We start from the raw sequence: 56189 nt of genomic DNA, 5'->3' as shown, positions 1-56189 counted from the left end.
GCCCTGCTCGGCCTGCTGCTCCTGCCGCTCCTCCTCTACCCGCTGACCGGTTACGCCGGTGCCCGCGCCGCCTTCGCCCGCGCGCTGCTCGCCCCGCGCGAGGCCGAACTGCGGCAGCGGATCGGCGAGGTCACCGCCTCCCGGGCCCGGCTCGCCGCCGCCTTCGAGGCCGAGCGGCGCCGGATCGAGCGCGACCTCCACGACGGCGCCCAGCAGCGGCTCGTCGCCCTCACCATGACCCTCGGCCTCGCCCGTTACGACGCCCCGCCCGGCCCGCTCGCCGACCAGCTCGCCAAGGCCCACGACGAGGCCGGCCGGGTCCTCAGCGAACTGCGCGAGCTGATCCACGGCATCCACCCCCAGGTCCTCGCCGACTACGGACTCGGCGCCGCCCTCGCCGACGCCGCCGACCGCACCGCCACCCCCGTGGACTCCACCGGCCTCGACCCCGAGCTGCCCCGGCTGCCCGCCGCCGTCGAGAGCGCCGCCCACTTCGTGGCCCGCGAGGCCCTCGCCAACGTCGACCGGCACAGCGGCGCCGCCCGCGCCCGGATCACCGCCCGGCACGCCGACGGCACCCTGCTCGTCGCCGTCGAGGACGACGGGCACGGCGGCGCCGACTCCGCCCGGGGCAGCGGACTCACCGGACTCGCCGACCGGCTCGCCGTCCTCGATGGCACACTGACGATCACCAGCCCGCCCGGCGGGCCGACCCTCCTCCGAGCGGAGATCCCGTGCAGCCCGCTGCCCCCGACCGACCCGGCCTCCGGATCGTCCTCGCCGAGGACGGCGTCCTCCTCCGTGAGGGACTGATCGGCCTCCTGGCCCGCTTCGGCCACGAGGTGGTTGCCGCGGTCGGCGACGCCGACGCCCTGCGCACCGCCGTCGCCGCGCACGCCCCGGACATCGTCCTCACCGACGTGCGGATGCCTCCCGGCTTCCAGGACGAGGGCCTGCGCGCCGCCGTCGCGCTGCGCGCCGAGCACCCGGGCCTGCCGGTGCTCGTGCTCAGCCAGTACGTGCAGCGCAGCTACGCCGCCGACCTGCTCGACTCCGGCGACGGGACCGGCGTCGGCTATCTCCTCAAGGACCGGATCGGGCAGGTCGAGGAGTTCGTGGACGCGCTCGCCCGGGTCGCGGCCGGCGGCACGGTCGTCGACCCCGAGGTCGTACGGCAGCTGCTGCGCCGGCACCGCGATCCGCTGGCGGCGCTGACCCCGCGCGAGCGGGAGGTGCTTGCCCTGGTCGCCGAGGGGCACTCCAACGGGGCGGTCGCCCGCCGGCTCGTGGTCACGGAGGCGGCCGTCGGCAAGCACATCGGCAACATCCTCGCCAAGCTGGACCTGCCGCCGGCCGAGGACACCCACCGCCGGGTGCTCGCCGTCCTCGCCTATCTGAAGGCCTAGCGCGGGAAACAAGGAAGCCCCTCGCTCTCGCGAGGGGCTTCCTTCGTCTGTGCGCCGCCAGGGACTCGAACCCCGGACCCGCTGATTAAGAGTCAGCTGCTCTAACCAACTGAGCTAGCGGCGCCTGCTGACAGAGAAAATACTACCTGGTCCGGAGGGGTGCTCGTGACCACCCTCGTGACCACCCTCCGGATCACCTTCGCGACCTCTCTAGATCGCCAGCGAGAGCACCACCGGAGCCGCCCGCCGGTTGAGGGTGTCGGCCGCGGCGCGCAGCCGGTGCGCGTGCTCGATCGGGAGCGACAGGGCCAGGCAGCCCACGGTCGCGCCCGCGGTGAGCGGCACCGCCGCGCAGACCGTGCCCACCGCGTACTCCTGGAGGTCGAGCATGGGGACGGTCGGCGGCTGGCTGTCCAGCTTGGAGAAGAGCACGCGCTCGTTGGTGATCGTCCGGGAGGTCAGCCGGGCGATCTTGTGGCGGCTCAGATGGTCGCGGCGCCCGTTCTGGTCGAGCTGGGTGAGCAGGCACTTGCCGACCGCGCTGGCGTGGGCGGCCGAGCGGAAGTCCACCCACTCGTTGACCTTCGGGGTGCGCGGGCCGTCGGCGAACTGGGTGATCTTCACCTCGCCGTCGATGTAGCGGCTGATGTAGACCGCGGCGCCGACGGAGTCGCGCAGCTCGGTCAGGGTCTCCTGGAGCTTGCGCTCCAGGGCCTCGCGGCGGGTGACGCCGGAGCCTAGGAGGACCAGGGAGTCGCCGATGACATAGGCGCCGTCGGAGACCTGCTCCACATAACCCTCGCGCCGCAGCATCAGGAGCAGGGACGACAGATGGGCGACGGGCAGGCCGGTCTCCCGCGCGATCTGCACGTCCGTCACGCCGCCGCCGTGCCGTGAGACCGTCTCAAGCACACGCAGGGCGTATTGCACCGAGTGGAACGGCGCGGTGGGCTCGGGCTTCAGCGCCACGGTTTCCCCCTACCAGGTTGTGACCGCAAGCTTCCGTACCACGATAGCCGCCAAGCGCCCGCAACGGGGCGGCTGTTGGCGAGAATGATGCGGTGCACAGGCCCCCTGTGCTGGGCATCACCCCGGTGGCATATGCCACGGTCACAGCCCCGCCGGAGAGGCTGAGGTCAGGGCGGTGTGAACAGGCGTCCGCACGCCCGTTCGGTGCCCTTCCGGACGTGAAGATTTTTTCGCGCGGGGGCCGCCGGAGCCCCCGGTGGACCCGTGGAGAGGCCCCCGGACGGGCTTTTGCCCCGGCTTCCGGAATAACCGGAGACCTCCTCCTGTTAGCCCCCGTGACCGACGTCCCTACGCAGGAAGGCCGCCCACGGTGAGCGACGCGATTCGAGACGCGATTCGAGGAGAGGCGCGCGGCACCGCGCCCGTACCGCTGTCCGTGCTTGACCTGGTCACGGTCGGCGAGGGGCGCACCGCGAGCCAGGCGCTCGCGACCAGTGTGGAGATCAGCAGGCTCGCCGAGCGCCGCGGCTACCACCGGCACTGGGTGGCCGAGCACCACTCCATGCCCGGCGTCGCCTCCTCCTCGCCCGCCGTGATCCTCGCCCACCTCGCCGCCCACACCCGGCGCATCCGCCTCGGCTCCGGCGGCGTGATGCTGCCGAACCACGCCCCGCTGGTGATCGCCGAGCAGTTCGGCACCCTGGAGGCGCTGGCCCCGGGCCGGGTCGACCTCGGGCTCGGCCGCGCGCCCGGCACGGACGGCGCCACCGCCGCCGCCCTGCGCCGGACCCAGACCCTGGGCGAGGGCGCCGACGACTTCCCGGAGCAGCTCTCCGAGCTGACCCGGTTCCTCGACGACACCTTCCCGGACGGGCATCCGTACGCCCGGATCCACGCCGTCCCCGGCCCGGTGCAGGGCCCCAAGGGCCGGCCGCCGATCTGGCTGCTCGGCTCCTCCGGCTTCAGCGCCCGCCTCGCGGGCCTCCTCGGACTGCCCTTCGCCTTCGCCCACCACTTCTCCGCGCGCAACACCATCCCCGCGCTCGACCTCTACCGGGAGTCCTTCCGCCCCTCCGCCGTCCTCGACGCGCCGTACGCGCTGATCGGCGTGGCCGCGCTCGCCGCCGACGAGGCGAAGGAGGCGCACCGCCAGGTGCTGACCGGCGCCCTGTCGATGCTGCGGCTGCGCACCGGCCGGCCCGGCCTCGTACCGACGCCGGAGCAGGCCGAGGCGTACGCGTTCGCGCCCGCGGAGCGGGAGTTCGTGGACGGCTGGCTGGCGAACATCGTGTACGGCACGCCGGACGAGGTCCGCGACGGCCTGGACGCGCTCCAGAAGCGCACCGGCGCCGACGAGTTGATGATCACCGCCAACGCGCACAGCGGGGACGCGCGGCTGCGCAGCTACGAGCTGATCGCCGACGCGTACGGTCTGCCGGAGGTCGCGCCCGAGCTCGACTGACTCCGCCAAGTGGAATTTCCCGGCCCGTTGGTTCAGCTCCGAACCGGCGGGCCGTGGAAACCTAAGTGAACCTTAAACCGCTCGTCACGCATGGTGGCGGGCGGTCGTTCTTTGTGCTGCACGTCTCTGACAAGGGCTTTCTCCCGCCAATTGGTCTAGTCCTCAATCTGGTTCAGACCATTGACGCGCTGTTCGCGCGGCGGATATCACTGCTCCAACTTCCGTACCGCCACCCCTTCCGGAGGCCGCACGTGCACCCCCGCAACCCCCGCAGTCCCGGCAGTCCCCGCAAGCCACTGATCGCCGCACTCCTCTGCTCGACCCTCGCCGCCGGCGCGCTCGCCGCGACCGTCGGCCTCGGCTCGGCCTCGGCCGCCGGCGCCGCCACCACGGCCGCGTCCACCGGCGGCGTCAAGATCGCGTACTACGACCAGTGGAGCGTCTACGGGAACGCCTTCTACCCCAAGCAGCTCGACGAGCGGGGGATCGCGGCCAAACTGGACGTCATCAACTACTCGTTCGGGAACATCCACCCGACCGACCTCACCTGCTTCGAGGCCAACAAGGCCGCCGGCGACGACGCCAACCCCAACGCCGGTGACGGCGCGGGCGACTCGTACGCCGACTACCAGAAGTCCTTCTCGGCCGCGGACAGCGTCGACGGCGTGGCCGACAAGTGGGACCAGCCGATCGTGGGCGTCTTCAACCAGTTCAAGGAACTGAAGGCGAAGCACCCCAACCTGAAGATCAACATCTCGCTCGGCGGCTGGACCTACTCCAAGTACTTCTCGGACGCGGCCAAGACCGACGCGAGCCGCAAGAAGCTGGTCGCCTCCTGCATCAAGCAGTACATCCAGGGCGACCTGCCGGTCGAGGGCGGCTACGGCGGCCCCGGCACCGCCGCCGGCATCTTCGACGGCATCGACATCGACTGGGAGTACCCGGGCTCGCCCGACGGGCACCTCGGCAACCACTACGCCCCCGAGGACAAGCAGAACTTCACCCTGCTCCTCGCCGAGTTCCGCAAGCAGCTCGACGAGTACGGCGCCGCCCACGGCGGCAAGAAGTACCTGCTGACCGCCGCCCTGCCGGCCGGCCAGGACAAGATCAAGAACATCGAGACGGACAAGATCGGCGCGTACCTCGACTACGCGAACATCATGACGTACGACATGCACGGCGCCTGGGACGGCGACGGGCCGACGTACCACCAGTCCCCGCTCAACTCCGGTGCGAACGACCCGACCGACGTCATCAAGCCGGGCACCGAGAAGTACTCGATCGACAACGCCATCGACTCCTGGATCGACGGCAAGCCCGCCTACGGCATCACCGGCGGCTTCCCCGCCAACAAGCTGACCCTGGGCTACGAGTTCTACTACCGCGGCTGGAAGGGCGTGCCGGCCGGCACCACCAACGGCCTCGCGCAGACCGCCACCGGCGGCTCCAACGCCCGCCCGCTGAGCCAGGCGGCCGGCATCGCGTACTACAAGGAGCTCGGCGGCATCGTCGACAACCCGGCGACCACCTTCTGGGACGACCAGGCCAAGTCCGCCTACTTCTACAAGGACGGCGAGTTCTTCACCGGTCTCGACCAGCGCACCATCCAGGCCCGCGCCGACTACGCCCACCAGCGCGGTCTCGCCGGCGCGATGATGTACTCGCTGCTCGGCCTGGACGCCAACGCCACGCTCTTCAACCAGATCGTGACCGCGGTCGGCTCGACCCCGACCGACCCGACCACCCCGCCCACCACCCCGCCGACGACGGCTCCCACGACGCCGCCGACCACGGAGCCCACCCCCACCCCGACGCAGACCACCACGCCGCCCACCGGCTGCACCAACCCGGCGTACGTCGCCGGCCAGGTCTACACCGGCGGCCAGACCGTGTCCCACAAGGGCCACAACTGGAAGGCCAAGTGGTGGACGCAGAACGAGGAGCCGGGCACGACCGGCGAGTGGGGCGTCTGGCAGGACCTCGGCGCCTGCTAGTCACCCCGGTGTGACCCCTTTATGAACCACTGCCCCCGCCCGGAATGTCCCTCCGGCCGGGGGCAGTTCCATGCCCTGCGTGAATTCTTCTGTACGGGCTACGCCGGCTGCGGCTGTACGGGCAGGGGCGCGACCCCGATCAGTTCCGCGATGCGGTCCGGCGCCACCGGCCGGGAGTACAGCCAGCCCTGGCCGGTGTCGCAGCCGATCCGGCGCAGCCGGGCGGCCTGGCCCGAGGTCTCCACGCACTCGGCGGTGACCGTGAGCCCGAGCCGGTGCGAGAGCCCGACCAGCGCCTCGACGATCAGCTCGTCCGCCGGGTTGGCGTGCTCCTCGTCCTGGAAGCCGCGCACGAACGATCCGTCCAGCTTGAGCACGGAGACCGGCAGCCGGCTCAGATAGGCGAGGTTCGAATAGCCGGTGCCGAAGTCGTCGATAGCGATCCGCACCCCCATGTCGCTCAGCGCCTGGAGCGCCTGCAACGGCCGGCCGGCCGAGCCCATGACGGCGGACTCGGTCAGCTCCAGCTGGAGCAGATGCGGCGCGAGCCCGGTCTCGGCGAGGATGCCGGCGACGTCGGCGACCAGGTCGGAGTCCCAGACCTGACGTACCGCCACATTGACGCTGACGAAGATCGGCCGGTCGCCCGGGTGGTCCTTCTGCCACTGCCGGGCCTGGCGGCAGGCGGTGTGCAGCACCCAGCGCCCCAGCTCGACGATCGAGCCGTCCTCCTCGGCGATCCCGACGAACCGATTCGGCGTGAGCAGCCCGAACTGCGGGTGGTCCCAGCGCACCAGCGCCTCCACCCCGCGCACCGCCCCGTCGACGAGGTCCACGAGCGGCTGGTATTCCAGCACGAACTCGCCCCGCTCCACGGCCGGCCGCAGGGTGGAGGAGAGCGCCTGCCGGGTCATCCGGTGCGCGTTGCGCTCGGGGTCGAAGAGCGTCCAGCGGGCCTTGCCGTCGGCCTTGGCCCAGTACAGCGTGGTGTCGGCGGCCTGCATCAGCTGCGTCGCCGTCGAGCCGTGCGCGCGCCGCTCGACCACGCCGATGGAGGCGGAGACCGAGAGCCGCTGCCCGGACAGGTCGAAGGGCTCCTGGAGCGCGGTGAGCACGGACTGCGCGAGGTCGGCCAGTTGCTCGGTGCCGGTGGAGTCCTCGACCAGGATCGCGAACTCGTCGCCGCCGAGCCGGGCCACCAGGTGCCCGCCGCCGCTGCGGGTGTAGCCGTAGCCGTCGGCGCACTCGGTGAGCCGGCCCGCGACGGCGGCGAGCAGCCGGTCGCCGACCCGGTGTCCCAGGGTGTCGTTGACCGCCTTGAACCCGTCCAGGTCCAGGTAGCAGATGCCGATCCGCCCTGTTCTGCCATGCCCGTACGACTCGTAGGACTGGTAGGAGAGGTGCGTGTGCTCCCGGAGGTCCTCGTCGGACGCCGGGCCCTCGGCGGCGGCGCTCTCCAGGGCGGCGGTGAGCCGCTCGAAGAAGAGGGTGCGGTTGGGCAGCCGGGTGACCGGGTCGTGCATCTGGAGGTGGCGCAGCCGGGCCTGGAGCTCGCGCCGGTCGCTGATGTCCGCGACCGAGAGCAGCACGCGCGGGCTGTCCGGCACGGGGGCGACGGTGACCTCGGCCCACAGGGAGCGCCCGTCGGGGTGCTTGAGCCGGCGGGTGCAGCGGAAGCGGGAGCGCCGGCCGCCGAGCACCTCGCGGTAGGCGTGCCAGGTGCGGCCGTCGGCGGCGAGGTCGACGAGGTCGGCGGCGGCCTGCCGGCGCAGGGCGTCGGCGTCGGCGCCGAGGAGGGAGCCGAGGGCGTCGTTGGCGGCGAGCACGATGCCGTCCCGGTCGACCAGGGCCATGGCGAGCCGGGCGGCGCGGAAGGCGGCCTGATGGTCGCGGAGGTCGCTGAGGTCGTCGCGGAGGTCGCGGAGTTCCGTACCGTCGTCCGGATCGGGTGCGGGTGAGTGACACTCCGTGATCGCCGGTTCCGCCGACGGATGCATCGGTACTTCGGGGGATCCGCTCACCGCTCGCTCCCGTACAGATGTGGTCGGAATGGTCGGCCCAGGGAAAGTGTGCCGATCATAGAGGCTGGTTGGGGCGGCGTTCCAGCTTCTGGACGGGCCCCGGGCCCCGTGCGGGCTGTGAGGCTGACCACCCGGGGCGGCGGCAGATCGTTTCTGCGCGGGTGTGACACGGGTCGACGGGGGTCTGACCGAATGTGACTTTCCGTGAGCTGCTGCCTGCCCGTGTCGCGTCGACCGGGCGCGTCCCGCTCACCCGACCGGGGCAGCGGAAAGGTGCGAAACACCACAAACCGCCACAAGGTGGTTGAGGTGTCAGCTTTCCGGAGCCGGAGGTCCACGTGAGGGGTCAGCAGCCACCCGGGCGAGGGTCCGGCCCGGGGTCCGGGGGAGGGTTCGGGCGGGTGCCCGGGCGAGAGTTCGGCCGGGGGTCCGGTGGCGCGCGCGGACCGGTGGAGCGCTCGCGCCTGCGGGCCGGCGCGGCCGCCTTCACCTCCCTCGCGGCGCTCGCCGCGACCGGCCTGGTGGCCGGTCCGGCCGTCGCCGCGCCCTCGGCGGGCCCGTGCGCCCTGCCCCGTACCGCCGCGCACCACTCCCTCGGCCTCGACACCTGGAACCGGGCCTACCCCCGGCCCACCCGCGCCCTCGACGCCGTCATGATCTTCCTGTCCTTCCCCGACTCCCCGCCGCTCACCACCCCCGCCGAGCTGACCGCCGACCACTTCCCCGGCACCGCCGAGTTCTTCGAGCGCGCCTCCTACGGACGCTTCAGCCTGCGCGTCCACCCGCAGGCCGGCTGGGCCCGGATGCCGCAGAAATCCACCGCGTACGCGATACGGCGCGACTGGAGCACCGAGCACCGCGGGGCCTATCTGCGCGACGCGATCCGGGCGGCCGACGCCTCCGTGGACTTCTCCCGCTACGACATCGTCTATCTGGTCGCCGACCCGGACGCGCCCGGCGTGGACTCCGACGCCACCAAGGTGGTCAACCTGGAACACCCGCTGGAGGCCGACGGCACCGAGATCAAGCGGGTCGTCACCGTCTTCGAGCGGCACCCGCCGGACCGCAACGTGCTCGCCCACGAGACCGGACACGTCTTCGACCTGCCCGACCTCTACCACCGGCCCACCGACGGCAAGGGCGACTGGGACACCCACGTCGGCGACTGGGACGTCATGGGCAGCCAGTTCGGCCTCGCGCCCGACCTCTTCGCCTGGCACAAGTGGAAGCTGGGCTGGCTCGACCGCGCCCAGGTGGCCTGCGTACGCGGCCCCGGCACCCACGTCATCGGCCTGGAACCGGTCGCCGCCGCCCCGGTCGCCGGCGGCACCCTCGGCACCCGGCTCGCCGTGGTCCGCACCGGCGAGGACAGCGTCCTGGCCATCGAGGCCCGCTCGGCCACCGGCAACGACGCCGACACCTGCACCGAGGGCGTCCTCGTCTACCGCGTCCGCAACCGCGCCGCCTCCGGCGACGGCCCCGTCGAGGTCGTCGACACCCACCCCCGCACCGAGGCCTGCTGGGAGCGTTCCGTCTACCCCCCGCTCGCGGACGCCCCGCTCCAGGAGGGCGAGTCCTTCACGGTTCCGGACACCGGCGTCCGCGTGGACGTCGCCGAACGCACCCCCTCGGGCGTCTGGACCATCCGCATCACGGGCCCGCAGCCCGTCGGCTGAGCCGACCGATCCTCCGTGCACACGAAGAAGCCCCCCGCTTCCGCGAGGGGCTTCTTCCGTCTGTGCGCCGCCAGGGACTCGAACCCCGGACCCGCTGATTAAGAGTCAGCTGCTCTAACCAACTGAGCTAGCGGCGCCTGCTGACGTCGTAGACATTAGCATCCTGGTCGGCGGAAGCAAAAATCGATACCCGCACATCGGCCGCCCTAACCGCCCGGACGGCCCGCACGCAGGCCCACAGCAGGACCTCGGGGCCGGGGAGCCAGGGCTTGCGGGTGTCGGGGGCGACCAGCCAGCGGGGGCCCGAGGAGTCGTGCGGAGTGAGCGGGGGGATGGTGACCGCGTCGCCGGTGCCGTGGCAGAGCGGGCGGGGGACCTCCTGGCCCCACTCCTCCCAGTCGAGCAGGGACGGTAAGCGCTGGGCGGTGCCGGGGGCGGCGAAGAGCAGCATCCGGCCCCGGTGGACCGCGACCGGGCCGCTGCCCGGGCCCTCGGCCCACAGGCGGTCCAGCATCCGGCGCCCGAAGGTCGGCTCCACGTTGACGACGTCGAAGACCGTGCCGCAGGGGAGTACGGCGGGGGAGGCGGGGCGCTGCTCCCAGTGGGCGAGCGCGGGGCCCGGGCGCGAGGTGGCGGAGGCGAGCCAGGCGGCGCCGTCCTCGGTGACCCGCGCGGGCTGGTGCCGGCAGATGTCGTACAGGACCGTCGTCTCGTCGCTCAACCACGTCGTCATACGAGAAGATCTACCGGGTGTGACGGAGCCGTTTCAGCGGGTTGTGGGAAACCCGGACACGGTGGGGTGCGGAGGAGTATCTTGCGCCCCGGCATATGCCAGGGCGCTGGGCTGCCGGGGTAGACCGCGGGCGCAGTCCCGGTCCCGGTTCCCTCAGTCCTCGGTCTCGCGCCCGCCCGTACGGATCAGGCCCTGCCCGAACTCGATCATCTTCCGCGCGTAGTCCTCGGTCCACGCCGCCCGCTCGGCGATGTCGGCGGGCGTCAGCCGGTCGAACCGGCGCGGGTCCGCGAGCTGGGCCGCCGCGATCGCCTGGTACTCGATCGCCCGGTCCGTCGCCGCCCGGAACGCGAGCGTCAGCTCCGTCGCCCGGGCCAGCAGCTCCCGCGGGTCCTCGATGGACTCCAGGTCGAAGAAGTGCTCCGGGTCGGCGGTCGCCTCGGCAGGCTCGAAGACCAGCGGCGCCGGCCTGACCCGCCGCTGCCCGCTCCGCTCCGCGGATTCCGCCATGGTCCTTCTCCTCCTCGCACACACACGGCCCGGACACCCGGGCCGCCGCTTCCCATTCTCCCGCGCCTGGCAAGAGGGCCGAAGCCCGCCGCTCACGGGCCCGGACTCACGGCGTCCGGACTCACGGCGCCCACGACACGCGGTGCTCCGCCAGGTGTGAGAGCACCGCGTGGTTCGCCTCCCACCCGTCGGGGAACTTCACCGTGACGCCCAGCTGGACCGGTTCCGTCGAGGGGTGTTCGTCGAGGAGGGCGGTGACGCCGGCGCGGCAGACGACGATGCAGGCGTGGCGGTGGCGGGAGGCGAGGACGCAGAGGCGGCCGGTCTCCAGGTGGAAGGCGGTGGCGTCGGGGCGGCCGGAGAGCGGGTGGAGGACGACGGTGACGTCGTACTCGCGGCCCTGGAGGCGGTTCGCCGTGTCCACCGTGACGCCCGTGACGCCGAGCTCGGCGAGGGCCGCGCGGACGGCCGCCGCCTGGTCGCGGTGGGCGGTGCCGACGGCGACGCGGTCCGGGGTGAGGGGGGCCGGGTCGGGGGAGCGCTCCGAGACCGAGGCGCCGCCGCGGTCGAGCAGGCGGCGCACGACGAGGGCGACCGCGTGGACCGCCTCCGGGTCGGTGCGCGGGGTGTGGCGGGCGGGGAGTTCGAGCAGGCCCCAGCCGGACTCGGCGGCCTCGTCGAGGACCCGGTCCGGAGCCGAGCCGTCCGAGGGCACGCCGAAGGACAGACGCCGGTCGCCGTGGCCGGTGCCGCTGCGGAAGGGCGTGTACGGGTAGAAGGCGTCCGACACCAGCGGCGCGGCCGAGGCCGGCAGCCGCCAGGACACCGGGAGCCGGTGCTGCGGCAGCTCCGGGTTGTGCGCCAGGAGCGTGGAGACGGCCGACGCCGACGGGTCGTACGACAGGCCCGCCCACTGCTCCGCGCCCACCACCGAGAACGGGTCCAGCTGCCCCGGGTCGCCCACGAAGAGCGCCCGCTCGAACAGGCCCGCCACGGCGAGCAGCGCGTCCGAGCGCATCTGGTACGCCTCGTCGACGATCGCGTGCGCCCACGGCTCCACGTTCTTCACGTGCGCCCACTTCGCGGCCGTCGACACCACCACCGGCAGACCCACCAGGTCCCCGGCCTTCGCCGACTTCCGCACCTGCTCCAGGTCGTCGAGCGCCTTGTCGTACGGATCGGCGTCGCTGGAGTGCAGCCGGCCGACCGCGAGCTCCGGCTGCTTCTCGGCGATCCGCAGCACCAGGTCGTCGACCTGCGCGTTGGTCTGCGCCACGATCATCAACGGGCGCCCGGCATCGGCCAGTTCGAGCGCCGCCCGCACCACGAGCGTCGATTTTCCGGCGCCCGGCGGAGAGTCCACGACCACGCCGCGGGCGGAGCCGCGCAGCGTGTCGGCCAGGATCGCCTCCGTCGCCCGGCTCGCCTCCGCGGACGGGTCGAAGGGCAGGGACTCGGGGCTCACAGGATGTCCTCCGGTGTGACGGCATCAGGGAGTTCCAGGGCATCGGTGCGCGGAGGGCCGCCGTGCGTCCACGGCGTCTCCTCCGGGTCCGGCAGCTTCGCGCCCATCCGCTGGTCGTGCTCGAACAGCGTCCAGGCGATCCGCTCGCCCTTCTCCGGCACCGTGCCCTCCGCCGGATCCTTCGAGCGGCCCATCTTGTCCAGGAGTCGCAGCACCAGGGCGCCGTCCGGCTCGCGGCGCACGAACTCCGCCGACTGCGGCTTGCCGTCGAGCGAGCGGTACGCCTTCAGGCCCTCGCCCAGGTGCGGCCGGTCGTCGGTGCGGACGGTGAGCAGCGGGCGGGGCGCCGGGCGCTTCGACTCCGTCCAGGCCATGGTGACCTCGGTGACCTCCGCGACGAACGCCTCGCCCGCGAGCCGCCGGCCCGCCATCACCAGCGGGTCGTCCAGGGCCTCCTGCGCCTCCAGCTGGCCCTGCGCCTGTTCGCGCGCGGCCAGCTTCGAGGCCGCGGTCACCGCGTCGTCCCGGCGCGGCTGCGGCGGCTCGCCCGCCGCGATCCGGTCGCGCTGGCCGGTGAACGACCAGCGGTCGCGGGTCCAGCGGTCGGCCACCCGGGCCCCCTCCGGGAGCTCGCGCAGCAGGTCGAGCGCCTGCCACACCGCGTACCAGGTCGGCTTCAGCTGCGAGAGGACGAGGCGGCGGATCTCCCGCTCGGCGCGGGTGAGTTCGGCGAGCCCGTCCTCGGCCGCCCCGCCGTCCTCGGCCGCGCCGAGCGCCTGCCGGGCCCGGTCGTAGCGCTCGATCGCGGGCGCGAGCAGCTTGTTGTCGAAGGCCGGGTCGGTCGCCGGACCGGCCGGCGGGCACACCAACTGGCCCTGCGCGTCCCGCCCGAGCTCGGCGCGCAGCGCCGCCTCCGCCCCGGACTCGCCGTCGTCAGGGGCGATCCAGGCGAGCAGCGCGCCCAGGTGCTGGTCCTCCAGGGAGGACTGGCCGGTCGCCCAGTGCCGGTTCAGCATATCGGTCGCCGCGACGAGCAGCGACGAGCCCGGCACCCGGGCCCGCTCGCCGAAGTGGGTCAGCCAGCGCCCGAGCAGCGGCACCCGCGGCGGCGCCGGGAACGGCGTCTCCGGGTCCTGCTCGGCCGTGCGCCGGAACCGCATGGACCGCCCGAGCAGCCGCACGTACTCGACGCCTGCCCGGCTCGGCACCACCAACTGCGGTGCGTCCGCGCACAGTTCGACCTCGACCTTGACCTTCTTTCCGGTCTCCGGGTCGGTCTCGGAGCGCTCGGCCGCCTCCACGACCTCCGCGAACGAGTCCACGTACGGCAGGATCTCGTCGGCCAGCTCGGCGAGGAACGCGAAGCGCAGATCCCGGTCGCGCGGCTGCGGCACGACGAGCAGCCGCGGCTCCTCCGGGTCCGTGCCCACCAGCGCGCCGAGCGGCGCACCGGCCTCGCCGGAGGTCGTCAGCGGTACGAGGACCAGCGGCCGCTCGGACAGCCGCCGGTGCCGGACCGTGGCCAGCGGCTGGGCCCGGCCCGCCTCCACGGCCTCCATCCGAGCCAGGGTGCCGATCAGCGACATACGGGTGCCTCCTCGGCAGGCTCGGCGGGGACGGGCCGAAGGCCGGTCAGCAGGCGCATTCGACGACCTCCGCCGGGATACGGGCCGGAGCCGCCGCCAGCGCCTCCGCGCGCAGCGCCCGTGCCCGGCGCAGCGCCGCCACCGCCGGGTCGTCCGGGTCGCCCGCCTCGCCGCGCGCCGCCGCCAGGACCGCGCCGATCGTGGTCAGGCCGCCCAGCTCGCCCCGTACCGAACGGCCGAGCGCCGTCACCACGTCCGCCGTGCGGGCCCGGTCACGGCAGTGGAAGGCCAGCTCGCAGGCGGCCAGGCACTCCGGCGCGTAGGCGTGCGGCACGCACTCCACCGCCGAGGCCAGCTGCTCCGCCGAGCACTCGGCGACATCGAAGGTGACGCCCTCCGGCAGGGCGTCCGCGATCTCCTCGATCCGGGTCAGCCGGGTGAGCTGGCGGCGGGTGACGGCGAGCTGCTTGCGGACGTCCACGGCGGAGGCGGTCGGCAGGTTGGAGAAGTCCTTGGGGCAGACGAGCAGCACCTGGTGGGCCACCGCCGCGCCCTCCGTGAGCGCCGCGACCTTCTCCAGGGCGAGCACGTACACCGCGGCCTGCCGAGCCGCCGCGCCCACCTTCGCCGCGTCCGCCGAACCGTCGATCATCGGGAAGGACTTGATCTCCACGACCGTCCACCGCCCGTCCGGCCGGACCACCACCGCGTCCGGCTCCAGATACACCGGCGAACCGGCCACCTCCAGGGCCAGCATCGGATGGTCGAACAGCGCCCAGCGGCCCGCCGCCGTCGCCTCCCGCAGCGCCAGCGCGGTCCGCGCCGCCCGGCCCTCCGGGCCCGCGGCCGTCAGCTCCGGCAGGTCGACGTCCCCCGGCTCGGCGATGCCGAGCAGACCGAGCAGCTCGCGCCCGCCGTCCGCCTTCACCTTCGCCTCGAACGCGTTGCCCCGGGCGATCGCGAACTGCGACTGGCCGAAACCGGACGGGGAGCCCAGCTTCGCGGCGAGCGCGGTCTTGTCGACCCCCGCCCCGTCGAGGATCGCCCGCCGCCGGCAGCCGGGGTTCGCGGCCAGGGCGGCCAGCGCCCGCGCGTCCAGCGGACGCGGCACGGCGGCCGGTCCGCGCAGCTCAGCGAGCCGATGCCGGAGTGTCGTCTGCGGCGGCCGGTGCGGGCCGCCGCCCAGGGATGCGCTCACCCGCGGAAGTCTCCCATCCGCCACTGACACGCGGGTGGTTTCGCTCCGATTCGCCCCCGAAGATCCGATCCCGGACCCGATCCCGGACCCGATCCCGGACCCGATCCTGGAGCCGATCCAGGGCCCGGCGCGCAGAGGGCGTGAGCAGCAGCCCGGCCCCCATCACCGCCGCCCCGGCCACCGCGTCCAGGAAGTAGTGGTTGGCGGTGCCCATCACCACCAGCACGGTCAGCAGCGGGTACGCCGCCCCCAGGACCTTCAGCAGCGGCGTCCGCCCGTACCGCCACAGCAGTACCCCGCACCACAGCGCCCAGCCGACGTGCAGGCTCGGCATCGCCGCGTACTGGTTGGTGAACGAGCCGAGCCCGCGCGGCGCGCTGGCCTCCCCGCCCCACCAGCCGTACGCGCTGAAGTGCGCCATCGTGTCCACGAAGCCGTGCTCGGGGCCGAGCAGCCGCGGCGGGCAGGTCGGCAGCAGGGTGAAGCCGACCAGGCCGAGGAGGGTGGCGAGCATCAGCCAGGTGCGGGCGGCCGGATAGGCGGCGGGGCGGCGGCGGTACAGCCAGATCAGGACGGCGGGCGTGACCAGGTAGTGGAGCGAGGCGTACGCGAAGTCGGCGGGCACGCCGAGCGCGGGGACGGCGGTGAACAGGCGGTTCAGCGGGCGTTCGAGGTCAAGGGCCAGAGTCTCCTCGATCCGCAGGATCGCCAGTCCGTGGCCGACGGCGGTGTCCGCGTCGCCGCGGGCGAGGAGCCGCCCGCCGGAGTAGGCCGCGTACACCGCGGCGATCAGTATCAGCTCCGCCCACCAGCGCGGCCTGCGTCGCATGCCGGTCCCCCCCACTCGGTCCGTACCCCCGTCCGGTCGTGGGAGGACGCGGCCCGGGGCGGGGAGGTTGCCCGGCGGTCACCGCGAATTCAGGTGGGAGATGATGGGAGGGCATCCGCACGTGAAGATCTGGAGAGCCTCCATGGCACCGCGCATCCTGCTCGCCCGGCACGGCCAGACCGAATGGTCGCTGCTCGGCCGGCACACCGGCAGGACCGACATTCCCCTGCTCGACGAGGGCCGGCGCGGGGCCAAGCTCCTCGGCGAGCGGCTCGCCCACGGCCCGTGGGCCGGCCTCGACGGCGTCGAGGTGCGCACCAGCCCGCTGGTGCGGGCCCGCGAGACCTGCGACCTGGCCGGTTTCGGCGAGCGCGCCGAGGACTGGGACGCGCTGATGGAGTGGGACTACGGCGCGTACGAGGGGATGACCCCGGCCGAGATCCAGCGGGTGCAGCCGGGCTGGTTCATCTGGCGCGACGGCGTGCCCGACGGAGAGACGATGGCCGAGCTGTCGGCCCGCGCCGACCGGGTCGTGGAGTGGGCCCGCTCGGCCGACCGCGACGTGCTCGTCTTCGCGCACGGCCACATCCTGCGCTCGATCGGCGCGCGCTGGCTGGGCGAGGACGTGTCCTTCGCGGCCCGCATCCGCCTCGACCCGACCAGCCTCTCGGTGCTCGGCTGGGCCTACGGCGACCCGGCGATCGAGCGCTGGAACGACACCGGGCACCTGGAGCAGTAGCCCGGGGGAGCAGGGGGTCGCCGTGGCGGCTCAGTGCGCGGCGATGACCTTGCGGGTCTCCGTCAACAGGCTGCGGATACGGGCCGACTCGACGCCCGCCAGGGAGTCCTCCACCCGCCGTACCTCCGCCGCCGCCTCGTCGGGGCGGCCCGCGCGGGCCAGGTTGCCGGCCAGCTGGGTGCGGTAGAGGGCGAGGTTACGGGCGAAGTGCGGGTCCTGCAGGACCGTGGCGCGCTGGGCGTGGCGGGCGGCCCGGGACCAGTCGCCGAGCAGCGACCAGCACAGCGCCTCCTGCGCCTCCAGTTCCGGCTCCCCGAAGAAGGACATCCACTCCGGGTCGCCCTCGCCGGGGCCCCGCCCGAAGTGGGCGTGCGCCCGGCCGAGCGCCGCCGAGCAGGCGCCGCGGTCGCCGAGCCCGGCCCAGGCCCCGGCCTCCCGGAGGGTGAGCAGCGCGAGCAGCCGGTCGGAGGCGAGCGGTGCCGCGGCCCGCAGCCCGGCCTGGGCGGCCCGTACCGCCTCGCGGTAGCGGCCCGAGTCCCGGGCCAGGAACGAGGCGTTGCAGAAGGCGTGCGCCTCCAAGGCGGAGTCGCCGGCCATCCGGGCGGTGGCCAGGGCCTCGGCGTAGTGCGAGCGGGCGTCGTCGAGCCGGCCCGAGTCGTGGGCGAGCCAGCCGACGGAGATGGCGAGTTCGCCGGCGCCGTTGTGCAGCCGGTCGGCCGTGGCGCGGCGGGCGGTGACGCCCGCGTCGAGCAGGGCGTACGCGGAGCGCAGTGGCTGGGTGGCCCGCCGGTAGAGGCCCTCGGCGCCGTGCCGGTCGTCGAGCAGCCGGATCTGGCGAACCGCTTCCTCTACGGCGCGGACCTCGGCGTCGCCGACGCGGTGGACCGAGCGGGGGGCCGGGATGGCCACGGCGGCCGAGCCGCCGAGTCCCAGCGAGGCGGTCGCCAGGGTGGCGGTGCCGCCGGTCATGAATGCGCGACGCAGCACGTCGCTCTCCTCATCGTTCCGGGTGGTGAAGGCGAGGGGCGGCGGTGCCCCGGCCGCCACGGCGGCCGGCCGCCGGCCGCGAACGGCCTCCCGCGCCGAGAACCCCAGGTCCGCAAGGCTCAGTCCGGGGAACATGTGCAGGAAGACCCGCTCGTACGCGTAGTTCGGGCAGCGGATCTCGCCCGCCTCGACGCGGCCGATGTAGCGGGCGTCGCACGCGACCTGCTCGCCGATCTCCCGTGCCGCCCGGCGGACGGCCGCGGCGAACTCCGCCGGCGAACGCTGTCCGCGGAGCCTGCGGAAGGCGAGATTGGGAACTGCCCGTGACAACGCCATGGCCGAGCCCTCTCCTGGTGCTGCCGGTGTTCCGGCGGGGCAAGAACGTACCTGCTGTGACCGGTCGCCCACGCTGGGTTTGGCAACAAATCGGATATCTCGTACGCGATCTGCCATGAACTGCCATCCTTTGCGGCGGCGTGCCGCCGTAGCCGTTGACGGGGAGCGGCGTTGAACCATGTGGAGAGACGGAACGTGTCTCCTCTTCGAAAACGAGGAGGGTCCCATGGTGGAAATGGTGGAAGCCGGAGCCATCGGGCCGGTCGCCGCGCAGGCGCCGTCCGCCTCGCAGGCGTCGACCGAGCGGCACACCCCCACGGCGGACGCGAGCGCGTCCCCCGGCGAAGCCGTCCGGACGGCCGGGCCGGACGTCGCCGCGCCCTGCGACCTGGTGACCGTGCCGGCCCGGCAGGGCCTGGAGGCCGTGGACATCCTGCGCCGCGGCGGCGCCCCGGCGGTCGGCCCGGTGCTGCACGACGGGGCCTGCGACACGCTCGGCTTCCTGGTGCCGCCGGGCACCGCGGCGGGCTGGGACATGCCGGGCAGCGCGTGTACGAGGACGGACGGGCGCGGGCTGCGGATCCCGGAGCCGCCGGAGCTCCCGGGCCCGGACGGCGCCACTCCGCGCCCCGCCGACTGGCTGTTGCCGCCCGGCGACAGCGGTGAGGTCACGGACCCGGCGATGTTGCGGGAGGCGCTCGGGCAGGCGGCACGGTTGATCGAGGCGGCGGATGGGTGTCGCTGACGGTTTGAGGGGCGGGGGTGGGTGCCGCCGGTGGGTTGGTGCGGCGCCGTCGTGGTTGCTCGTGCCCACGCGGCGGAGCCGCAAGTGTCACAGTCCCGCGCCCCTGGGGTCCGGCCGTCCGTAGGCTGGGTGCGGCGCCGTCGTGGTTGCTCGCGCAGTTCCCCGCGCCCCTACCGGGGCGCAGCTGGTCGTCACCTGCGTCGATAATGAGGGCGTGGCCAGGAACAGACAGCGGGAGCGGGCGGCGGAGGCTGCGGCGGTCGTCGAGCAGGTGGACGGCGGGCTCGCGGAGCTCATACCCGACCGGGAGCGGGCGCGGGGCTGGACGCTGCTGATCGACGGCGCCCCGCAGTCGCACGTGGACCTCGACGACCCCGCGTACCTGTCCTTCGAGTACCAGCGGCGCCTCGGCCACATCGCCGACCTCGTCGCGCCGGCGAACCGGCCGGTCCAGGTCGTGCACCTCGGCGGCGGCGCCTTCACCCTCGCCCGGTACGTGGCGGCCACCCGCCCGCGCTCGACCCAGCAGATCGTCGAGCTGGACGGGCCGCTCGTGCAGCTCGTGCGGCGGGAGCTGCCGCTCGACGCGGGGGCCAGGATCCGGGTCCGTTCGACCGACGCGCGCGCCGGGCTCGGCAAGGTCCAGGACGGCTGGGCCGACCTGATCATCGCCGACGTGTTCAGCGGCGCCCGTACCCCCGCGCATCTGACCAGTACGGAGTTCCTCGCCGAGGTGCGCAGGGTGCTGCGGCCCGGCGGCTTCTACGCGGCCAACCTCGCCGACGGCCCGCCGCTGGCCCATCTCCGCGGCCAGATCGCGACCGCCGCCGCCGTCTTCCCGGAGCTCGCGCTCGCCGCCGACCCGACCGTGCTGCGCGGGCGCCGCTTCGGCAACGCCGTACTGCTCGCCTCCGACCGCGTGCTGCCGGTGGCCGAGCTGACCCGGCGGGTCGCGACCGACCCGCACCCGGGGCGGGTGGAGCACGGGCGGGCGCTCGCCGACTTCACCGGCGGGGCGGCCGCGGTCACCGACGCCGGCGCCAAGCCCTCACCCGTACCGCCCGCCTCCGTCTTCCGCTGATCAGGCAGTCAGACAGCGCGTTCGTCGATCTCCACGCGCGGCGCCGAGTCGTGCCACAGGCAGAAGACGGAGATCTCCCGCCCGTCCTTGGTGAAGGTCACCCGGATCCAGGTGGGCTGCTTCCACACCTGCATCTGCCAGCCCGACTCGGGCGTCGCGTTCACCAGTTCCGCCGAGGACGGGCCCAGATCGAAGACGGCCCGGCCGCCGTCCGTGCCGTAACTCTTCACGTTGCCGCTCGTGTCCGCCGGCGGCTTCGCGGAGGCCGGCTGCCGGGGCGCGGCCGGGGCAGTGGTCGGCGGCTGCGACGGGATGCCGGTGCCCGGGCCGGCGGAGGGGGTGGCCGTGGGCGCCGACGGGGTCGCGGCCGAGGTGGGCGCGCCGATCGAGGCGCCGTCCGAGCCCGTGGCGCCGGACGGGATGGGCAGCGCGCGCGGCGGGTCGTAGACCGTGCCGGCCAGCACCGTGTGCACCCCCCACCAGGAGAGGGTGACCGCCGCGCCCGTGGCGAGCGACCACGCCAGGGCGTGAACCAGACCTCTTCGCACCGGGTCATCCTGCCATCCGCCGGCCGTCCCGCTGTCCCCCGGATGGCGTACGGTGCGGGCCATGGCAAGTGTGCTCGTGGTCGAGGACGACCAGTTCGTCCGTTCCGCCCTCATCCGGCATCTCACCGAGGCCTCCCACACCGTGCGGAGCGTCGGGACGGCCCTGGAGGCGTTGCGCGAGGTCGCCCATTTCCGCTTCGACGTGGTCATCCTCGACCTCGGGCTGCCCGATCTCGACGGGGCCGAGGCGCTGAAGATGCTGCGCGGGATCACCGACGTGCCGGTGATCATCGCGACCGCGCGCGACGACGAGGCCGAGATCGTACGGCTGCTCAACGACGGGGCCGACGACTATCTGACCAAGCCGTTCTCCGTGGAGCACCTGTCCGCGCGGATGACCGCCGTCCTGCGCCGGGCCCGCTCCTCGGCGGGCGAGGCGCCGCCGTCCCGGGAGCTGCGGGTCGGCGGGCTCGCCATCGACCCGCTCAGGCGGCAGGCGGCGCTCGACGGGGCGGCGCTCGACCTGACCCGTCGCGAGTTCGACCTGCTCGCCTTCCTCGCCGGGCGGCCCGGGGTGGTCGTCTCGCGCAAGGAGCTGCTCGCCGAGGTGTGGCAGCAGGCGTACGGGGACGACCAGACCATCGACGTCCATCTGTCGTGGCTGCGACGGAAACTGGGCGAGACGGCGGCCCGGCCCCGCTATCTGCACACCCTGCGCGGGGTGGGCGTCAAGCTGGAGCCGCCGGCCGCGGCCGCCGAGGCCCGGCCGTGAGGTGGGCGCTGGTCAAGGTGTCGCTCGCCGTCACCGTGATGGTCGTGGTCGCCTTCGCCGTACCCCTCGGGCTCGTCGTCAAGGAGATGGCCCGCGACCGGGCCTTCTCCAACGCCGAGCGGCGGGCCTCCGGCCTGGCGCCGGTGCTCGCCATCACCACCGACCGCGAGCAGCTAAAACGGGCCGTCGCCACCACCGACGACGGCGCGGAGGGGCGGCTCGCCGTCCATCTGCCCGGCAGGGGGCAGGCGATCGGGTCCCGGCGGGCGAGCGGCGAGGACCTGGGCACGACGCGGCGGCTCGGGCGGGCGACGATCGCGGAGGTGCCGGGCGGGTTCGTGCTGCTCCAGCCCACCGCGGTCAGCTCGGGGCAGGTCGCCGTCGTCGAACTCTTCGTGCCCGAGGGCGAGGTCAGCAACGGCGTCGCGACGGCGTGGCTGGTGCTCGCCGCGGTCGGCGTGGCCCTGATCGTCGGATCGGTCGCGGTCGCCGACCGGCTCGGCCTGCGCATGGTGCAGCCCGCGCAGCGACTCGCCCGCGCCGCGCACGAACTCGGCGAGGGGCGGCTTGGCGCGCGGGTACGGGAGGAGGGGCCGCCGGAGCTCAAGTCCGCGGCCGTCGCCTTCAACTCGATGGCCGACCAGGTCGTCCAGCTCCTCGCCAACGAGCGCGAACTCGCCGCCGACCTCTCCCACCGGCTGCGCACCCCGCTCACCGTGCTCCGCCTCAACGCGGCCTCGCTGGGCTCCGGCCCGGCCGCCGAGCAGACCCGGGCCGCGGTCGAGCAGCTGGAGCGCGAGGTCGACACCATCATCCGGACGGCCCGGGAGGCCAAGCCGCAGACCCAGGCCACCGCGCCGGTCGCCGGCTGCGACGCGGCGGAAGTGGTGCGCGAGCGGATGGACTTCTGGTCGGCGCTCGCGGAGGACGAGGGCCGGAAGGTACGGGTCGCGGGCGTCGACCGTCCGGTCCGCATCCCGGTCGCGCGCCCCGAACTCGTCGCCGCGCTCGACGCCCTCCTCGGCAACGTCTTCCGGCACACCCCGGAGGGCACGGCCTTCTCCGTGGACCTCCACAACGGCGACGACGCCGTCATCGTCCTGGTCTCCGACGCCGGCCCCGGCATCCCCGACCCCGCCGCCGCGCTCGCCCGCGGCGCGGGCAGCGGCCGCGACGGCTCCACCGGCCTCGGCCTCGACATCGCCCGCCGGATGGCGGAGGCCACCGGCGGCGACGTCCGCATCGGCCGCTCCGTCCTCGGCGGCACCGAGATCCGCATCTGGATCGCCCTCGACGCCCGCCGCGCCCCCACCCCGGGCCCCCGCCGCGGCCGCCGCGCGGGTGCGGGCCGCCGAGGACGCGGCCAGAAGGGCTGAGCGGGTCCGCGAGTCCGGTTTCGGGGGGTCTTCACGGCGCAACCTTTTGCCGTCCCGATGTCCTCCTTAAGCGGACCCTAAGAATCCCAACCCCGCACCGACATCAGGCATTTGTCCGTTTCCGAGTCGCTAGCGTGCTGCCGCACCCCACCACCCTCCACACCCCCGGCACACAGAGGCAGGCACGCGATGGGCACCAGCGCACACCGGCGCAAGGCGAGCGTCAGGACCAAGGCGATCGGGGCGGTCGTGGCCGCGGCTGTCATCGGGGGCGCGGCGTCCGCGCTCTCCGGGACCGCGCAGGCCGCGTCCGTCGGCGCGGCCTACACCAGGACGAGCTCCTGGACCGGCGGCTACACCGGGCAGTACGTCGTCACCAACGAGACCGACGCGCCGCAGTCGGACTGGACGCTGGAGTTCGACCTGCCGGAGGGGACCACGATCGGGTCGCTGTGGAACGGTGAGCACACCGTGTCCGGGCGGCACGTCACCGTGAAGCCCGCGAGCTGGAACCGGCAGCTCGCGCCCGGGCAGTCCGTCACCGTCGGGTTCGTGACCTCCGCGTCCGGGCAGGCCGGGGACCCCGTCAACTGCCTCATCAACAAGGCCAGCTGCGCCGCCGGCGGCCCCGCGCCCACCCCCACCGGGCGTCCCACGACCACCGCGCCCACCCCGAGCCCGACGCCCACCAAGACGGCCAGCCCGACGCCCACGCCCACGCCCACCAGGACCGTCACCCCGACGCCCACCCCCACCACGACCACTCCGCCCCCGACCAGCGGCTCCGCGAAGTTCGCGCCGTACGTCGACACCTCCCTCTACCCCGCGTACGACCTCCTCTCCACCGTCGACGCGACCGGCGTCAAGGAGTTCAACCTCGCCTTCATCACCTCCGGCGGCAGCTGCGCCCCGCTCTGGGGCGGGGTCACCGACCTCGCCTCGGACAAGGTCGCCGCGCAGATCGGGGCACTGCGCGCCAAGGGCGGGGACGTGCGGGTGTCGTTCGGCGGGGCCGCCGGGCACGAGCTGGCGCTCAACTGCTCGACCGCGGACGCGCTGGCCGCCGCGTACGGCAAGGTCGTCGACCAGTACAAGCTCACCAAGGTCGACTTCGACATCGAGGGCGCCGCGCTCCCCGACACCGCCGCCAACTCCCGCCGCTCCCAGGCCATCGCGCAGCTCCAGAAGTCCCACCCGGGCCTGAACGTGTCGTTCACCCTGCCCGTCATGCCCGAGGGCCTGACCCAGCCGGGCGTGGACCTGATCGCCGACGCGAAGCGCAACGGCGTCCGGGTCGACGCCGTGAACATCATGGCGATGGACTACGGACCGGCCTACAGCGGCGACATGGGCACGTACGCGATCCAGGCCGCCACCGCCACCCAGGCCCAGATCAAGGGCGTCCTCGGGCTCTCCGACGCGGCCGCCTGGAAGGCCGTCGCCGTCACCCCGATGATCGGCGTCAATGACGTCTCGTCCGAGATCTTCAAGGTCGACGACGCCACCCAGCTCGTGGACTTCGCCAAGTCCAAGGGCATCGGCTGGCTGGCGATGTGGTCGGCGACCCGCGACAAGCAGTGCGCGTCCGGCGCCGTGAACTACGCCGACCCGACCTGCTCCTCGATCCTCCAGCAGCCGCTGGCCTTCACCAAGGCCTTCGGCGCCTACAAGTAACACCCCAGGCCACCGAGTCCACCCCTGGCCCCCCACACCGCGCGCCCCGGACGGTCCCACCCCCACCATCGTCCGGGGCGCGCTCCTCTCTCCCCACGCTCACCCCTTCACGGCGCCCCGCATCACCCCACCCACCACCAGCCGCCCGAGCACCGCGAACACGAGCAGCAGCGGCACCGTGCCGAGCAGCGCGCCCGCCATCACCACCGAGCGGTCCGGGATGTAACCGCGGCCCAGACCGGTCAGCGCCACCTGCACCGTCGGACTGCCCGTCTGGGTCAGCACGAGCACCGGCCAGAAGAAGTCGTTCCAGGCCGCCACGAAGGTCAGCGTGCCGAGCACCGCCATCGCCGGACGGGCCGCCGGGAACACCACGTGCCACACGATCCGCAGCGGTCCCGCCCCGTCCATCCGCGCCGCCTCGACCAGTTCGGCCGGCAGCGCGCGCAGCAGGTGCTGCCGCATGAAGAACACCCCGAACGCCGACACGAGTCCTGGCAGCACCACCGCCCGCAGCTCGTCCGTCCATTGCAGCCGGGCCACGAGCAGATACAGCGGTACGACGCCGAGCTGCGGCGGGATCAGCATCGTCCCCACCACAAGGGCGAACAGCGCGCCCCGGAAGCGGAACCGCAGCCGCGCGAAGGCGAAACCGGCCAGGGTCGCCACCAGGACCGTGCCCGCCGCGACCAGCCCCGCCACGAGCAGCGTGTTGAAGAGCGCCGCGCCGAGGCGGGCGTCGGTCCAGGCCACGGCCAGGTGCTCCGGCAGGTTCCGGCCGAAGCGCAGCGGCGGCGGGGTGTGCGCGAGCCGGGTGGTCGTCCGCGATGCCGCCACCCCCGCCCACAGCAGCGGGAAGAGGGAGACCGCGCAGAACAGCAGGAGCAGGGTGTACGTGCCCCAGCCCGCCCGCTCGCCCCCCTGACCCCGCTCGCCCCGCATCAGGCCCGCCCCCGGGGCCGCGAGCGCACGAGCCGGGCCGCCCCGAACACGACGAGCAGGATCAGCAGCATCACCCAGGCGATCGCCGAGGCCCGCCCCAGATGCAGGTTCACCCACCCCTGCTCGTACAGGTAGAGCCCCAGCGTCTGGAACTGGTGGTCCGCCCCGCCCGAGGCCCCCGTCCCGGCGTCGAACAGCAGCGGCTCGCCGAACAGCTGGGTCGCCCCGATCGTCGACACGACGACCGTGAACAGGATCGTCGGCCGCAGCGCCGGCAGCGTGACGTGGACGAACCGCCGCCACCGCGAGGCCCCGTCGAGCGCCGCCGCCTCGTACAGCTCGCGTGGCACCGTCTGCATCGCCGCCAGATAGATCAGCGCGTTGTAGCCGGTCCACCGCCACACCACGATCGCCGACACCGCCGCCTTCGCCGCCCACGGCCCGTTCTGCCAGTCCACCGGCGCCAGCCCGGCCGCCGTGAACGCCCAGTTCACCGGCCCGTGTTCGCGCCCGAAGAGCAGCGCGAACACCAGCGTCGCCGCCGCCACCGAGGTCGCGTACGGCGCGAGCGCCACCACCCGGAAGAAGCCGCGGGCCCGCAGCCGCGCGTCGAGCAGGTGCGCCACCCCGAGCGCGAGCAGCAGCTGGGGCACCGTCGAGAGCACGCCGATCACGAAGGTGTTGCCCAGCGCGTTCCAGAAGTACGGATCCTCGGCGAGCCGGGTGTAGTTGCGCAGGCCCACCCACTCGGGCCGGTCGAGCGCCGTCAGCTCGACCCGGTGCAGCGACGCCCAGCCGGTGTAGAGGAGGGGGAAGAGCCCGAAGGCGCCGAAGAGGACGAAGAAGGGCGCGACGAGCCCGTACGGCACCCAGCGGTCGACGCGCTGCCTCACCCTCACCGGTCCAGGGCGTTGTCGATCGACCGCAGCGCGTCCGCCCAGGCCTCGTCCGGGTCGCGACCCGTCTGGTCGACCAGGAGCATGCCGCCGTCGGTCAGGAGCTGGGCGACCAGGCCCTCCTTCGGGCCGATCGGCGCCGACGGCACGCCGCGGGCCGCCGCCCCGAAGATCGCGCCCACCGGGGTGTCGCCGAAGTACGGATGGCGGGCGCCGGCCACCGACGGCAGGGCGTGCGCGGCGGAGGCGCTCGGGAAGCTGCCCCGGCGGGCGAAGACCCGGGCCTGCTGGGCCGGGGCGGTCAGCCAGGCGGCGAGCTCGGCCGCCTCCGCCCGGTGCGGGCCGGCCTTGGGGACGACCAGGAAGGAACCGCCCCGGTTGCCCGGCCGGGGCGCCGCCGCCACGTCCCAGCGGCCCCGCCCCGCCGGGCCCGCCTTGTCCTCGATGTAGCCGAGCATCCAGGCCGGGCACACCACGGTCGCGAAGGCCCCGTTCGCGAAGCCCTGGTCCCAGCCGGGCGTGAACTGCTGCAGCCGGGCCGTGAGCCCCTGCCGGGCGAAGGCCGCGGCGAGGTCCCAGGCCTCCCGTACGCCCGGGTCGGAGCCGATCACGAGGGCGCCCCGCTCGTCGTAGAAGCGCCGGGGGTTGCTGCTGACGACCGCCGAGAGGACCCCGGACGCCGAGTCCGTGAACGCCGTCCCGGCCGGCGCCTTCGCCGCGAACCGCCGCCCCGCCGCCAGGAACCGCCGCCAGTCCCCGGCCCACAGCCGCCCCACCTCCGCCCGGCCGGTCGGCAGCCCGGCCCGCGCGAACAGGTCCTTGCGGTAGCAGACCGCCTGCGGGCCGACGTCCGTGCCGAGCGCGACCGTGCGCCCGTCCCGGCCGGTGCCCTGCGCCCACTTCCACGGCAGGAACGCCGCCCGGTCCACCCCCGGCACCGCGCCCAGGTCCACCAGGCGCGGCCCCTGCGTGCCGACCACCTCGGCGATGTTCCCGACCTCCACGGCCTGCACGTCGGCGAGGCCGGAGCCGGTGACCAGATGGGTGATCAGCTGCGGGTAGTAGTTCTCGTTCCGCTCGATCGAGGTCTGCCGGACCGCCACGTCGGGATGGAGCCGCATGTACGTGTCGTAGAGCCCGGCCTCCTTGAGCCCGAAGGCCCCGAACACCCCGACCGTCAGCGTGACCGGCCGCCCCGCCGGGTCCACCCCGCCGGATCCTTCGCCGGTTGTACGGCTCGGCCCGGGCGGGTCGGTGGCGCAGCCCGCGGTGAGGCCCGCGCCGAGCAGCAGGGCGAGGGCGAGCGCGGTGACCCGCCGGACGGCGGCGCGACGGGGGCCGCTGCTGCTTCTCGTACGCCGGGGCATGGCGCGACCGTAGTGCGGTCCGGTGGGCCGCCCGGGGACGCTCGCCGATGAAGGCCCCGGCGGGTGAATCCCCGGCGGGTGAGGCCTTGACGTGCGAGGCTGACGGGACCGGAGGGGGCGAGGGTACGGATGAGTGGTACGAGCGGTACGAGAGGGGAGAACGGGATGAGCATCGAGGTGCGTCCGGCGTCGGACTTCGCGGACACGGCGGCCGTCATCGGCCCGAAGTCGCCGACCGCCACCGTCTGCTGGTGCCTCAGCCATCGCATCCCGGCCAAGCTCGACCACGCGATGCGCGGGCCGGAGCGCGGTGCGTACGTGGCGCAGCTGTGCGCCGGTGCCGTACCGCCCGGGGTCCTCGCGTACGACGGGGACGAGCCGGTCGGCTGGGCGGCCGTGGCGCCGCGCGCCGACACCTCGTACGCCCGCAGCCGCACGATCCCGCACCTCGACGACCTGCCGGTGTGGTCGCTGTGGTGCGTCCGGGTCCGCCCCGGGCACCGCAGGCGGGGCATCTCGCACGCCCTGATCACCGGCGCGGTCGAGTTCGCCCGCGCTCACGGCGCCCCGGTCGTCGAGGCGTACCCGGTGGACAACGGCGACGCGCGGGTCGACACGACCATGGCGTACGCGGGGCTGCGCGGGAACTTCGAGCGCGCCGGGTTCGTCCACGCCGCCGACACCACCTCGGTCCTCGCCGGCCACCCCCGGGTCCTGATGCGGCGCGACCTGCGCTGACGCCGGGACATGCCCTGAGTGCCGTACACATGAACAGGAGGGAACGCGGGGCCGTTAGCATCGCGGGACGCTTGATGACGGCAAGGAAACGGAGTGGGTTGTGGCGCGACCGCGTATGGGTGTGGCGGTGCTGACGATGGGCACACGCCCGAAGGAGCTGCGGGCGCTGCTCGATTCGGTGGCCATGCAGGACGAGCCGCCCGCCCGGGTCGTGGTGATCGGCAACGGCACCGGTTCGCTCGCCGAGCTGCCGGACGGCGTGCACGGCGTGGAGCTCCCGGAGAACCGCGGGGTGTCCGGCGGCCGCAACGTCGCCATCGAGACCCTCCGCTCCTTCGGCGACGTCGATGTCGTCGTGGACCTCGACGACGACGGTCTGCTCGTCGACACCGATGTCTTCCGGCGGCTTGCCGACCTGTACGAGGCGGAGCAGGCGCTCGGCATCGTCTCCTTCCGGATCGCCGACGAGCACGGCGAGACGCAGCGCCGCCACGTGCCCCGGCTGGGCGCCAAGGACCCGATGCGCGGCGGCGAGGTGACCACCTTCCTCGGCGGCGGTCACGGCCTGTCGATGCGGATGCTCGACCAGGTCGGCGGCTGGCCGGAGGACTTCTTCTTCACCCACGAGGAGACCGACCTGGCCTGGCGCGCGCTCGACGCGGGCTGGACCGTGCGGTACGCGCCGGAGCTGCTGCTCCAGCACCCGAAGACCAGCCCGGCCCGGCACGCGGTCTACTACCGGATGACGGCCCGCAACCGGGTCTGGCTGGCGAAGCGGAACCTGCCGGCCCCGCTGGTCCCGGTCTACCTGGGCGTGTGGACCCTGCTGACGATCGCCCGCACCCGCTCCCTGCCGGGGCTGCGCGCCTGGTTCGGCGGCTTCGTCGAGGGCGTCCGCCGGTCCGGCGGCGACCGCCGGCCGATGAGCTGGGCCACGGTCTGGCGGATGGGCCGGCTCGGCCGCCCGCCGGTGATCTGAGACACGCCGCCCGGCCTCGCCCTCTCCAGGGGCGGGGCCGGACCTGCTCCCGGCCCGTGTCGGGTTGTGTCCGGCCCAGGAAACGAGCGAGGCCCCGGTTCTTCCGAACCGGGGCCTCGACCCTTCAGGGTGAGTGACGGGACTCGAACCCGCGGCATCCTGGACCACAACCAGGTGCTCTACCAGCTGAGCTACACCCACCATGACCGGTCATTCGCCCGAGGGCTTCCCTGACCGGCCGAGAAGAAGTCTACAGGGTCTTGGGGGGTGCTCGCGCACACGTTTCTCTCGAGCGTCTTTCCGGCGCGAGCAGGCCCCCTCGCGCCGGCTAGTGGGAGCTGTCGCCGGCGATGACGTGGCGTGCCGCGATCTGCTTCGCGGTCTCCGAGTCCGGGCCGGGCTGCGGCACGAAGATCGCCTCCCGGTAGTAGCGGAGCTCGGCGATCGACTCGCGGATGTCCGCGAGCGCCCGGTGGTTGCCGTTCTTCTCCGGACTGTTGAAGTACGCCCTCGGGTACCAGCGGCGGGCCAGTTCCTTGACCGAGGAGACATCGACGATCCGGTAGTGGAGGTGCTTCTCCAGGGCCGGCATGTCGCGGGCGAGGAAGCCGCGGTCGGTGGAGACCGAGTTCCCGCACAGCGGGGCCTTGCCGGGCTCCTTCACGTGCTCGCGGATGTACGCGAGGACCTGGGCCTCGGCGTCGGCGAGGGTGGTGCCCCCGGCCAGCGCGTCGAGCAGTCCGGACTTCGTGTGCATCTCGCGCACGATCTCCGGCATGGTCTCCAGGGCCGCGTCCGGCGGGCGGATCACGATGTCCACGCCTTCGCCGAGCACGTTCAGTTCCGAGTCGGTGACCAGCGCGGCCACCTCGATGAGTGCGTCGTCCGTCAGCGAGAGCCCGGTCATCTCGCAGTCGATCCACACCATGCGATCGTTCATGCGTCCTACCTTATGGCCGAAGGGGGGCCGGGGCCGAAGAACGGCCGCGGCCACGGAACGGCCGAAGGGCCCCCTGGCTGGTGTCCGGGGGGCCCTTCGGTTTCTCGGTGCGCGCTTTGTGGCGCGCGGTACGGGGGGCCGGTTACGGGGCGCTCCGCTGGCCCGGGAGGGCCGGGCGGCCCGGCGTGAAGGCGTCCGACGGCGGCTTGCCGGGGTCCAGGAGGTGACCCGGACGGCGCGGGGCCGCCGGGACCTGGGCCTGGGCCGGGACCACCGCGTCGAGCAGCGCCGTACCGCCCTCGCCCTGCGGCCGCCGGGCCCGGTACGCCGCCCGGTACGCGGCCGGCGAGGAGCCCAGCTGCCGCCGGAAGTGGCCGCGCAGGGCCACCGGCGAGCGGAAGCCGCAGCGCCCGGCGACCTCGTCGACCGAGTAGTCGGAGGTCTCCAGGAGCCGCTGTGCCTGGAGCACCCGCTGGGTGATCAGCCACTGCAGCGGCGCCGAGCCGGTCAGCGAGCGGAACCGGCGGTCGAAGGTCCGCCGTGACATGTACGCGCGCGCGGCGAGGGTCTCCACGTCGAACTGCTCGTGGAGGTGCTCCAGCGCCCAGGCGACGACCTCGGCCAGCGGGTCGGCGCCGATCTCCTCAGGTAAAGACCTGTCGAGGTAGCGCTCCTGACCGCCGCTGCGCCGCGGCGGGACGACCAGCCGGCGCGCCAGGGCGCCCGCGGCCTCCGTGCCGTGGTCGGTCCGCACGATGTGCAGACACAGATCGATTCCGGCCGCGGTGCCGGCCGAGGTCAGCACGTCGCCGTCGTCGACGAAGAGCTCCCGCGGGTCCACGTGGACCGACGGATAGCGCTTGGCGAGCGTCGGCGCGTACATCCAGTGCGTGGTCGCCGGGCGGCCGTCGAGCAGCCCGGCGGCGGCGAGGACGAACGCGCCGGTGCACAGACCGACGATGCGCGCGCCCTCCTCGTGCGCCCGGCGGAGCGCTTCGAGCGCCTCCGGGGGCGGCGGCGACGTGATGGAACGCCAGGCCGGCACGACGACGGTGCCCGCCCGGCTGATCGCCTCCAGGCCGTAGGGCGCGGTGAGTTCGAGTCCCCCTGTGGTCCGCAGCGGGCCTTCCTCGCCGGCGCACACCAGCAGCCGGTAGCGCGGCACCCCCGCGTCCTGGCGGTCGATGCCGAAAACGGAGAGCGGGATGGAGCTCTCGAAGATGGGGCCACCGCTGAACAGCAGTACCGCGACGACTTCGCGACGGCGGCGCCCGGACAGCTTCCGTGCCGCCTCCGGTGCGGCGGAGTCCTGGCTCATGACGCTAAGCCCCCCTCGGTGTTGGCGTCTCCCTGGTCATGTGGATGTGCCACGTTTCCCCTCGGTTTTGCGCGAGACCCCAGTCTTCGGTATCCATGATCGAATCTACTGCGTCCCGTGGTGCCCGCGTGCCACGTTCTCCTTCCGGCACATTGTCGACATGGCAACTTGGCGTGAAGCATTCGATCGTGAAGCCCAGTACAGCGCGGTGATGCCAGCACCTACGCGGGTTGAGCGGTCTTCGGCCAAGGACTCGCCGAGTACCGGAACTTGGCTGAAAACATACGGGATCGGCTGTGCGACCCTGTCAACTCCGCGAGTGGCGCCCGTCCCGGGGCCCGGTCCGGAGCTCGGTCCGCAGTCCGCGTTCCGAGCGGCGCAGCAGCACCCGGCAGGCCGCGGTGACCGCCGCGAGGCCGAGCGCGGTGCCGGCGGCGCCGCCCAGGGAGGTGCCGTAGACCAGCAGGACGACCGGCACCAGGACGCAGCAGAACACCGCCCAGCGCACCACGTCTCCCCCGGCGTCCGGTCCGACGGTGCCACCGGGTCCGACGGTTCCACCGCTTCCACCGCTTCCACCGGTTCCGCCGGGCCGGTCCGGCGCGGCCCGGCGGCGCCCGCGCGGGCCCGGGGGCCGGCCGTGCGCCGGGGCGCCGCCGGGGGGTACCGGGAGCGCGGTGACCGTCTCGGCGGAGGCGAGCGCGGCGGGGTCAAACGGGGCGTCGGTGTCCATGGGTGACGGTGCGGGCACGGGCGGGCTCCCTGCGACGGTGACGTTGACCTGTGGAAACGAGGAGCGGAACGTTCCGGTCACTGCGCGAGGCGTCCGTTTGGCCCCCGTACGGACACCTGTAGGGCACATCCGGCATTGCGCTACGGCGCGGGGCTCGTGCATGCTCCCTGGGACGCCGTAACGGCGCCCGGCGGTCGCCCCTGGGCACGGGAGGAGTGTCGCCGTACCCTTGGGGGTATGGGCTTGGGAAGATGATTCCCGGACACAGCTCCGCCGCCAACCGTTGTTCCGCTCCCTCTCCCCTTCCGTCCCTCCCAGAGGACCCTCTTCGCCGAGACACCGATGGCCGGTCACGAATTCCCCGAACCCGCGGACCGCAAGCGCGTCGCCGACTCCACGGTCGACCCCCTCGCGGTGGAACAGCCACGCCACTCCTGCGACCCGGCCTTCCGGCACGGCGTCGTCGTCGGCTTCGACGGCTCGACCTCCAGTGAACGCGCCCTCGCGTACGCCATCGGCATGGCCCGCCGCTCCGGCTCCGGCCTGATCATCGTGCACGTGGCCAACCGGCTGCCCACCACCGTGTGGGCCGGCTGCGAACCGCCGGTCTTCGTCGACGTCCCCGACCACCGCACCGAGGTCCTCGGCCTGGAGCTCGCCTGCGCCGACCACCTCTCCGAGGTGCCCTGGATCCTGGTCGAGCGCGGCGGCGACATCTGCCACGAACTGGAGGAGGTCGGCCGGGAGTACTCGGCCGACGCGATCGTGGTCGGCTCGACCCACGGCATCGTCGGGCGGATCTTCGGCTCGGTGGCCGGCCGGCTCGCCCGCCGCGCCCAGCGCCCCGTCATCGTCATCCCGTAACACCGGTCACGGCGACCACACCTCCCACTCCTCTTGCGGGGTCCCCGCCAACTCCCTTGATCCGGCCATAATTTCGGCCTTCCTCAGGTGAATTGTGTGGTTGTGAAGGGTACATAAAAGTCACCGGAACAAAGCGACCCAAGCAGTACAACTGCACACCTGAAGGGAGCCCGCCGTGTCCAATGAAGCCGCCGCGGGAAACAGCACCTCCACCCTCGGACACCTCGCACTCGGCCTGACCCTGCTGGCCTTCGGCATCGGCTCCACCGGCGTGATCGACCACGTCGGCGCGGGCGACGCCGCGGGCCTGGCGACCTGGGTCGGCGGAGTGGCCCTGTTCCTCGTCGGGCTGCTCGCCCTCCGCGCCGGCAACACCGGTGAGGGCACGGCCTATTCGGCGCTCGGCGCCTTCTGGTTCACCTGGGGCACCGGGGTGGGCGACGCCGGTTCGGCCGAGGCCGCCGGGCTCTTCCTGCTGCTGTGGGCGCTGCTCGCGCTCACCCTCACCGTCGCGTCGGGCGGCAGCGGCCTCTTCGGCCAGGGTGTGTACGGGCTGCTCTTCGTCGCCCTGCTCCTGACGGGCATCGGGGCCCTCGCCGACAACGCGGGCCTCGGCAAGGCGGGCGGCTGGGTCGCCGCGGTGGCGGGCCTCGCGGCCTGGTACGGCGCGACGGCGGCGGTGGCCGGCTGGCCGACCTCGCTGGCCCGCGGGTCCCGCGCGGCCGCGGCGAGCTGAGCCCGCACCCGTACCCGTAACAGCGCAGGAAAGAGCGGCCTCCGTGCACCTGGGATGCACGGAGGCCGCTCTTGTGTCCGGTCGACCACCGGGGGACAGGCCCGGTGGGCGGGGGGCCGGGGGACAGGCCCGGCGGCCCCGCTACTCGACCGTGACGGACTTGGCCAGGTTGCGCGGCTTGTCGATGTCGCGGCCCATGGCGAGCGCCGTGTGGTAGGCGAGGAGCTGGAGCGGGATGCCCATCAGGATGGGGTCGAGCTCGTCCTCGTTCTTCGGCACGACGATGGTGTGGTCGGCCTTCTCCTGCGGCTGGTGCGCGACGGCGAGGATGCGGCCGCTGCGGGCCTTGATCTCCTCCAGGGCGCCGCGGTTCTTCTCCAGGAGGTCGTCGTCGGGGACGATGGCGACCGTCGGCAGGGCCGGCTCGATCAGGGCGAGCGGGCCGTGCTTCAGCTCGGAGGCCGGGTAGGCCTCGGCGTGGATGTAGGAGATCTCCTTCAGCTTGAGGGAGGCCTCCAGGGCGACCGGGTAGCCCCGGACGCGGCCGATGAACATCATCGACTGGGCGCCCGCGTACTCCTTGGCCAGCTTCTTGATCTCGTCCTCGGACTTGAGGATCTCCTCGATCTGGCCGGGCAGCTTGCGCAGGCCCTCGATGATCCGCTTGCCGTCGGTGACGGACAGGTCGCGGATGCGGCCGAGGTGCAGGGCGAGCAGCGCGAAGGCCACCACCGTGTTGGTGAAGCACTTGGTGGAGACGACGCAGACCTCGGGGCCTGCGTGCACGTACATGCCGCCGTCCGCCTCGCGGGCGATGGCGGAGCCGACCACGTTGACCACGCCGAGGACGCGGGCGCCCTTGCGCTTGAGCTCCTGGACGGCGGCGAGGACGTCGTACGTCTCGCCGGACTGGGAGACCGCGATGTAGAGGGTGTCGGGGTCGACGACCGGGTTGCGGTAGCGGAACTCGGAGGCCGGCTCGGCGTCGGCGGGGATGCGGGCCATGGACTCGATGAGCCCGGCGCCGATCAGACCGGCGTGGTACGAGGTGCCGCAGCCGAGGATCTTGATCCGGCGGATGGTGCGGGCCTCGCGCGGGTCCAGGTTCAGGCCGCCCAGGTGCACGGTGGAGAAGCGGTCGTCGATCCGGCCGCGCAGCACGCGGTCGACCGCGTCGGGCTGCTCGGAGATCTCCTTGTGCATGAACGTCTCGTGGCCGCCCATGTCATAGGAGGCGGCCTCCCACTCGACCGTCTCGGGGGTGGCCGTGGTGGAGGCGCCCGAGGTGGTGTAGGTGCGGAAGTCGTCGGCCTTGAGGGTGGCCATCTCGCCGTCGTCGAGGGTGACGACCTGGCGGGTGTGGGCGATCAGGGCGGCGACGTCGGAGGCGACGAGCATCTCCTTCTCGCCGATGCCGAGGATGACCGGGGAGCCGTTGCGGGCCACCACGATGCGGTCGTTGAAGTCGGCGTGCATCACGGCGATGCCGTAGGTGCCCTCGATGTGCTTGAGCGCCTCGCGGACCTTCTCCTCAAGCGTCTCGGCCTGGGAGCGGGCGATCAGGTGGGTGATCACCTCGGTGTCGGTCTCGGAGGCGAAGACGACGCCCTCGGCCTCCAGCTTGGCGCGGAGCTCGGCCGCGTTGTCGACGATGCCGTTGTGGACGACCGCGACCTTGTTCTCGGGGTCCAGGTGGGGGTGCGAGTTGATGTCGCTGGGCGCGCCGTGGGTGGCCCAGCGGGTGTGGGCGATGCCGGTGGTGCCGGTGAAGCGCTTGGGGACCCTGGCCTCCAGGTCGCGGACCCGGCCCTTGGCCTTGACCATCTTCAGGCCGGCGGCCTTCGGGCTGGTGACGACCATGCCGGCCGAGTCGTAGCCGCGGTACTCGAGGCGGGCCAGGCCCTCCAGGAGCAGCGGGGCCACGTCGCGCTTACCGATGTAACCGACAATTCCGCACATAAAGGTGAAACCCCTCCAGGTTGACGACAGGTGCTGTTCGGCCGTGTTCCGGCTGTGGCTCAGCCGTAGACGATGCGGCGCAGTTGCCGCAGTGAGAGCTCCGGCGGTGCCACCGCGCGGTGCGGCAGTTCGGCCGCGATCCGCTCGAAGATCTCGGCGTTCACCGCCCCGCCGGACTGCAGTTCGCGGTGCCGGCGGCGGACGAAGTCCTCGGTCGACTCGTCGAAGTACGCGAGGACGTCGAGGATCACCCGGGCGGCCTCACCACGCTGGAGCGAGGTGCTGCGGACCAGGTGGTCGATGAGGTCGTCGTGCGACGGGCGGCGTTCGAGCACCCGTGAATACTGAGGGGTACCCGAGGGTTATGGCAACAATCCTGCCCGATTTCGGGCAGGAGGGGTCATGATCGCGCCGCCAGATGGGCTAATTGGTCTACACCTTGACCCTCGACGGGGCAGAGGGTACGCATGGTGACCGTTCGGACACGTCAGCTACGTCAGATGCGTCGGATACGTCAGATGCGTCGGATACGCAAAGCCCGCAGCCACACGCCCGCAGCCGCATGCCTGTCGGACGCCCCGCCGGGCGTACCGCCGGGCATCCCGTCGAAAGGGACCCGTCTGTGACTCCGCGCAGAACGCTTCCGCTCCTCCTGCTCTCCTCCCTGCTCCTCGCCGGTGTGGCCTCCTCCGGTTCCGGGGCAGCCGCCTCCGGCGCCGCCGCCGAACCCCTCGTCCGCCCGCTCGGCGACGTCGTGCCGGCGCCCGCCGCCGTGACCCCCGGCGGCGCCCCGTACACCCTCACCCACCGCACCGCCGTCCGCGTCGACGCCGCCGACCACGAGTCCCGCGCGATCGGCCGCTACCTCGCCGGAGTGCTCCGCCCCTCCACCGGCTATCCGCTGCCCGTCGTCGACGACCACGCGGCCCGCGGCGGCATCCTGCTGCGGATCGACCGGCGCGCCACCGCCCTCGGCGACGAGGGGTACGAGCTGCGCTCCGGCCGCGCCGGCGTCACCCTCACCGCCCGCGCCCCCGCCGGACTGTTCCGCGGCGTACAGACCCTGCGCCAGCAGCTGCCCGCCGCCGTCGAGCGGCGCACCGTGCAGTCCGGGCCCTGGCAGATCGCCGGCGGCACCGTCACCGACACCCCGCGCTTCGCCTACCGCGGCGCGATGCTCGACGTCGCCCGGCACTTCTTCACCGTCGACCAGGTCAAGCGCTACATCGACCAGCTCGCCCTCTACAAGGTCAACACCCTGCATCTGCACCTCAGCGACGACCAGGGCTGGCGCATCGCGATCGACTCCTGGCCCCGGCTCGCCGCGTACGGCGGCTCCACCCAGGTCGGCGGCGGCCCCGGCGGCTCCTACAGCAAGGACGACTACCAGGAGATCGTCCGCTACGCCGCCTCCCGCTACCAGGAGGTCGTGCCCGAGATCGACATGCCCGGCCACACCAACGCGGCCCTCGCCTCCTACGCCGAGCTCAACTGCGACCGCGCCGCCCCGCCGCTCTACACCGGCACCGGCGTCGGCTTCAGCTCGCTGTGCGTGCCGAACGACCGCACGTACGACTTCGTGGAGGACGTGATCCGCGAGCTCGCCGTACTCACCCCCGGCCGCTACCTCCACATCGGCGGCGACGAGGCGCACTCCACCAGCCACGCCGACTACGTGGCCTTCATGGACCGGGTCCAGCCGCTCGTCGCGAAGTACGGCAAGACCGTCATCGGCTGGCACCAGCTCACCGGTGCCCGGCCCGCGCCCTCGGCGGCGGCGCGGTCCGCGCCCGGCGCGCTCGTCCAGTACTGGGGTCTCGACCGCTCGCCGGCCGCCGAGAAGGCGCAGGTCGCGGCGGCCGGGCGGGCCGGGACCGGGATCATCCTGTCGCCCGCCGACCGGGCGTACCTCGACATGAAGTACACGAAGGAGACCCCGCTCGGGCTCTCCTGGGCCGGTTACGTCGAGGTGCGGCGCTCGTACGACTGGGACCCGGGCGCGCTGCTGCCGGGGCTGCCCGAGGTGGCGGTCGCGGGCGTCGAGGCGCCGCTGTGGACGGAGACCGTCTCGCAGGGCGTCCACATCGACCGGATGGCCTTCCCGCGGGTGGCCGGCATCGCCGAACTCGGCTGGTCGCCGGCGGCCGCCCACGACTGGGAGGCGTACCGGGCGCGGCTCGCGCAGCAGGGGCCGCGGCTGGACGCGCTCGGCATCGACTACTACCGCTCGCCGCAGGTGCCGTGGGTGTAGGCCGGGGCTGAGCCCGCAGGCCGGGAATGGGCCAGGTGGCGCGCTCTGGGTGCGGGGGCGGGCGCCGGTACGGAGACTTGCGGCATGTCCGTGCCGCCAGGGGAACCGTCCCGGCCGGCGCCCGCGCCGCCCAGGGTGTCGTACGTCGACAAGGTGGCGTACATCGTGGCGCCGGGGACCATCGTCATCGGTCTGCTGTACTACTTCGGCAGCGTCTACACCGACACCTACTACGCGACCTTCGGTGTACCGGCGGCCGACCTCCAGCTGTCCGTCCAGACCTATCTGGCCAAGAGTCCGAGGGCGATCTTCGGCCCGGTGTGGTTCCTGCTGATCTGCGGGCTGGTCGTGGTCCTCGTGCTCGGCCGGGTCGGCCTGCTGCTCGACCGCCCCGGGAGGGAGCAGCGGCGCCGCACGGTGTGCTGGGCGCTGCTCGTCGGCGGCCTCCTCATGACGCTCCTGGGACTGCCGATCTTCTTCGGATGGCGGATTCCGCTGCCCTTCCCCGACAGCTGGTGGTTCACCCGGTTCGTCCCGCCCTGCCTCGTGGCGCTCGGCGCCACCCTGGCCTTCTTCGCCGTGCAGCAGCGTCTGCAGCGGATCGCCGTCGATCCGCGGCGGCGCGACGGGACCGCCGACCGGATGTGGACCGCGGGCGGTGCCCTGCTGATCGGGCTGCTCGCCATGAGTCTGTTCTTCGGCATTTCGCAGTACGTCGTCGACTCGGCGAAGAGCGAGGCCTTGGGGGTCATCGAAGGGGGGAGCCGGGCGAGCCTGCTCGTGGTGGTCTATTCGCGCATCCCGATCACGCACGACGCGCACGGCATCGGGTACAAGGACATGGGCGCCGAGAGGGGCCCGTACCGGCATCGGTACACCGGATTCCGGCTGCTCGTGAAGTCCCCCTCCCGTTTCTACCTGGTCTCCCACACGGCTCGGGAAGCGGACTACCAGACGGTCGTGCTGCCCGACGACGACACGGTGCGCGTGGCGCTGACCTCGCCCTAGGGCTCGGTTTTGATGTCGGTCTCCGTCTCGGTCGGCTCGGTGGGCAGCGGGGTGTCTGTCGGGGTCGGCTCGGTGGGGAGCGGGGTCTCCGTCGACGGCGACACCGTCTCCGTGGGGGAGTCCTCGACCGCCTCGCCGGAGAAGGGGACGGTGAGCGTCTCCCCCTGCGAGGTCTGGACCGTCAGCGTTCCGGTGTAGGACCCCGGCTGGTACGCGGTGTGCTGGACGGTCATCTCGCACGACTCGTCGGGGGCCAGCGTGCCGGTGCAGGTACCGAGGTCCGCCGTCGTCTCGCCCGCCTCGGGGTCGTCGTCGCTCGTCTGCGGAGGTGCGAAGTTCATGGGCTCGCGCGAGGAGTTCTTGACCTTCATCCTCCCGCTCCTCGGCTCGCCCACCTTGGCGGTCGGCATACGGGCGGGCGCGGCCTGACCGCCCCCGCCCTTCCCCGGGTAGAGGGTCCCGATCGAGTCTCCGGAGTCCGGCTCGGGGCTCGCCGTCGGCTCCGTCGTCGGCGCCGTCGGATCGATCGGGTCCGGATCTCCGCCTCCCCCGCAGGCGGTCGTCGCGGCGAGGGCCATGGCCAGGGCCGCGCCGGCGAGGCCGCGGGCGATTCGAGTCATCACGTGGCCAAGCTCGCACAACCACGATGCGTAGTCGCCGGGATTCACTCGGTGACACCGTGTGATCGCCTGATCGGAGGGGGGATGCCGGCCCCGGCGGAGGACCGTACTCCGCCGGGGCCGGCATCCGGTCTCCTGGCCCTGCCGTCAGGCGAACCGCGCGATCGGGTTCACCAGGTCCCCGACCAGCTGCAGTGCCCCCGAGGGGTCCGCGAGGTCGACCATCTGCCGGTTGTCGCGGAGCTGGAGGCGGTTGAGCGCGGACAGCGCGAAGGTCTCCGCGAAGAGGTCGTACTGCGCGAACCGGTCCGCCAGCTCCGGCTTGCCCGCCTGGTAGTCCTTCACGCAGGCGGCGACCGTGCGCCAGAAGTCGTCCTCGCCGAGGACGCCCTCCGCCGCGAGCGTCGCGCCGAGGAAGCGGAAGAAGCAGTCGAAGACGTCCGTGAACACGGACAGCAGCTTCATGTCCTCCGGGACCTCGGCCCGGATCCGCTCCACGGCCGGCGGAAGCACCGCCTGCGGGTCCATGACGCAGATCTCCTCGGCGATGTCCTTGAAGATCGCCCGCGCCACCGCGCCCCGCTCGTCGAGGACCAGGATCACGTTCTCGCCGTGCGGCATGTAGACCAGGTCGTAGGCGTAGAAGGAGTGAAGGACCGGGACCAGATAGGCGTCGAGGTACTTCCGCAGCCACGCCGCCGGGGCCAGGCCCGACTCCTTGACCAGGGCGCCCGCGAAGGACGCGCCCGCGTGGTCGACGTGCAGCAGCGAGGCCATCGTCGCGAGCCGCTCGCCCTCGGCCAGGGACGGCACCGGGGACTCCCGCCACAGCGCGGCCAGCATCTTGCGGTAGGGGGAGTAGCGGTCGGTGGCCGCCTCGTACTCCAGGTGCCGGTAGCCGACCGCCGCCCGCTCGCGGATGATCGAGAAGCGGGCCGCGCGCAGGGTGTCGTCGGCCTCGACCAGACCGGCCAGCCAGTCGTTGATGGCCGGCGTGGCCTCCATGTAGGCCGCCGAGAGGCCGCGCATGAAGCCCATGTTGAGGACGGAAAGGGCCGTCTTCACGTAGTGCTTGGCCGGGTCGGTGGAGTTGAAGAAGGTACGGATGGACTGCTGCGCCAGGTACGCGTCCGTCCCCTCGCCCAGGTACACCAGGCGCTGCTGCGCGACCTCGGCGGCGAAGGTGACCGCCATCTTGTTCCACCACTGCCAGGGGTGGACCGGGATCAGCAGGTAGTCGGCGAGGTCCAGGCCGCGGGCGGCGAGGGTCGCGGCGAAGCCGTCGACGGCCGCGTCGCCGAGCTCGGCCCGTACGAAGGTCTCGTAGTCGATGCCGGCGCCGGCGGTGAAGGTGGTGCGGTCGCGGTGCGCGGCCAGCCACACCAGGTGCACGGGGCTCGCGGCCTCCGGGGCGTAGGCGCGGTACTCGTCGACGCCGAAGCCGAGCCGCCCGTTGTTGGCGACGAAGCAGGGGTGGCCCTCGGTCATCCCGGTCTCGATCGCCTGGAAGCCGGCCCGGGCGAGCTCGGCGGAGCTCACACGCGGCTTGGTCGCCTTGTACGCCGTACCGGCCAGGGTGGCGGAGATCTCCTCCAGGTACACCGGCAGGATTTCGTCGCTCAGACCGAGCGCGCCGCGCAGCTCGATGACGAACTGCAGGGCGTCGAGCGGCAGTTGCTCGCTGCCCCGGTGCCGGCTGATCGACTCGGGGTAGACCTGCCAGTGGTCGAGCGCGAAGCGGTCGGCGGTGAAGCGGTACTCGGTGCGCCGGTCGTCGCTCAGCACCGCGTAGCGGCTGTCGCCGAGCTCGCGCGGGTCGAGCAGCCGCTCGTGGACGAACTCGGCGAGGCCCTTGCGGATCAGGGCGCGGTTGGCGTCGGCCCAGCGCTCGGGGGTGAGGTGGGCGACGGGGCTGTCGGTGACGGGGTTCATACGGAGGCTCCGACGGCGGTCTCGAACTGGGCGCGGGTGCAGAAGCTCAGCAGGGCGGTCTTCTCCGGCTTCTCGATCTCCCGCTCGGGCACGAAGCCGACGGCCGCGTTGAGCGCGTGCACGGCGGTGTTGCGGATGTCCGGCTCGACGACCACCCGGGCGGTGGCCGGGTCGGCGAACAGCTCGCGCATCACGGCGGTGATCACGGTGCGGGTGAAACCGTGCACGGGGGTGTCGCCGGGCGCGACGGGCGCGACAAGGAAGTGCATGCCGACGTCGCCGGGCTCCGGCTCGTACAGGCCGACCAGTTCGGCCTTCGCGGGGTCGTAGCGCTCCATGAGGAAGGCGGGCACGCCGTCCACGCTGCCGATGAAGGCGTCGTGGTGCGGGTCGGCGGCGATCGCCATGTACTCGCGCTCGACGTCCTGGAGCCGGTGGTCCTGCATCATCCAGAACGCGGCCTTGGGGTGGGTGACCCAGGGGTGGATCAGCTCGGCGTCCGTCAGGGGGTCGAGCGGACGGATCTCGATGGTGCCGATGGTGCTCATACGGCGAACTCCTGGAACGCGATGGTCTTCTCGACGGGGTAGTACTCGGCGCCGAGCATCTCGGCGATGATGTAGGCGTTCCGGTAGGGGCCCATGCCCAGGTCGGGCGAGGTGATCGAGTGGGTGTGGACGCCGGCGTTCTGCAGGAACACGGCGCGGCCGGTGGTGTCGATCGCGTAGTTGCGGGCGACGTCGAAGCGCCCCTGGGAGTCCCGGCGGAGCCGGTCGCCGATCGGCGCGAGGAAGCCGGGGACGGCGTACTTGTAGCCGGTGGCGAGGACCAGGCCCTCGGTCTCGACCGTGAAGTCCTTCTCCTGCTCCTCCTGGCGGAAGCCGAGCGTGTACGTGCCCGTCGTCTCGTCGTACGCGGCGGTGCGCAGCGCGGAGTTGGTGAGCAGCCGGGTGGGGACCGGGCCGGCGAAGTTCTTCTGGTAGAGCAGGTCGAAGATGCCGTCGACGAGCTCGCCGTTGATGCCCTTGAACAGGCCCTTCTGCTGCGACTCCAGGCGGTAGCGGGTCTCCTCGGGCAGCGCGTGGAAGTAGTCCACGTACTCCGGGGAGGTCATCTCCAGGGTGAGCTTGGTGTATTCGAGCGGGAAGAAGCGCGGGGAGCGGGTGACCCAGTTCAGCCGGTAGCCGTGGACGTCGATCTCGCTCAGCAGGTCGTAGTAGATCTCGGCGGCGCTCTGGCCGCTGCCGACGATCGTGATCGACTTCTTCTTCCGGAGCTCCTCCTTGTGCGGGAGGTAGCGCGAGTTGTGGATCAGGTCGCCGCCGAGCTCCCGGCAGGGCTCGGGGACGTACGGCGGGGTGCCGGTGCCGAGGACGATCCGGCGGGCCCGGAACGTCTCTCCGGTGGCCGTGGTCACCACGTACAGCTCGTCGGTCTCCTCGTACGAGACGGAGGTGACGGTCGTGGAGAAGCGGATCGAGGAGAGCTTGCCGGCGGCCCAGCGGCAGTAGTCGTTGTACTCGGCGCGCAGCGGATAGAAGTTCTCGCGGATGTAGAACGAGTACAGCCGGCCCTTCTCCTTCAGGTAGTTGAGGAAGGAGTACGGAGAGGTCGGGTCCGCGAGGGTGACCAGGTCCGACATGAACGGGGTCTGGAGGTGGGCGCCTTCGAGGAACATCCCCGAGTGCCACTCGAAGTCCGGCTTGGACTCCAGGAAGAGGCCGTTCAGTTCGGCGATGGGCTCGGTGAGGCAGGCGAGGCCGAGGTTGAACGGACCGAGACCGATGCCGATGAAATCAAGAGGCTGCGTGGACAAGGTTCTCTCCCAGGTACTGCTCGGCGTGGCCGGCTATCAGATCGAGGACGGCGGCGATGTCGGCCACGGTCGTCTCGGGGTTGAGCAAGGTGAACTTGAGGTACTGGCGGCCGTCGACCTTCGTGCCCGCGACCACGGCCTCGCCGGAGGCGAAGAGGGCTTTACGGGCGTGCAGGTTGGCCCGGTCGATCTCCTCGGGCGAGCCGGCGTTCTCGGGGACGTAGCGCCAGACCAGGGTGGACAGCTGGGGCTCGACGACCACGTCGAAGCGCGGGTCGGCGGCGAGCAGCTCGAAGCCCTGCCGGGCCAGGTCGCAGACCTCGTCGAAGAGCCCGCCGACGCCGTCGGCGCCCATGACGCGCAGGGTCAGCCACAGTTTGAGGGCGTCGAAGCGGCGGGTGGTCTGCAGGGACTTGTCGACCTGGTTGGGGATGCGCTCGGCGAGCGTGCGGCGCGGGTTGAGGTATTCGGCGTGGTAGGTCGCGTGCCGCAGCGTGGCGCCGTCGCGGACCAGGACGGCGGAGGAACTCACCGGCTGGAAGAAGGACTTGTGGTAGTCGACGGTGACCGAGTCGGCGTGCTCGATGCCGTCGAGGAGGTGGCGGCGGGTCGGCGAGGCGAGCAGTCCGCAGCCGTAGGCGGCGTCCACGTGCATCCAGGCGCCGTACTCGGCGGCCAGGGCGGCGATCTCCGGCAGCGGGTCGATCGAACCGAAGTCGGTGGTGCCGGCGGTGGCGACGATCGCCATCGGGATCAGGCCCTCGGCGCGGCAGGCCTCCAGCTCGGCGGCGAGGACCACCGACTGCATGCGCTTGGTGCGGTCGACCGGGATCGGGACGACGGCGTCGCGGCCGAGGCCGAGCAGCTGGGCGGACTTCTGGACGCTGAAGTGGCTGCACTCGGAGGAGAAGATCCGGAGCTTCTTCAGATCCGTCGTCCTGGCCTCCTCGCGGGCGAGCAGCAGCGCCTGGAGGTTGGACTGGGTGCCGCCGCTGGTGAACACGCCGTCGGCGAGCGGCCCGAGACCGATCCGGGCGGCCGTCCAGTCGATCAGCCGGCGCTCGATGAGGGTGCCGCCGGCGCTCTGGTCCCAGGTGTCGAGGGAGGAGTTGACGGCGGAGAGGACGGCCTCGCCGAGCACGGCGGGGATGGCCACCGGGCAGTTGAGGTGGGCGAGGTAGCGGGGGTGGTGGAAGTAGACGGCGTCCCGCAGATACACCTCCTCCAGCTCGTCGAGGGCGGCGGAGGCGTCACCGAGCGGCTTGTCGAGGTCGACGGCGTCGACGACGGGGGCGAGTTCGGCGGGCGTGACGCCCGTGAACGGACCGCGCGTCGTGGCGAGTTTCCTCGCCACCCGCTCGACTCCTTCGGTGACGGAGCGTCGGTAGACGTCCGCCGTCGTGTCGTTGAGCAGGTGGGAGCGCATGTGGGGGCCCTTCCGGGAGCGAGAGCGGACTCGGTCGGTGTAAGTAAGGTTAGCCTAACCTAATTTTGAGTACGAAAAAGCCCCCCGACTCCGCTGAGTCGAGGGGCTGTCGGCGATTGTCCGGTTCGCTACGCCGCCGAGGGGGCGTCCGTCTGAGCGTCCGTCTGGGTGTCCGTCTGGGCGTCCGTCTGGGCGTCCGTCTCCGTCTCGTCCGGGACCTCGCGCAGGGCGTCCTCGGACAGCCCCTTGCGCCAGTAGCCGACGAAGGTCACCTTCCGCCGGTCCAGGCCGCGTTCGCGTACGAAGTGGCGGCGCAGCGCCTTCACCGCGCCGGATTCGCCGGCGATCCACACGTACGGGTTCTCGCCGGGCAGTTCGGCGCCCGCGATCGCCTCCAGGGCGGACGGCGCGCCCTCCTCCCGTACGAGCCAGGTGACGGTCGCGTCCGCCACCGTGGCGAACTCCGTGCGGTCGCCGGAGCAGGGGACTTCGAGGTACACGTGGGCGCGGGTCTCGGCCGGCAGCCACTCCAGGATCGCGGAGGCGGCCGGCAGGGCCGTCTCGTCGCCCCAGATCAGTACGGAGTCGGCGTCGTCCGGGAGTTGGAAGCGCACGCCGGTGTTGTCGGCCACCGCCGGGCCGAGCACGACCACCCGGTCGCCGGGCTCGGCGCGCTGCGCCCAGCGGCAGGCCGGGCCGCCATCCTCGTGGATCGCGAAGTCGATGTCGACCTCGGTGCGCCCGTCGGGCGCGGTGCGCTGCTCGCGGACGGTGTACGAGCGCATCACGGCCCGCACGTCGTGCGGCATCGCCCGGTAGGCGCCCAGGATCGCGTACATGTCCGGGTCGTCGAGCGGCGGCAGCACCGGCGCGTCCTGCCCGGGGTGCGGCAGGAAGAGGGAGAGCGACTGGTCGCGGCCCCCGGCGGCGAAGCCCTTCAGATCCTCGCCGACGAGGTCGTCGCCGGTGAAGGTGACCCGGACCAGGGACGGGCCGAGCCGCCGCGTCCGGTCGACCTGGAGGGGGAAGAACTGGAACGGGGCGGTCTCGGCGTTCGTCATGGGGTCAGGCCACCTTCTTGGCGTTCTCGAGGGCCTTGGCCAGGTCCTCCAGGAGCGGCGCGCACTTGGCGTACGAGTAGATGGGCTCGGTGACGCGCGGGAAGACCTGGCCGGCCTTGACGGCGGGCAGCGCGGCCCAGGTGGGCTTGGCCTTCAGGGCCTCGGGCTGCAGGGCGGAGGTGCGGTTGTCGAGCAGTATGACGTCGGCCTTGTACTTGTCGACGTTCTCCCAGCTGAGCAGCTCGAACCAGCCGGTCGGGTCCAGCTTGTCCGGGACGATCAGGTCGACGCCCAGCTCCTGGAAGAAGAGGGTGTCGGTGGGGCGGGCCGGGGCGGAGACGTAGAAGGTGTCGGGGGCGCCGGAGCCGATGAGCACCTTGATGCCCTTCTTCGCCTTGGCGGCCTTGCGGACCCGCTCGGCGGCGGCCTCGAAGCGCGCCTTGTCCGCCTTGATCTGTGCGCCGTTGACGTCGGCGCCGAGCGAGGCGGCGAGGTCGACGTGGCGCTGGAGCACGGCGGGCATCGACTTCCCGGCGGCCCACAGGGCGACGCTCGGGGCGATCTTGAGGATCTTGTCCTTCTGCTCCTCCGGCACGTACCAGAGGGCGTCCTTCTCCCACATGTCCGTGATGAGGACCTCGGGCTGGAGCTTGAGGTACTCCTCGATCCTGAACTCGCCCCAGACGTTGCCGAGGACGGTGACCTTGGAGATGTCGAGGTCGCCGGCCTGGACGTCGGCCTTCTTCGTCTTGGTCTTGGGGTCCTCGACGTAGGTCGGGCCGAAGACGCCCTTCACCTCGATGCCGAAGTCCTTCAGCGCGGCGGCCATGCCGGTGAAGGCGACGATGTTCTTCGGCGCCTTCGCCGTCTTCACGGTCTGGCCGCGGTCGTCCTTGAACTCCCAGGCGCCGGACTTGCCGGACGCCGGGGTCGCGGCGGAGCCGCCGTCCTTCGCGTCTTTCCCGCCGCACGCGGCGAGCGCGGCGCCGATCCCGAGTGCGCCGCCCGCGGCGAGCAGGCCGCGACGGGTGAGGGAGGTGGCTCGGGCGGTGCTGGGCATGGCGAAGTCGCTTTCGGTACGTGCCGGGGTGCCGGGGCGGCGTCCGGGCAGGCGAGGGCAGGCGGAGGGCAGGCCGAGGAAGGTTAGGCTTACCTCACGACGTGCAGGTTAGCCTAACCTCACTTGGATCAACAGCCCCGGGGTGACCCGAGAACGACGGAGGCCCGCGACCCGTCAGATCGCCCGGGTGCAGTGGTCGATGAAGGTGCGCAGCCTGGTCGTGAACCGCCCGGGGTCGACGAGGTGGACGAAGTGCCCGTCGCCCGTCCACTCCTCGATCTGTACATCCGGCATCCGCCGCAGGCGCTCGCGTTCGCCGTCGGTGGCGGCCCGGCCGAACACCGCGAGGCAGGGGACCCGGATCCCGGCCGTGCTCGCGTCGATCCGGGCCTGCAGCTCGGACGGATCCGTGGTCAGGGCCTCGTCCCAGTATCCGAGGACGACGTCCTGCTCGACCTTGTGTGCGTCGAACACGCGTGTGCGGGTGGGTTCGGGGATGCGGTCGAGCCCGAGGCTGTTCTCGATGTTCGGCCAGACCTGGTGGAAGCCGGGGCCGCGCAGCATCGGGGCGATCTGGTGGAGCATCCGGGCGAAGGGGAGCACCTCTGTCGCCTGGTCCACGAGGACCATGCCGCGGGTCGGGTACGTGGCCGCGTAGACGCCGGCCACCGCGGCCCCCATCGAGTGCCCCACGACGACCGGGCGTTCGACGGCCAGCGATTTCAGCAGGTGATGGATCCGCTCGGCCACGTCCTCCAGCCGTGTCGGCCTGCCCGTGCTGCCGCCGTGTCCCGGCAGATCGGGGGCGATGCTCGTGACGGAGCCGTCCAGCTCCTCGACGATCGGCTGCCAGGTGCGGCGGTCGAAGGTCATCCCGTGCAGGAGGACGACGGGCGTGCCCGTTCCCTCCATGTCGTAGGCCAGGCCGCTCTTCAGATCGGTCGCGGTCGCCATGACGCACCTCCTCGGAGAGGTCCCATCGCGACGAGGCTTGACCGTCGCGATTTCGCGACAATGTTTCGTTACTTCATAACGTAATGGCGTTCCGATATGCTGTCAATGTGGGACGCAAGCGTGTGCACAACGAGGAGACGGCCGAGGCGCTGCTGGACGCCGCGGAGCGCATCCTGGAGGCCGAGGGCCTGGAGGCGCTGACCGTGCGCCGGGTCGCGGACGAGGTGGGGACGACGACGCGGGCCGTCTACAGCAGCCTGGGTTCCAAGGACGCCCTGATCGCCGGCCTGGGTGTGCGGGGGTTCGCGCTGCTCGCCGCGAAGGTCGCGGCGCTGCCCAGGACGGACGATCCCGTCGCGGACCTGATCGCGGGCTGTGTGTCGGGATTCCGGGCCTGGGCCCTGGCGCATCCCGCGTTGTTCCAGGTCACCTTCCAGCAGCGCGCGATCGCGAATCCAGAGGTCCGCGAGCGCTTCGAGCCGGCGAGGAGGGAAGCCCTGGAGGTTCTCCTCGCGCTGATCCGCCGGCTTCAGGACTCCGGACACATCGGGGGGCGAACGGTCCTGGAAGCCACCTGGCAGGTCAGCTCCCTGTGCGAGGGACTCGCCGCGCAGGACCTCCGTATGGCGACGTGGGGCGGTGGGCCGGACAGCACTCCGATCTGGACCGACGCGCTGAGCACTCTGATCGCGGGGTGGCAGGCCACGCGGCACGGGACGCCGTCTGCCTAGGGTCCGGCTCGGGATCCGGCTCGGGGGGAGTTGTCCTCCCCTACGTGAACGGCCCGCCGAGTCGCACTCGGCGGGCCGCATCCACAGCAACCTTCGACCAGGGGTCAGCCGGTCAGGCCCAACTCGCGGGCGATCAGCATGCGCTGGACCTCGCTGGTGCCCTCGCCGATCTCGAGGATCTTGGAGTCGCGCCACATGCGGGCCACCGGGTACTCGTTCATGAAGCCGTAGCCGCCGTGGATCTGGGTGGCCTCGCGGGCGTTGTCGACGGCCACCGTCGAGGAGTACAGCTTGGCCAGCGCCGCCTCCTTCTTGAAGGGCTCGCCGAGGACGAGGCGGGAGGCGGCGTCGCGCCAGCCGATGCGGGCCATGTGGGCGCGCATCTCCATGTCGGCGATCTTGAACTGGATGGCCTGGTTGTCGCCGATCGGGCGGCCGAAGGCGTGACGTTCCTTCGCGTACTTCACGGACTCGTCGACACAGCCCTGCGCGAGGCCGGTGGCCAGCGCGGAGATGGCGATCCGGCCCTCGTCGAGGATCCGCAGGAACTGCGCGTAGCCGCGGCCCTCCTCGCCGAGCAGGTTCTCGACCGGGACGCGCACGTCGTCGAAGGCGAGTTCGCGGGTGTCGGAGGCGTTCCAGCCGACCTTGGAGTAGGGCGCGGCGACCGTGAAGCCCGGGGTGCCGGACGGGACGATGATCGAGGAGATCAGCGGGCGGCCGTCCGCCTTGCGGCCGGTCACCGCGGTCACCGTCACCAGACCCGTGATGTCCGTACCGGAGTTGGTGATGAAGCACTTCGAGCCGTTGATGACCCAGTGGTCGCCGTCCCGGACGGCGGTCGTGCGGGTGCCGCCCGCGTCCGAGCCGGCGCCCGGCTCGGTCAGGCCGAACGCGCCCAGCATCTCGCCGGAGCACAGCTTCGGCAGCCACTGGCGCTTCTGCTCCTCCGTACCGAAGAGATGCAGCGGCATGGCGCCGAGCGAGACGCCCGCCTCCAGGGTGATGGCGACCGAGGAGTCGACCCGGGCCAGCTCCTCCAGGGCGATGCCGAGGGCGAGGTAGTCGCCGCCCATGCCGCCGTACTCCTCGGGGAACGGCAGGCCGAACAGGCCCATGCGGCCCATCTCGGCGACGATCTCGTACGGGAACTCGTGGCGCTCGTAGTAGTCGCCGATCTTCGGGGCGACGACGTCGTGGGCGAACGCCTCGACGGTACGGCGGAGTTCCTCGTGCTCTTCGGAGAGCCGGTGGTCGAGGGACATGCTCAGGACTCCTTGTGGGAGAGCGCGCGAACGGTGCGGGACGGGCTCGGGCGGCCCAGGTGTTCGGCCATCCACCCGCTCGTGGCGGTGAGGGCGGCCAGGTCGACCCCGGTCTCGATGCCGAGGCCGCGGAGCATCCACACCAGGTCCTCGGTGGCGAGGTTCCCGGTGGCGGACTTGGCGTACGGGCAGCCGCCGAGGCCGCCGGCGGACGCGTCGAAGACGGTGACCCCGTGTTCGAGCGCCGCGTAGGCGTTGGCGAGGGCCTGCCCGTAGGTGTCGTGGAAGTGCACGGCGATACGGGAGGTGGGCACCCCGGCCTCGTTGAGCGCCGTGAGCAGCGCCTTGACGTGGCCCGGGGTGGCGACGCCGATCGTGTCGCCGAGGCTCAGCTCGTCACAGCCCATGTCGGCGAGCGCCTTGGTGACCCGGACGACCTGCTCGATCGGGACCGGGCCCTCCCACGGATCGCCGAAGCACATCGAGAGATAACCGCGGACCTTGAGTCCGGCCTCGGCGGCCCGGGTCACGACCGGCGCGAACATGGCGAGCGCCTCGTCCACGGTGCGGTTGAGGTTGGCCTTGGCGAAGGACTCGGTCGCCGACGCGAACACGGCGACCTCGGCCGCGCCGAGGGCGAGCGCGCGGTCCAGGCCGCGCTCGTTCGGCACAAGCACCGGGAGCCGTACGGGCAGGTCGCGGACCTGCGGGAACAGGTCCTCGGCGTCGGCCAGTTGGGGCACCCACTTGGGGTGCACGAAGCTGGTCGCCTCGACGGTGGTGAGGCCGGCGGCGGCGAGGCGGCGGATGAACTCCGCCTTCACGTCGGTCGGTACGGCGGTCTTCTCGTTCTGCAGCCCGTCGCGGGGCCCCACTTCGTGGATCCGCACGCGTGCGGGCAGCCCCGCGGCCGGCACGGGCATCGGCAGTCCGGTGGCGGTCATGCGTCCTCCTCGTCGCGGGGCGTCACCACGGCCAGGACCTGGTCCATGGCGACGGTCGTGCCGGGCGTGACGTCCAGCTCGGTGACGGTGCCGGCGTGCGGCGCGGAGATGACGTGCTCCATCTTCATCGCCTCCACCACCAGCAGGCTCTGCCCGGCCTCCACCTCGTCCCCGACGGCCACCTTCACGACGGTGACGGTCCCGGGCATCGGCGCGGCGAGCGTGTCGGCCCCGCCGTGCCGGGCGCCGGAGAGGGCGGCGGCGACGGGGTCGTGGTCCATGACGTGCCAGGAGTGGCCGTCGCGGCCGAGCCAGTCCCCGGCCCGCCGGAAGTGGTGGGTGACCCCGTCGACGGTCACGCTGACCGACCGGTCCGTCACCCGGGCGCCGCCGGCCGGGGTTTCGGCGACGACGGGTTCGAGTCCCGGCACGCGGAACGGGAAGGCCAGGGCCTTCGGGGCGCCGCCGAGGCGGAAGCCGTTCGGTACGGAGAAGGGGTCGGTCCAGCCGTCCCGGGGCGCCGGGGCGAGCTCCGCGAACCGTACCGCCGCAGCCGCCGCGTACACCTCCGCCGGCACCTCCGTCGCCACCAGCGACTCCGCGTCCCGCTCCACCAGACCCGTGTCGAGCTCGCCCGACACCACGTCCGGGTGGGCGAGGAGGCTGCGCAGGAAGCCCGCGTTCGTCGGGACGCCCAGGGTGACCGTTTCCGCGAGGGCCGCGCGGAGCTTGCGCAGGGCGGTCGGGCGGTCCTTGGCGTGGACGATGACCTTCGACAGCATCGGGTCGTAGAGGCTGGACACCTCGGTGCCCTCGCTCAGGCCCGAGTCGGTGCGGACGCCGGCGCCCTGCGGCTCGTCGAGGGCGAGGACCGTGCCGCCGGACGGCAGGAAGCCGCGCGCCGGGTCCTCGGCGCAGATGCGGGCCTCGATGGCCCAGCCGTCGAGGCGGACGTCGTCCTGGCCGAAGTCCAGCGGCTCGCCGGCCGCGACCCGGAGCTGCCACTCCACCAGGTCCAGGCCGGTGATGAGCTCGGTGACCGGGTGCTCGACCTGGAGGCGGGTGTTCATCTCCATGAAGTAGTACGCGGAAGGGTCGCCGCCCGGCACGATGAACTCGACCGTGCCCGCGCCGACGTAGCCGCAGGACCGGGCCGCCTCCACGGCCGCCGCGCCCATCGAGGCGCGGATCTCCGGGGTGAGGAGGACCGAGGGCGCCTCCTCGATGATCTTCTGGTGGCGGCGCTGGAGGGAGCACTCGCGCTCGCCGAGGTGCACCACGTTGCCGTGGGCGTCGGCGAGGACCTGGATCTCGATGTGCCGGGGGCGGTCGATCCACCGCTCCACGAGCAGCGTGTCGTCGCCGAACGAGGACCGGGCCTCGCGCCGCGCCGCCGCGATCTCGTCGGTGAGCACGGTCAGGTCGCGGACGAGCCGCATGCCCTTGCCGCCGCCGCCCGCCGAAGGCTTGAGGAGCACGGGCGCGCCGAGCTCGTGCGCGGCGGCCTCGATGTCCGGGTCGGCGGCGCCGGGGACGACCGGGACGCCGGCCGCCCGTACCGTCTCCTTGGCCCGGATCTTGTCGCCCATGAGCGAGATCGCCTCGGCCGGGGGCCCGATGAAGGCGAGCCCCGCCTCCGCGCAGGCCCGGGCGAAGGCCGCGTTCTCCGCGAGGAAGCCGTAGCCGGGGTGGACGGCCTGCGCGCCGGTGCGGCGGGCCGCGTCGAGCAGGGCGGGGACCGAGAGGTACGACTCCGAGGCCGGCGCGGGCCCGATCCGTACCGCCGTGTCCGCCTCCCGTACGTGCCGGGCGTCTGCGTCCGCGTCGCTGTAGACGGCGACCGACCGCACGCCGAGCTCCCGCAGGGTGCGGATGACGCGCACGGCGATCTCGCCCCGGTTGGCGACGAGCACTGTGTCGAACAGCATGTTCCGAAGTCCCCTTACATCCGGAAGACGCCGAACTGGGGGTCACCCAGGGGCGCGTTGGCACAGGCGGTCAGGGCGAGACCGAGCACCTGCCGGGTCTCCAGCGGGTCGATGACGCCGTCGTCCCAGAGGCGGGCGGTCGCGTAGTAGGCGTTGCCCTGCGTCTCGTACTGGGCGCGGATCGGCTCCTTGAAGGCCGTCTCCTCCTCGGCGCTCCACGCGTCGCCGAGCTGGTCGCGCTTGACCGTGGCGAGCACGGACGCGGCCTGCTCGCCGCCCATGACCGAGATCTTGGCGTTGGGCCACATCCACAGGAAGCGGGGGGAGTAGGCCCGGCCGCACATCGAGTAGTTGCCCGCGCCGTACGAACCGCCGACGACGACCGTCAGCTTCGGCACGCGCGTGGTGGCCACGGCCGTCACCATCTTGGCGCCGTGCTTGGCGATGCCGCCGTGCTCGTAGGCCTTGCCGACCATGAAGCCGGTGATGTTCTGCAGGAACAGCAGGGGGATGCCGCGCTGGTCGCACAGCTCGATGAAGTGCGCGCCCTTCTGGGCGGACTCGGCGAACAGGATGCCGTTGTTGGCGACGATGCCGACCGGGTGCCCGTGGATCCGGGCGAAGCCGGTGACCAGGGTCTGCCCGTACTCGGACTTGAACTCCTGGAAGCGGGAGCCGTCCACGATCCGCGCGATCACCTCGCGCACGTCGTACGGGGTGCGGGAGTCCACCGGCACCGCCCCGTACAGCCCCATGGGGTCGACCTTCGGCTCTTCGGCCGGTTCGACCGACCAGGGGAGCGGGCCGCGCTCGGGGAGGGTGGCGACGATGTTGCGGACGATCCGGAGGGCGTGGGCGTCGTCCTCGGCGAGGTGGTCGGTGACGCCGGAGATCCGCGAGTGAACCTCGCCGCCGCCGAGCTCCTCGGCCGTGACGACCTCGCCGGTCGCGGCCTTCACCAGCGGCGGGCCGCCGAGGAAGATCGTGCCCTGGTCGCGCACGATCACGGCCTCGTCGCTCATCGCCGGGACGTACGCGCCGCCGGCCGTGCAGGAGCCCATGACCGCCGCGATCTGCGGGATGCCGGCGCCGGACATCCGGGCCTGGTTGAAGAAGATCCGGCCGAAGTGCTCGCGGTCCGGGAAGACCTCGTCCTGCATCGGCAGGAAGGCGCCGCCGGAGTCGACCAGGTAGAGGCAGGGGAGACGGTTCTCCAGGGCCACCTCCTGGGCGCGGAGGTGCTTCTTCACCGTCATCGGGTAGTACGTGCCGCCCTTGACGGTCGCGTCGTTGGCGACGATCACGCACTCGCGGCCCGAGACCCGGCCGATGCCGGCGATGACGCCGGCGGCGGGGGCCTGGTCGCCGTACATCCCGTTCGCCGCGAGCGGGGCCAGCTCCAGGAAGGGCGAGCCCGGGTCCAGGAGGGTGTCCACCCGGTCGCGCGGCAGCAGCTTGCCGCGCGCGGTGTGCCGGGCGCGGGCCTTCTCGCCGCCGCCGAGCGCCGCCTCGGCGAGCTTGCCGCGCAGGGTCGCGGCGAGCTCGTGATGGGCCGCCTCGTTGGCCTGCCAGGCCGGCGAGGCGGGATCCGCCGCACTCGTCAGCGCAGGTGCCTGCTGCATCCGTCGAGCTCCCTTGCTCGGTCGGTCCACTCGGTTAATGAGCGTTAACGTATGCCGCCAAGGTTAACGACCGCTAACCCCGCTGTCTAGAATCGAATCCATGACCACCACCCCGACGCCGACCCCGTCCTCTTCCGGCCGGACCGACGCCCCGACGCGACGCGAGCAGATCCTCAAGGAGGCCGCCCGCCTCTTCGCCGAGCGCGGCTTCCACGGGGTGGGCGTGGACGAGATAGGAGCCGCCGTCGGCATCAGCGGCCCCGGGCTCTACCGCCACTTCCCCGGCAAGGACGCGATGCTCGCCGAGCTGCTCGTCGGCATCAGCGAGCGGCTGCTCGACGGCGGCCGGCTGCGGGTCGCCGAGTCCGACGGCGACCCGCGCGCGGTGCTGCGCTCGCTCATCGACGGGCACATCGACTTCGCCCTCGACGACCGCCCGCTGATCACCCTCCACGACCGCGAGCTCGACCGCCTCAAGGACGAGGACCGCAAGCGGGTTCGCCAGCTCCAGCGCCAGTACGTGGAGCTCTGGGTCGCCGTCGTCCGCGACCTGTACCCGACGGCCGGCGAGTACGAGGTCCGCGCCGCCGTCCACGCCGTCTTCGGCCTCCTCAACTCCACCCCGCACCTGGGCGCCCCCCTGGGCCGCGAGCCGATGGAACGGCTGCTGAGGGAACTGGCGCACGGGGCGTTCGGGGCGCTGGGGGCGGAGTAGGGCGCGGCCGTGGCGCCGCCGGGCGCGGGGCCGGGGCGGCCGGTCCGGCGGAATCCGGGCCTCCGCGGCGCGAGCTCGGCGGCGCCTCCGACCTCGGCGCGGGCCGAGCCTCGGCGGCCGGGGGCCCGAGACCGCCCGGGTGCGCCGGACCCGGGCCGCCGGCCGCGGCCTGGCCGCGCGGCGGTCCCGACGCCGTCCGGTGCGCCGGAGCCATGGCCTCCGTTCGGCGGAACCCGCACCTCCGGCCCGCGGGCCCGTCCCGGGCTCCGTCCACCGTGTGGGCGGGGCCCCGGCGGGGCGGTGGGAACGGCAGAATGGGGGCCATGCCGATACTCAGCCGCGCCGACCTCGTCGAGCACCTCGTCCGGACCCGTATCGCCGGGGACGTCGCCACCCCGCGCGACAACAACCTCAGCCACTACCGGAAGCTCGCCAACGGCGACCGCCACTACTGGTTCGGCCTCGAGTTCGGCGACCGGTGGACGGACGAGCAGGACGTGCTCGCCGTGATGGCCGAGCGGTGCGGTGTCGTCGACGACCCGGCGCACCGCGCCGGGCAGGACACCATCGACCCCGAGCTGACCGTGGCGGCGCTCGACCGGATGGCCGCGCGGCTCGCCAAGGCCGCCGCCGCGAAGGAGCGGGTGCTGTTCGCGACTGGGCACCCCGGCTCGCTGATCGACGCGCACAGCCGGATCGCCGCCGCGCTGCGGGCCAGCGGCTGCGACATCGTGCGGATCCCCGGCGGGCTGACCGCCGACGAGGGGTACGTGGTGCAGTTCGCCGACGTCGCCGTCTTCGAGCGGGGCGCCAGCCTGTGGCACACCCACTCCCCGGAGCCCATGAACGCGATCCTGGACGGCCTGGACGCGCTCGGCGAGCCCGCGCCGGACCTGGTCGTCGCCGACCACGGCTGGGCGGGCCGCGCCGCCCAGCGGGGCCTGGAGTCCATGGGCTACGCCGACTGCAACGACCCGGCGCTCTTCCTCGCCGAGGCCGAGGGCACCATGCAGGTTACGATCCCGCTCGACGACCACGTCGTGGACCCGCGCTACTACGAGCCGATGACGGCGTACGTGCTCGACGCGGCGGGTCTGACGAACGCCTGACGGGTCGGGGTGCGGCCGGGGGCGTGGCCGGGGGCCGGGGCCTCCGCGGCCCCTTCCCGCCGTGCTCAACCGCGGCCCGGCGTCGGGTCCAGGTAGACGCGCCGGACGGACGGGAAGCGGGCCCGGAGCCGCCGTTCGGCGTCCTCGCAGGCCAGCTCGACCTGCTCG

51 protein-coding genes and 3 tRNA genes (2 of these 54 running past the window's edge) are annotated in these 56189 nt (G+C 72.8%); 20 read left to right on the top strand and 34 right to left on the bottom strand.

Translation table 11 applies throughout. The features are described from left to right. A protein-coding gene (locus KV205_RS05915; protein WP_265862693.1) for a sensor histidine kinase crosses the window boundary here: on the top strand, positions 1-813 show its 3' portion. 531 nt of this gene lie to the left of the window's left edge; the window shows 813 of its 1344 coding nt (coding positions 532-1344); the start codon falls outside the window, past its left edge; it ends in the stop codon at positions 811-813. Further along, positions 735-1406, top strand: coding sequence for a response regulator transcription factor (locus KV205_RS05910; RefSeq protein ID WP_265862691.1), 672 nt, complete (start codon positions 735-737; stop codon positions 1404-1406). Before KV205_RS05915 ends, KV205_RS05910 begins: the two co-directional genes overlap by 79 nt. A gap of 50 nt (positions 1407-1456) precedes the next feature. Here the strand turns inward: KV205_RS05910 and KV205_RS05905 are convergent. Together KV205_RS05905 and KV205_RS05900 are read right to left on the bottom strand one after the other, a co-directional pair. Next, positions 1457-1530: transfer RNA gene (locus KV205_RS05905), tRNA-Lys, on the bottom strand. A gap of 86 nt (positions 1531-1616) precedes the next feature. Beyond that, entirely contained in the window at positions 1617-2375 is a 759-nt protein-coding gene (locus KV205_RS05900; RefSeq protein ID WP_265862690.1) for an IclR family transcriptional regulator, read from the bottom strand. 370 nt (positions 2376-2745) lie between these two features. On the opposite strand from KV205_RS05900, the gene KV205_RS05895 reads away from it, so the two are divergent. After that, the gene (locus tag KV205_RS05895; RefSeq protein WP_308404057.1) at positions 2746-3837 is read left to right on the top strand and encodes an LLM class flavin-dependent oxidoreductase; all 1092 of its coding nucleotides are present in this window, start codon (positions 2746-2748) and stop codon (positions 3835-3837) included. Positions 3838-4133: 296 nt separating this feature from the next. Further along, positions 4134-5831, top strand: coding sequence for a glycosyl hydrolase family 18 protein (locus KV205_RS05890; RefSeq protein WP_265862768.1), 1698 nt, complete (start codon positions 4134-4136; stop codon positions 5829-5831). A gap of 98 nt (positions 5832-5929) precedes the next feature. Here the strand turns inward: KV205_RS05890 and KV205_RS05885 are convergent, their stop codons facing one another. Beyond that, positions 5930-7852, bottom strand: coding sequence for an EAL domain-containing protein (locus KV205_RS05885; protein WP_265862689.1), 1923 nt, complete (start codon positions 7850-7852; stop codon positions 5930-5932). Between the two features lie 401 nt (positions 7853-8253). On the opposite strand from KV205_RS05885, the gene KV205_RS05880 reads away from it, so the two are divergent. Then, positions 8254-9528 (top strand): M6 family metalloprotease domain-containing protein, encoded by a 1275-nt coding sequence (locus tag KV205_RS05880; RefSeq protein WP_374214629.1) that lies wholly within the window; start codon positions 8254-8256, stop codon positions 9526-9528. 63 nt (positions 9529-9591) lie between these two features. Here the strand turns inward: KV205_RS05880 and KV205_RS05875 are convergent. From KV205_RS05875 to KV205_RS05845, 7 genes are all read right to left on the bottom strand, one after another. Further along, a tRNA-Lys gene (locus KV205_RS05875) sits at positions 9592-9665 on the bottom strand. After that, the gene (locus KV205_RS05870; protein ID WP_265862686.1) at positions 9656-10261 is read right to left on the bottom strand and encodes a bifunctional DNA primase/polymerase; all 606 of its coding nucleotides are present in this window, start codon (positions 10259-10261) and stop codon (positions 9656-9658) included. Before KV205_RS05870 ends, KV205_RS05875 begins: the two co-directional genes overlap by 10 nt. 153 nt (positions 10262-10414) lie before the next feature. Next, complete coding sequence (locus KV205_RS05865; RefSeq protein WP_265862683.1) at positions 10415-10771, bottom strand: hypothetical protein; 357 nt, start codon at positions 10769-10771, stop codon at positions 10415-10417. Between the two features lie 121 nt (positions 10772-10892). Then, positions 10893-12221 carry an AAA domain-containing protein gene (locus KV205_RS05860; RefSeq protein WP_274710159.1) on the bottom strand — a complete coding sequence of 443 codons (1329 nt, stop codon included), beginning with the start codon at positions 12219-12221 and terminating at the stop codon, positions 10893-10895. Between the two features lie 11 nt (positions 12222-12232). After that, the gene (locus KV205_RS05855; protein WP_265862679.1) at positions 12233-13822 is read right to left on the bottom strand and encodes a hypothetical protein; all 1590 of its coding nucleotides are present in this window, start codon (positions 13820-13822) and stop codon (positions 12233-12235) included. A 46-nt stretch (positions 13823-13868) separates the two neighbouring features. Continuing rightward, entirely contained in the window at positions 13869-15020 is a 1152-nt protein-coding gene (locus KV205_RS05850) for a hypothetical protein (RefSeq protein ID WP_265862678.1), read from the bottom strand. After that, positions 14953-15849 (bottom strand): phosphatase PAP2 family protein, encoded by an 897-nt coding sequence (locus tag KV205_RS05845; protein WP_265862677.1) that lies wholly within the window; start codon positions 15847-15849, stop codon positions 14953-14955. The genes KV205_RS05850 and KV205_RS05845 overlap by 68 nt, the downstream gene beginning before the upstream one ends. 142 nt (positions 15850-15991) lie before the next feature. Between KV205_RS05845 and KV205_RS05840 the strand changes: the two genes are divergently transcribed. Beyond that, a complete protein-coding gene (locus KV205_RS05840) occupies positions 15992-16588 on the top strand; it encodes a histidine phosphatase family protein (protein WP_265862675.1) in 597 nt (198 codons plus the stop codon). A gap of 30 nt (positions 16589-16618) precedes the next feature. On the opposite strand, the gene KV205_RS05835 is transcribed toward KV205_RS05840, so the two are convergent. Further along, positions 16619-17911, bottom strand: coding sequence for a tetratricopeptide repeat protein (locus KV205_RS05835; protein WP_265862674.1), 1293 nt, complete (start codon positions 17909-17911; stop codon positions 16619-16621). Positions 17912-18146: 235 nt separating this feature from the next. On the opposite strand from KV205_RS05835, the gene KV205_RS05830 reads away from it, so the two are divergent. Next, positions 18147-18656: a hypothetical protein gene (locus KV205_RS05830; protein WP_265862766.1), complete on the top strand. Its 510-nt coding sequence runs from the start codon at positions 18147-18149 to the stop codon at positions 18654-18656. 214 nt (positions 18657-18870) lie between these two features. Continuing rightward, the gene (locus KV205_RS05825; protein WP_265862672.1) at positions 18871-19737 is read left to right on the top strand and encodes a spermidine synthase; all 867 of its coding nucleotides are present in this window, start codon (positions 18871-18873) and stop codon (positions 19735-19737) included. Positions 19738-19745: 8 nt separating this feature from the next. On the opposite strand, the gene KV205_RS05820 is transcribed toward KV205_RS05825, so the two are convergent. After that, positions 19746-20285, bottom strand: a complete 540-nt coding sequence (locus KV205_RS05820; RefSeq protein ID WP_265862670.1) for a hypothetical protein — start codon at positions 20283-20285, stop codon at positions 19746-19748. A 61-nt stretch (positions 20286-20346) separates the two neighbouring features. Here KV205_RS05820 and KV205_RS05815 point away from each other — a divergent pair, with 61 nt between their 5' ends. From KV205_RS05815 to KV205_RS05805, 3 genes are all read left to right on the top strand, one after another. Further along, entirely contained in the window at positions 20347-21057 is a 711-nt protein-coding gene (locus KV205_RS05815) for a response regulator transcription factor (RefSeq protein WP_265862668.1), read from the top strand. Beyond that, positions 21054-22433 (top strand): HAMP domain-containing sensor histidine kinase, encoded by a 1380-nt coding sequence (locus tag KV205_RS05810; RefSeq protein WP_265862667.1) that lies wholly within the window; start codon positions 21054-21056, stop codon positions 22431-22433. Before KV205_RS05815 ends, KV205_RS05810 begins: the two co-directional genes overlap by 4 nt. Before the next feature lie 189 nt (positions 22434-22622). Continuing rightward, positions 22623-24107: a cellulose binding domain-containing protein gene (locus KV205_RS05805; protein ID WP_265862665.1), complete on the top strand. Its 1485-nt coding sequence runs from the start codon at positions 22623-22625 to the stop codon at positions 24105-24107. Between the two features lie 99 nt (positions 24108-24206). On the opposite strand, the gene KV205_RS05800 is transcribed toward KV205_RS05805, so the two are convergent. From KV205_RS05800 to KV205_RS05790, 3 genes are read right to left on the bottom strand one after another with little or no spacing between them, the layout of a single operon-like run. Continuing rightward, positions 24207-25049 carry a carbohydrate ABC transporter permease gene (locus tag KV205_RS05800; protein ID WP_265862663.1) on the bottom strand — a complete coding sequence of 281 codons (843 nt, stop codon included), beginning with the start codon at positions 25047-25049 and terminating at the stop codon, positions 24207-24209. Further along, positions 25049-25990: a carbohydrate ABC transporter permease gene (locus tag KV205_RS05795; protein WP_265862764.1), complete on the bottom strand. Its 942-nt coding sequence runs from the start codon at positions 25988-25990 to the stop codon at positions 25049-25051. The genes KV205_RS05800 and KV205_RS05795 overlap by 1 nt, the downstream gene beginning before the upstream one ends. Next, positions 25945-27312 (bottom strand): ABC transporter substrate-binding protein, encoded by a 1368-nt coding sequence (locus KV205_RS05790; RefSeq protein WP_265862662.1) that lies wholly within the window; start codon positions 27310-27312, stop codon positions 25945-25947. Before KV205_RS05790 ends, KV205_RS05795 begins: the two co-directional genes overlap by 46 nt. A 165-nt stretch (positions 27313-27477) precedes the next feature. On the opposite strand from KV205_RS05790, the gene KV205_RS05785 reads away from it, so the two are divergent. Next, positions 27478-28050 carry a GNAT family N-acetyltransferase gene (locus KV205_RS05785; RefSeq protein ID WP_265862661.1) on the top strand — a complete coding sequence of 191 codons (573 nt, stop codon included), beginning with the start codon at positions 27478-27480 and terminating at the stop codon, positions 28048-28050. A 115-nt stretch (positions 28051-28165) separates the two neighbouring features. After that, positions 28166-29029, top strand: coding sequence for a glycosyltransferase family 2 protein (locus KV205_RS05780; RefSeq protein ID WP_265862762.1), 864 nt, complete (start codon positions 28166-28168; stop codon positions 29027-29029). A gap of 128 nt (positions 29030-29157) precedes the next feature. Here KV205_RS05780 and KV205_RS05775 read toward each other — a convergent pair. The 4 genes from KV205_RS05775 to KV205_RS36390 form a co-directional block, all read right to left on the bottom strand. Then, positions 29158-29230 (bottom strand) — tRNA-His (locus KV205_RS05775). A gap of 127 nt (positions 29231-29357) precedes the next feature. Then, entirely contained in the window at positions 29358-29969 is a 612-nt protein-coding gene (gene orn / locus KV205_RS05770) for an oligoribonuclease (protein ID WP_265862660.1), read from the bottom strand. Between the two features lie 142 nt (positions 29970-30111). Beyond that, a complete protein-coding gene (locus KV205_RS05765) occupies positions 30112-31287 on the bottom strand; it encodes a helix-turn-helix domain-containing protein (RefSeq protein ID WP_265862658.1) in 1176 nt (391 codons plus the stop codon). Between the two features lie 307 nt (positions 31288-31594). Next, positions 31595-31798, bottom strand: a complete 204-nt coding sequence (locus tag KV205_RS36390; RefSeq protein WP_308404062.1) for a hypothetical protein — start codon at positions 31796-31798, stop codon at positions 31595-31597. Between the two features lie 564 nt (positions 31799-32362). Here KV205_RS36390 and KV205_RS05755 point away from each other — a divergent pair. After that, entirely contained in the window at positions 32363-32884 is a 522-nt protein-coding gene (locus KV205_RS05755) for a universal stress protein (protein WP_265862657.1), read from the top strand. Between the two features lie 175 nt (positions 32885-33059). Further along, entirely contained in the window at positions 33060-33620 is a 561-nt protein-coding gene (locus tag KV205_RS05750; protein ID WP_265862656.1) for a GPR1/FUN34/YaaH family transporter, read from the top strand. 141 nt (positions 33621-33761) lie between these two features. On the opposite strand, the gene glmS is transcribed toward KV205_RS05750, so the two are convergent. Next, complete coding sequence (gene glmS, locus KV205_RS05745) at positions 33762-35579, bottom strand: glutamine--fructose-6-phosphate transaminase (isomerizing) (protein ID WP_265862654.1); 1818 nt, start codon at positions 35577-35579, stop codon at positions 33762-33764. A gap of 59 nt (positions 35580-35638) precedes the next feature. After that, positions 35639-35914, bottom strand: a complete 276-nt coding sequence (locus tag KV205_RS05740) for a hypothetical protein (RefSeq protein WP_265862652.1) — start codon at positions 35912-35914, stop codon at positions 35639-35641. Between the two features lie 227 nt (positions 35915-36141). On the opposite strand from KV205_RS05740, the gene KV205_RS05735 reads away from it, so the two are divergent. Further along, a complete protein-coding gene (locus tag KV205_RS05735) occupies positions 36142-37830 on the top strand; it encodes a beta-N-acetylhexosaminidase (RefSeq protein ID WP_374214628.1) in 1689 nt (562 codons plus the stop codon). An 84-nt stretch (positions 37831-37914) separates the two neighbouring features. Further along, a complete protein-coding gene (locus tag KV205_RS05730) occupies positions 37915-38838 on the top strand; it encodes a hypothetical protein (protein ID WP_265862650.1) in 924 nt (307 codons plus the stop codon). On the opposite strand, the gene KV205_RS05725 is transcribed toward KV205_RS05730, so the two are convergent. From KV205_RS05725 to KV205_RS05690, 8 genes are all read right to left on the bottom strand, one after another. After that, entirely contained in the window at positions 38835-39461 is a 627-nt protein-coding gene (locus KV205_RS05725) for a hypothetical protein (RefSeq protein WP_265862648.1), read from the bottom strand. The two genes, KV205_RS05730 and KV205_RS05725, sit on opposite strands and share 4 nt — an antisense overlap. Positions 39462-39605: 144 nt before the next feature. Next, a complete protein-coding gene (locus KV205_RS05720; protein ID WP_265862647.1) occupies positions 39606-41390 on the bottom strand; it encodes an IucA/IucC family siderophore biosynthesis protein in 1785 nt (594 codons plus the stop codon). Continuing rightward, positions 41387-41938, bottom strand: a complete 552-nt coding sequence (locus KV205_RS05715; RefSeq protein WP_265862646.1) for a GNAT family N-acetyltransferase — start codon at positions 41936-41938, stop codon at positions 41387-41389. The genes KV205_RS05720 and KV205_RS05715 overlap by 4 nt, the downstream gene beginning before the upstream one ends. Then, positions 41935-43206, bottom strand: coding sequence for a lysine N(6)-hydroxylase/L-ornithine N(5)-oxygenase family protein (locus KV205_RS05710; RefSeq protein WP_265862645.1), 1272 nt, complete (start codon positions 43204-43206; stop codon positions 41935-41937). The genes KV205_RS05715 and KV205_RS05710 overlap by 4 nt, the downstream gene beginning before the upstream one ends. Further along, on the bottom strand, positions 43187-44632 hold the full coding sequence (locus tag KV205_RS05705) for an aspartate aminotransferase family protein (RefSeq protein WP_265862643.1): 1446 nt from the start codon (positions 44630-44632) through the stop codon (positions 43187-43189). Before KV205_RS05705 ends, KV205_RS05710 begins: the two co-directional genes overlap by 20 nt. A 128-nt stretch (positions 44633-44760) precedes the next feature. Then, complete coding sequence (locus KV205_RS05700; protein ID WP_265862641.1) at positions 44761-45693, bottom strand: siderophore-interacting protein; 933 nt, start codon at positions 45691-45693, stop codon at positions 44761-44763. Positions 45694-45697: 4 nt separating this feature from the next. Then, positions 45698-46753, bottom strand: coding sequence for an ABC transporter substrate-binding protein (locus KV205_RS05695; RefSeq protein WP_265862640.1), 1056 nt, complete (start codon positions 46751-46753; stop codon positions 45698-45700). A 174-nt stretch (positions 46754-46927) separates the two neighbouring features. Next, complete coding sequence (locus KV205_RS05690; RefSeq protein WP_265862638.1) at positions 46928-47707, bottom strand: alpha/beta fold hydrolase; 780 nt, start codon at positions 47705-47707, stop codon at positions 46928-46930. Positions 47708-47814: 107 nt separating this feature from the next. Here KV205_RS05690 and KV205_RS05685 point away from each other — a divergent pair, with 107 nt between their 5' ends. Continuing rightward, complete coding sequence (locus tag KV205_RS05685; protein WP_265862636.1) at positions 47815-48438, top strand: TetR/AcrR family transcriptional regulator; 624 nt, start codon at positions 47815-47817, stop codon at positions 48436-48438. A 104-nt stretch (positions 48439-48542) separates the two neighbouring features. On the opposite strand, the gene KV205_RS05680 is transcribed toward KV205_RS05685, so the two are convergent. Genes KV205_RS05680 through KV205_RS05665 form a run of 4 tightly spaced genes read right to left on the bottom strand, consistent with a single transcriptional unit; the run spans position 48543 to position 54197 of the window. Beyond that, positions 48543-49703, bottom strand: a complete 1161-nt coding sequence (locus KV205_RS05680) for an acyl-CoA dehydrogenase family protein (protein WP_265862634.1) — start codon at positions 49701-49703, stop codon at positions 48543-48545. Positions 49704-49705: 2 nt separating this feature from the next. Then, entirely contained in the window at positions 49706-50647 is a 942-nt protein-coding gene (locus tag KV205_RS05675; RefSeq protein WP_265862633.1) for a hydroxymethylglutaryl-CoA lyase, read from the bottom strand. Next, positions 50644-52575: a biotin carboxylase N-terminal domain-containing protein gene (locus tag KV205_RS05670; protein ID WP_265862632.1), complete on the bottom strand. Its 1932-nt coding sequence runs from the start codon at positions 52573-52575 to the stop codon at positions 50644-50646. Before KV205_RS05670 ends, KV205_RS05675 begins: the two co-directional genes overlap by 4 nt. 14 nt (positions 52576-52589) lie before the next feature. After that, the gene (locus KV205_RS05665; protein ID WP_265862631.1) at positions 52590-54197 is read right to left on the bottom strand and encodes a carboxyl transferase domain-containing protein; all 1608 of its coding nucleotides are present in this window, start codon (positions 54195-54197) and stop codon (positions 52590-52592) included. Positions 54198-54297: 100 nt separating this feature from the next. On the opposite strand from KV205_RS05665, the gene KV205_RS05660 reads away from it, so the two are divergent. Beyond that, positions 54298-54912 (top strand): TetR/AcrR family transcriptional regulator, encoded by a 615-nt coding sequence (locus KV205_RS05660; RefSeq protein WP_265862629.1) that lies wholly within the window; start codon positions 54298-54300, stop codon positions 54910-54912. A 314-nt stretch (positions 54913-55226) separates the two neighbouring features. Then, a complete protein-coding gene (locus KV205_RS05655) occupies positions 55227-56021 on the top strand; it encodes a phosphatase (RefSeq protein ID WP_265862627.1) in 795 nt (264 codons plus the stop codon). Positions 56022-56086: 65 nt separating this feature from the next. Here the strand turns inward: KV205_RS05655 and KV205_RS05650 are convergent, their stop codons facing one another. Further along, a protein-coding gene (locus KV205_RS05650; RefSeq protein WP_265862626.1) for a cation diffusion facilitator family transporter crosses the window boundary here: on the bottom strand, positions 56087-56189 show its 3' portion. 842 nt of this gene lie beyond the right edge of the window; 103 of the gene's 945 nt are visible here — the last part of the coding sequence; the start codon falls outside the window, past its right edge — the gene reads right to left on this strand; its stop codon occupies positions 56087-56089.

Source organism: Streptomyces sp. SKN60 (assembly GCF_026236535.1).
Lineage (GTDB): Bacteria > Actinomycetota > Actinomycetes > Streptomycetales > Streptomycetaceae > Streptomyces.
Note: the sequence above shows the minus strand (reverse complement) of the source record. Positions and strands in the feature narration are given on the sequence as shown.

Coding starts and splice junctions, on each gene's coding strand:
- KV205_RS05815 (WP_265862668.1), top strand. CDS start 20,347: ATGGCAAGTGTGCTCGTGGTCGAGGACGACCAGTTCGTCCGTTCCGCC.
- KV205_RS05865 (WP_265862683.1), bottom strand. CDS start 10,771: ATGGCGGAATCCGCGGAGCGGAGCGGGCAGCGGCGGGTCAGGCCGGCG.
- KV205_RS05720 (WP_265862647.1), bottom strand. CDS start 41,390: ATGAACCCCGTCACCGACAGCCCCGTCGCCCACCTCACCCCCGAGCGC.
- KV205_RS05665 (WP_265862631.1), bottom strand. CDS start 54,197: ATGCAGCAGGCACCTGCGCTGACGAGTGCGGCGGATCCCGCCTCGCCG.
- KV205_RS05655 (WP_265862627.1), top strand. CDS start 55,227: ATGGGGGCCATGCCGATACTCAGCCGCGCCGACCTCGTCGAGCACCTC.
- KV205_RS05780 (WP_265862762.1), top strand. CDS start 28,166: ATGGGTGTGGCGGTGCTGACGATGGGCACACGCCCGAAGGAGCTGCGG.
- KV205_RS05855 (WP_265862679.1), bottom strand. CDS start 13,822: ATGTCGCTGATCGGCACCCTGGCTCGGATGGAGGCCGTGGAGGCGGGC.
- KV205_RS05785 (WP_265862661.1), top strand. CDS start 27,478: ATGAGCATCGAGGTGCGTCCGGCGTCGGACTTCGCGGACACGGCGGCC.
- KV205_RS05835 (WP_265862674.1), bottom strand. CDS start 17,911: ATGGCGTTGTCACGGGCAGTTCCCAATCTCGCCTTCCGCAGGCTCCGC.
- KV205_RS05675 (WP_265862633.1), bottom strand. CDS start 50,647: ATGACCGCCACCGGACTGCCGATGCCCGTGCCGGCCGCGGGGCTGCCC.
- KV205_RS05700 (WP_265862641.1), bottom strand. CDS start 45,693: ATGACGAACGCCGAGACCGCCCCGTTCCAGTTCTTCCCCCTCCAGGTC.
- KV205_RS05690 (WP_265862638.1), bottom strand. CDS start 47,707: ATGGCGACCGCGACCGATCTGAAGAGCGGCCTGGCCTACGACATGGAG.
- KV205_RS05670 (WP_265862632.1), bottom strand. CDS start 52,575: ATGCTGTTCGACACAGTGCTCGTCGCCAACCGGGGCGAGATCGCCGTG.
- KV205_RS05680 (WP_265862634.1), bottom strand. CDS start 49,703: ATGTCCCTCGACCACCGGCTCTCCGAAGAGCACGAGGAACTCCGCCGT.
- KV205_RS05870 (WP_265862686.1), bottom strand. CDS start 10,261: ATGACGACGTGGTTGAGCGACGAGACGACGGTCCTGTACGACATCTGC.
- KV205_RS05705 (WP_265862643.1), bottom strand. CDS start 44,632: ATGCGCTCCCACCTGCTCAACGACACGACGGCGGACGTCTACCGACGC.
- KV205_RS05660 (WP_265862629.1), top strand. CDS start 54,298: ATGACCACCACCCCGACGCCGACCCCGTCCTCTTCCGGCCGGACCGAC.
- KV205_RS05845 (WP_265862677.1), bottom strand. CDS start 15,849: ATGCGACGCAGGCCGCGCTGGTGGGCGGAGCTGATACTGATCGCCGCG.
- KV205_RS05735 (WP_374214628.1), top strand. CDS start 36,142: ATGCCTGTCGGACGCCCCGCCGGGCGTACCGCCGGGCATCCCGTCGAA.
- KV205_RS05805 (WP_265862665.1), top strand. CDS start 22,623: ATGGGCACCAGCGCACACCGGCGCAAGGCGAGCGTCAGGACCAAGGCG.
- KV205_RS05755 (WP_265862657.1), top strand. CDS start 32,363: ATGGCCGGTCACGAATTCCCCGAACCCGCGGACCGCAAGCGCGTCGCC.
- KV205_RS05765 (WP_265862658.1), bottom strand. CDS start 31,287: ATGAGCCAGGACTCCGCCGCACCGGAGGCGGCACGGAAGCTGTCCGGG.
- KV205_RS05730 (WP_265862650.1), top strand. CDS start 37,915: ATGTCCGTGCCGCCAGGGGAACCGTCCCGGCCGGCGCCCGCGCCGCCC.
- orn (WP_265862660.1), bottom strand. CDS start 29,969: ATGAACGATCGCATGGTGTGGATCGACTGCGAGATGACCGGGCTCTCG.
- KV205_RS05830 (WP_265862766.1), top strand. CDS start 18,147: ATGGTGGAAGCCGGAGCCATCGGGCCGGTCGCCGCGCAGGCGCCGTCC.
- glmS (WP_265862654.1), bottom strand. CDS start 35,579: ATGTGCGGAATTGTCGGTTACATCGGTAAGCGCGACGTGGCCCCGCTG.
- KV205_RS05790 (WP_265862662.1), bottom strand. CDS start 27,312: ATGCCCCGGCGTACGAGAAGCAGCAGCGGCCCCCGTCGCGCCGCCGTC.
- KV205_RS05840 (WP_265862675.1), top strand. CDS start 15,992: ATGGCACCGCGCATCCTGCTCGCCCGGCACGGCCAGACCGAATGGTCG.
- KV205_RS05695 (WP_265862640.1), bottom strand. CDS start 46,753: ATGCCCAGCACCGCCCGAGCCACCTCCCTCACCCGTCGCGGCCTGCTC.
- KV205_RS05715 (WP_265862646.1), bottom strand. CDS start 41,938: ATGAGCACCATCGGCACCATCGAGATCCGTCCGCTCGACCCCCTGACG.
- KV205_RS05800 (WP_265862663.1), bottom strand. CDS start 25,049: ATGCGGGGCGAGCGGGGTCAGGGGGGCGAGCGGGCGGGCTGGGGCACG.